Annotated in this window: 47 protein-coding genes, 1 tRNA gene and 1 pseudogene (2 of these 49 cut by a window edge); 21 read left to right on the forward strand and 28 right to left on the reverse strand. The window is 63.2% G+C overall.

All coding sequences use genetic code 11. The features are described from left to right. From exoK to NKJ73_RS03330, 4 genes are all read right to left on the reverse strand, one after another. Positions 1–12 carry the 5' portion of an endo-1,3-1,4-beta-glycanase ExoK gene (gene exoK, locus NKJ73_RS03315; protein ID WP_023676311.1) on the reverse strand. 855 nt of this gene lie to the left of the window's left edge, so the window shows 12 of its 867 coding nt (coding positions 1–12); it begins with the start codon at positions 10–12; the stop codon falls past the left edge of the window. 132 nt (positions 13–144) lie between these two features. Further along, positions 145–546, reverse strand: coding sequence for a hypothetical protein (locus tag NKJ73_RS03320; RefSeq protein WP_023676310.1), 402 nt, complete (start codon positions 544–546; stop codon positions 145–147). A gap of 270 nt (positions 547–816) precedes the next feature. Next, complete coding sequence (locus NKJ73_RS03325; protein ID WP_023676309.1) at positions 817–1,839, reverse strand: glycosyltransferase family 2 protein; 1,023 nt, start codon at positions 1,837–1,839, stop codon at positions 817–819. Positions 1,840–2,294: 455 nt separating this feature from the next. Next, the gene (locus NKJ73_RS03330; RefSeq protein WP_352454700.1) at positions 2,295–2,615 is read right to left on the reverse strand and encodes an exopolysaccharide production repressor protein; all 321 of its coding nucleotides are present in this window, start codon (positions 2,613–2,615) and stop codon (positions 2,295–2,297) included. A 558-nt stretch (positions 2,616–3,173) separates the two neighbouring features. Here NKJ73_RS03330 and NKJ73_RS03335 point away from each other — a divergent pair. After that, positions 3,174–3,851, forward strand: a complete 678-nt coding sequence (locus NKJ73_RS03335; RefSeq protein ID WP_023676307.1) for a sugar transferase — start codon at positions 3,174–3,176, stop codon at positions 3,849–3,851. A gap of 207 nt (positions 3,852–4,058) precedes the next feature. Then, the gene (locus NKJ73_RS03340) at positions 4,059–5,270 is read left to right on the forward strand and encodes a polysaccharide biosynthesis/export family protein (protein WP_084641075.1); all 1,212 of its coding nucleotides are present in this window, start codon (positions 4,059–4,061) and stop codon (positions 5,268–5,270) included. Between the two features lie 127 nt (positions 5,271–5,397). On the opposite strand, the gene NKJ73_RS03345 is transcribed toward NKJ73_RS03340, so the two are convergent. After that, on the reverse strand, positions 5,398–6,669 hold the full coding sequence (locus tag NKJ73_RS03345; protein WP_023676305.1) for an O-antigen ligase family protein: 1,272 nt from the start codon (positions 6,667–6,669) through the stop codon (positions 5,398–5,400). A 328-nt stretch (positions 6,670–6,997) separates the two neighbouring features. Here NKJ73_RS03345 and NKJ73_RS03350 point away from each other — a divergent pair, with 328 nt between their 5' ends. Next, positions 6,998–7,750, forward strand: coding sequence for an SDR family NAD(P)-dependent oxidoreductase (locus NKJ73_RS03350; protein ID WP_023676304.1), 753 nt, complete (start codon positions 6,998–7,000; stop codon positions 7,748–7,750). 41 nt (positions 7,751–7,791) lie between these two features. On the opposite strand, the gene NKJ73_RS03355 is transcribed toward NKJ73_RS03350, so the two are convergent. Together NKJ73_RS03355 and NKJ73_RS03360 are read right to left on the reverse strand one after the other, a co-directional pair. Further along, positions 7,792–8,373 carry a DUF1349 domain-containing protein gene (locus NKJ73_RS03355; RefSeq protein ID WP_352568352.1) on the reverse strand — a complete coding sequence of 194 codons (582 nt, stop codon included), beginning with the start codon at positions 8,371–8,373 and terminating at the stop codon, positions 7,792–7,794. A gap of 38 nt (positions 8,374–8,411) precedes the next feature. After that, the gene (locus tag NKJ73_RS03360; protein WP_352568562.1) at positions 8,412–9,848 is read right to left on the reverse strand and encodes an aldehyde dehydrogenase family protein; all 1,437 of its coding nucleotides are present in this window, start codon (positions 9,846–9,848) and stop codon (positions 8,412–8,414) included. 177 nt (positions 9,849–10,025) lie between these two features. Here NKJ73_RS03360 and NKJ73_RS03365 point away from each other — a divergent pair, with 177 nt between their 5' ends. Beyond that, on the forward strand, positions 10,026–11,057 hold the full coding sequence (locus NKJ73_RS03365; protein WP_352568353.1) for a hydroxyacid dehydrogenase: 1,032 nt from the start codon (positions 10,026–10,028) through the stop codon (positions 11,055–11,057). Positions 11,058–11,082: 25 nt separating this feature from the next. Here the strand turns inward: NKJ73_RS03365 and NKJ73_RS03370 are convergent, their stop codons facing one another. The 9 genes from NKJ73_RS03370 to NKJ73_RS03410 all read right to left on the reverse strand — a co-directional run bounded on the left by NKJ73_RS03370 (position 11,083) and on the right by NKJ73_RS03410 (position 22,418). Continuing rightward, the gene (locus NKJ73_RS03370) at positions 11,083–11,568 is read right to left on the reverse strand and encodes a hypothetical protein (RefSeq protein ID WP_352568354.1); all 486 of its coding nucleotides are present in this window, start codon (positions 11,566–11,568) and stop codon (positions 11,083–11,085) included. Positions 11,569–11,670: 102 nt separating this feature from the next. Next, complete coding sequence (locus tag NKJ73_RS03375; RefSeq protein WP_352568356.1) at positions 11,671–14,502, reverse strand: nitrate reductase; 2,832 nt, start codon at positions 14,500–14,502, stop codon at positions 11,671–11,673. A gap of 3 nt (positions 14,503–14,505) precedes the next feature. Beyond that, positions 14,506–14,835, reverse strand: a complete 330-nt coding sequence (gene nirD, locus NKJ73_RS03380; RefSeq protein WP_023676297.1) for a nitrite reductase small subunit NirD — start codon at positions 14,833–14,835, stop codon at positions 14,506–14,508. Between the two features lie 65 nt (positions 14,836–14,900). Next, a complete protein-coding gene (gene nirB, locus NKJ73_RS03385; protein ID WP_023676296.1) occupies positions 14,901–17,351 on the reverse strand; it encodes a nitrite reductase large subunit NirB in 2,451 nt (816 codons plus the stop codon). Positions 17,352–17,370: 19 nt separating this feature from the next. Beyond that, entirely contained in the window at positions 17,371–18,672 is a 1,302-nt protein-coding gene (locus NKJ73_RS03390; RefSeq protein ID WP_352568357.1) for an MFS transporter, read from the reverse strand. A 58-nt stretch (positions 18,673–18,730) separates the two neighbouring features. After that, a complete protein-coding gene (locus NKJ73_RS03395; protein ID WP_352568359.1) occupies positions 18,731–19,069 on the reverse strand; it encodes a hypothetical protein in 339 nt (112 codons plus the stop codon). A 252-nt stretch (positions 19,070–19,321) separates the two neighbouring features. Further along, complete coding sequence (locus tag NKJ73_RS03400; RefSeq protein ID WP_023676293.1) at positions 19,322–20,119, reverse strand: ABC transporter ATP-binding protein; 798 nt, start codon at positions 20,117–20,119, stop codon at positions 19,322–19,324. 11 nt (positions 20,120–20,130) lie between these two features. Further along, positions 20,131–21,027, reverse strand: coding sequence for a nitrate ABC transporter permease (ntrB, locus tag NKJ73_RS03405; protein ID WP_352568361.1), 897 nt, complete (start codon positions 21,025–21,027; stop codon positions 20,131–20,133). A gap of 74 nt (positions 21,028–21,101) precedes the next feature. Further along, positions 21,102–22,418: a CmpA/NrtA family ABC transporter substrate-binding protein gene (locus tag NKJ73_RS03410; RefSeq protein WP_352568362.1), complete on the reverse strand. Its 1,317-nt coding sequence runs from the start codon at positions 22,416–22,418 to the stop codon at positions 21,102–21,104. Between NKJ73_RS03410 and NKJ73_RS03415 the strand changes: the two genes are divergently transcribed. After that, positions 22,405–22,533: a hypothetical protein gene (locus NKJ73_RS03415; RefSeq protein WP_280952097.1), complete on the forward strand. Its 129-nt coding sequence runs from the start codon at positions 22,405–22,407 to the stop codon at positions 22,531–22,533. The genes NKJ73_RS03410 and NKJ73_RS03415 overlap by 14 nt on opposite strands. A gap of 243 nt (positions 22,534–22,776) precedes the next feature. Here NKJ73_RS03415 and NKJ73_RS03420 read toward each other — a convergent pair whose 3' ends face one another. Beyond that, complete coding sequence (locus NKJ73_RS03420; RefSeq protein ID WP_031211676.1) at positions 22,777–24,015, reverse strand: CmpA/NrtA family ABC transporter substrate-binding protein; 1,239 nt, start codon at positions 24,013–24,015, stop codon at positions 22,777–22,779. Between the two features lie 2 nt (positions 24,016–24,017). Continuing rightward, positions 24,018–24,617 (reverse strand): ANTAR domain-containing response regulator, encoded by a 600-nt coding sequence (locus tag NKJ73_RS03425; RefSeq protein ID WP_352568364.1) that lies wholly within the window; start codon positions 24,615–24,617, stop codon positions 24,018–24,020. Positions 24,618–24,744: 127 nt separating this feature from the next. Between NKJ73_RS03425 and NKJ73_RS03430 the strand changes: the two are divergent. From NKJ73_RS03430 to NKJ73_RS03440, 3 genes and pseudogenes are all read left to right on the forward strand, one after another. After that, positions 24,745–25,101, forward strand: a pseudogene (locus tag NKJ73_RS03430) (ABC transporter permease subunit); the annotation flags it as partial. A gap of 242 nt (positions 25,102–25,343) precedes the next feature. After that, entirely contained in the window at positions 25,344–26,438 is a 1,095-nt protein-coding gene (locus NKJ73_RS03435; RefSeq protein WP_352448431.1) for a branched-chain amino acid ABC transporter substrate-binding protein, read from the forward strand. A 42-nt stretch (positions 26,439–26,480) separates the two neighbouring features. Next, positions 26,481–28,985, forward strand: coding sequence for an adenylate/guanylate cyclase domain-containing protein (locus NKJ73_RS03440; protein WP_352454712.1), 2,505 nt, complete (start codon positions 26,481–26,483; stop codon positions 28,983–28,985). Positions 28,986–29,232: 247 nt separating this feature from the next. Here the strand turns inward: NKJ73_RS03440 and NKJ73_RS03445 are convergent, their stop codons facing one another. The 3 genes from NKJ73_RS03445 to NKJ73_RS03455 all read right to left on the reverse strand — a co-directional run bounded on the left by NKJ73_RS03445 (position 29,233) and on the right by NKJ73_RS03455 (position 38,710). After that, positions 29,233–30,729 (reverse strand): helicase HerA domain-containing protein, encoded by a 1,497-nt coding sequence (locus NKJ73_RS03445; protein ID WP_352568365.1) that lies wholly within the window; start codon positions 30,727–30,729, stop codon positions 29,233–29,235. A 150-nt stretch (positions 30,730–30,879) separates the two neighbouring features. Further along, positions 30,880–32,988 (reverse strand): PAS domain-containing hybrid sensor histidine kinase/response regulator, encoded by a 2,109-nt coding sequence (locus tag NKJ73_RS03450; protein ID WP_502896637.1) that lies wholly within the window; start codon positions 32,986–32,988, stop codon positions 30,880–30,882. A 10-nt stretch (positions 32,989–32,998) separates the two neighbouring features. Next, positions 32,999–38,710, reverse strand: a complete 5,712-nt coding sequence (locus tag NKJ73_RS03455) for a HAMP domain-containing protein (RefSeq protein WP_352568563.1) — start codon at positions 38,708–38,710, stop codon at positions 32,999–33,001. A 44-nt stretch (positions 38,711–38,754) separates the two neighbouring features. Here NKJ73_RS03455 and NKJ73_RS03460 point away from each other — a divergent pair, with 44 nt between their 5' ends. After that, complete coding sequence (locus NKJ73_RS03460; protein WP_352568367.1) at positions 38,755–39,300, forward strand: hypothetical protein; 546 nt, start codon at positions 38,755–38,757, stop codon at positions 39,298–39,300. Between the two features lie 229 nt (positions 39,301–39,529). On the opposite strand, the gene NKJ73_RS03465 is transcribed toward NKJ73_RS03460, so the two are convergent. Then, a tRNA-Ala gene (locus tag NKJ73_RS03465) sits at positions 39,530–39,605 on the reverse strand. A gap of 163 nt (positions 39,606–39,768) precedes the next feature. Further along, positions 39,769–40,158, reverse strand: a complete 390-nt coding sequence (locus NKJ73_RS03470) for a TIGR02300 family protein (RefSeq protein ID WP_023676282.1) — start codon at positions 40,156–40,158, stop codon at positions 39,769–39,771. A 194-nt stretch (positions 40,159–40,352) separates the two neighbouring features. On the opposite strand from NKJ73_RS03470, the gene aroA reads away from it, so the two are divergent. From aroA to rpsA, 4 genes are all read left to right on the forward strand, one after another. After that, complete coding sequence (aroA, locus tag NKJ73_RS03475) at positions 40,353–41,711, forward strand: 3-phosphoshikimate 1-carboxyvinyltransferase (protein WP_352568368.1); 1,359 nt, start codon at positions 40,353–40,355, stop codon at positions 41,709–41,711. Positions 41,712–41,798: 87 nt separating this feature from the next. Continuing rightward, positions 41,799–42,161, forward strand: coding sequence for a hypothetical protein (locus NKJ73_RS03480; RefSeq protein ID WP_352568369.1), 363 nt, complete (start codon positions 41,799–41,801; stop codon positions 42,159–42,161). Positions 42,162–42,221: 60 nt separating this feature from the next. Then, on the forward strand, positions 42,222–42,872 hold the full coding sequence (gene cmk / locus NKJ73_RS03485) for a (d)CMP kinase (protein ID WP_352568370.1): 651 nt from the start codon (positions 42,222–42,224) through the stop codon (positions 42,870–42,872). A 205-nt stretch (positions 42,873–43,077) separates the two neighbouring features. Beyond that, positions 43,078–44,775, forward strand: a complete 1,698-nt coding sequence (rpsA, locus tag NKJ73_RS03490) for a 30S ribosomal protein S1 (RefSeq protein WP_023676278.1) — start codon at positions 43,078–43,080, stop codon at positions 44,773–44,775. 104 nt (positions 44,776–44,879) lie between these two features. Here rpsA and NKJ73_RS03495 read toward each other — a convergent pair whose 3' ends face one another. From NKJ73_RS03495 to NKJ73_RS03505, 3 genes are read right to left on the reverse strand one after another with little or no spacing between them, the layout of a single operon-like run. After that, complete coding sequence (locus NKJ73_RS03495; RefSeq protein WP_352568371.1) at positions 44,880–45,587, reverse strand: SDR family NAD(P)-dependent oxidoreductase; 708 nt, start codon at positions 45,585–45,587, stop codon at positions 44,880–44,882. 57 nt (positions 45,588–45,644) lie between these two features. Further along, positions 45,645–47,225, reverse strand: coding sequence for a 5-guanidino-2-oxopentanoate decarboxylase (locus NKJ73_RS03500; protein ID WP_352568372.1), 1,581 nt, complete (start codon positions 47,223–47,225; stop codon positions 45,645–45,647). Further along, complete coding sequence (locus tag NKJ73_RS03505) at positions 47,222–48,070, reverse strand: dimethylarginine dimethylaminohydrolase family protein (RefSeq protein WP_352568564.1); 849 nt, start codon at positions 48,068–48,070, stop codon at positions 47,222–47,224. The genes NKJ73_RS03500 and NKJ73_RS03505 overlap by 4 nt, the downstream gene beginning before the upstream one ends. A gap of 217 nt (positions 48,071–48,287) precedes the next feature. Here NKJ73_RS03505 and NKJ73_RS03510 point away from each other — a divergent pair, with 217 nt between their 5' ends. The 5 genes from NKJ73_RS03510 to NKJ73_RS03530 all read left to right on the forward strand — a co-directional run bounded on the left by NKJ73_RS03510 (position 48,288) and on the right by NKJ73_RS03530 (position 52,762). Beyond that, positions 48,288–49,097, forward strand: a complete 810-nt coding sequence (locus tag NKJ73_RS03510; RefSeq protein ID WP_023676274.1) for an ABC transporter ATP-binding protein — start codon at positions 48,288–48,290, stop codon at positions 49,095–49,097. A gap of 51 nt (positions 49,098–49,148) precedes the next feature. After that, positions 49,149–49,943: a transporter substrate-binding domain-containing protein gene (locus NKJ73_RS03515; RefSeq protein WP_352568373.1), complete on the forward strand. Its 795-nt coding sequence runs from the start codon at positions 49,149–49,151 to the stop codon at positions 49,941–49,943. A gap of 212 nt (positions 49,944–50,155) precedes the next feature. Beyond that, positions 50,156–50,821, forward strand: a complete 666-nt coding sequence (locus NKJ73_RS03520) for an ABC transporter permease (RefSeq protein ID WP_031211669.1) — start codon at positions 50,156–50,158, stop codon at positions 50,819–50,821. Positions 50,822–50,835: 14 nt separating this feature from the next. After that, the gene (locus NKJ73_RS03525) at positions 50,836–51,642 is read left to right on the forward strand and encodes an ABC transporter permease (protein ID WP_023676271.1); all 807 of its coding nucleotides are present in this window, start codon (positions 50,836–50,838) and stop codon (positions 51,640–51,642) included. A 118-nt stretch (positions 51,643–51,760) separates the two neighbouring features. Then, on the forward strand, positions 51,761–52,762 hold the full coding sequence (locus NKJ73_RS03530) for an Ldh family oxidoreductase (RefSeq protein ID WP_352568374.1): 1,002 nt from the start codon (positions 51,761–51,763) through the stop codon (positions 52,760–52,762). A 57-nt stretch (positions 52,763–52,819) separates the two neighbouring features. Here the strand turns inward: NKJ73_RS03530 and NKJ73_RS03535 are convergent, their stop codons facing one another. Then, complete coding sequence (locus tag NKJ73_RS03535) at positions 52,820–53,092, reverse strand: hypothetical protein (RefSeq protein ID WP_352454720.1); 273 nt, start codon at positions 53,090–53,092, stop codon at positions 52,820–52,822. A 243-nt stretch (positions 53,093–53,335) separates the two neighbouring features. Between NKJ73_RS03535 and NKJ73_RS03540 the strand changes: the two genes are divergently transcribed. Next, on the forward strand, positions 53,336–54,310 hold the full coding sequence (locus tag NKJ73_RS03540; RefSeq protein ID WP_352501121.1) for a complex I NDUFA9 subunit family protein: 975 nt from the start codon (positions 53,336–53,338) through the stop codon (positions 54,308–54,310). 21 nt (positions 54,311–54,331) lie between these two features. On the opposite strand, the gene NKJ73_RS03545 is transcribed toward NKJ73_RS03540, so the two are convergent. Then, entirely contained in the window at positions 54,332–55,705 is a 1,374-nt protein-coding gene (locus NKJ73_RS03545) for a cytochrome P450 (protein ID WP_352568375.1), read from the reverse strand. A 184-nt stretch (positions 55,706–55,889) separates the two neighbouring features. On the opposite strand from NKJ73_RS03545, the gene NKJ73_RS03550 reads away from it, so the two are divergent. Beyond that, positions 55,890–56,459 carry an NADPH-dependent FMN reductase gene (locus tag NKJ73_RS03550; RefSeq protein WP_023676267.1) on the forward strand — a complete coding sequence of 190 codons (570 nt, stop codon included), beginning with the start codon at positions 55,890–55,892 and terminating at the stop codon, positions 56,457–56,459. A gap of 58 nt (positions 56,460–56,517) precedes the next feature. Beyond that, positions 56,518–57,671, forward strand: partial view of a caspase family protein gene (locus NKJ73_RS03555; protein WP_352568376.1) — the 5' end (the start) only. Its footprint extends 1,513 nt past the window's final position; the window shows 1,154 of its 2,667 coding nt (coding positions 1–1,154); the start codon lies at positions 56,518–56,520; the stop codon falls past the right edge of the window.

Raw genomic sequence — 57,671 nt, forward strand, 5'->3', positions numbered from 1 at the left:
ATCTGCGTTCATATCAAACTCACCTTGTGCTGTGCGCCCCCAAAGCGATCGTTCGAACCGTGACGAAACAACCTGATCTTGACCTCTGTCGCTCCCAAGCTCCGTGTTGTGCCTAAAACCATTGCGCCGACTCGGGGTGTTCGCTCAGCCTGTGCCGGAATCGGCGGGCTTCACAAAATCGGTCCTTATGTCGGGGCCGTTCTGCCGATTCTCATCGAAGATTTCATCCAGCGAATGACGGAGATCCTTCATCATCTGCTTCTGGCGCGAGAGCGCCGCGATGCGTCGCTCGCAATTCAGGATCGACCTGGTCAGTTCGCCGACTTCGGAGGACTTGCGGGAGGAGACCGCTCCGTTCTCCATGGCCTCGACCAGGAAGGCGGCATTGGTAGCCGTTGTCCTGTAGCGGTTCTCAAGCCCGTTCTTCTCTGCCTCGACCTCGGCCGAGATCTGGTCCAGCAGCTTTGCCAAGCGATCGAGGCGCGAGGTGTCGGTCTGCGTGTCGCGCGCCGGATCTCTCGATCGGAAGCGAAAGATCGAGGCCATGCAGTCAGCGCCCCATCATCGTCGAGCTGGTGACCGGCCTTGGCGCCCGTCCGCGTTCAAAAGACATTTCTTGCATCGTCCAGCTCCTCTGACAGGGGGATATCTTGGGCCAGTTCGGTTGGCCGTCCAAAATTGCTGCACCGCAACATAGATTGCCATTCCCTGCGCGGATAGGCAACCACCTAGATCGTAAACTCATGAATCTCGTTGAAACCGTCCGAGCCGACCGAAGGGTAAGGGAGTAGCTACCGCCGTCGCACGTTGACGGGCCTAGCTTTCGCTGGCCGTGCTGGTTCCGGCCATGAGGAAGCGCAGCGGCGGCACATGCTGACGCTTCGCGGCGAGGCCGGCGCGGCGAAACAGCGCATCCAGCTTATCGGAGGCGACGCCGCGGACGACGGCTGTGAGGTTGGACGAGCCGGCCAAGGCGTAGGCCGCGGCCGGCGCCAGCCCGCGCTCAGCCTTCACGTCTAAAAACTTCCGCAACCGGTATTTGTCGCGGATGTGCCGCTCGTGCCTTCTCAGCGCAGCCTTCGATGCCTCCGGCAAACTGTCGATCGCAAGCAGTGCCAGGTCGGCATCGGCCAGATGCTTCAGGTCCTGGGTCTTGTGCCGTCCGCTCAGCGAATCGGCGCGCACGATCGCGCCGTAGCCACAGGATTTGATGACCTTGAAGCGCGCGCCATGGGCAACCGCGCGCGCATAGAGTTCATAGTCTTCACCCAGGCGCAGCTTCTCGTCGTAGCGCAGCCCATGCCGATCGAGAAAGGCGCGGCTGATCACTGGCTTGAGGAAGCCCAGTTCCCCGCGTTGCACACGGCGCCTGGAGATGTTGGCGTCGATGAAACCCTCGAAATCGAGGAATTCCGGCTCGGGCGAGAACGGTGGAGCAACGATTTTCGAAACGTCGGTTGCCGCGTCATCCCTGACAAGCATGATATTGTCTGCGGCGAAATCCCAATCGGTGCTGGCGAACAGTCTGTGAAACCTGCCTTCGAAAAAGAAATCATCAGCGTCCAGAATGCTGATGAACGGCGACCTGGAACCGGCTATCGCGGCGTTGCGTGCAAAGGATGGGCCGCGATTGACGTCGAAGCGGATGACGGAAAGGCGGCCCGTGCCGTCGCCGGCCGCGTGGGCGACTTTCGCGGTATCGTCGGTGGACGCGTCGTCGACGACGACAACTTCCGCAACCTCAGGCTCGCGTAATGCCGATGCAATGGCAGCCGGGATTGTCCGCGCCGCATTGCGGGCGGCGATGATCACGCAGACCTGGAATGATGTCATGGACATGCCTCTCGATTGCAGAAGTCGTTGCGGATTTCCTCGCCCCGTCCGCTCAATGCCCCACCGCCCATTCTGAAATGCATCGGCCCAAACGCCTATGCTGCAAGTGCGAAGCAAGCATCGCCAAAATCATCGGCGCCGTCCAGTTTTTCATTTTGCTGGGTGTCATGGCCCGGTTGGGCAGGCGGCGAGCCTCAATCGGGATGGCTCCAGAAATGCGCCGCTTTGGCAGAGCCGTTCCTACACGCTCTATAGAGCGCTCGACTGGCAGAAACCAGTTGCTGATCCTCGCCGACCGGACGGCGGCGGGGCGGAGCGAGCGCGTCGAGGCCCGCAGTGTCAAGGAATTGAAAGAACAGGAATGCCGACTGCCGGTGTTGTTGAGGCGAGCAATTCGTCAGAGGACCGGCGAGCTTAACCACAGGTCATATGGACATCGCAGACCGCGGCCAGGCCCGAAATCAGTGAAGGCCTCTCCTGGCGCTGAGTTTCTCGCCTTCGGCCGCTTCGTTCGAACTCAGCTTTCGTTCAGCGTCGCGAATTTTGTCGGCCGGGGTCGGGGCATTTCTGGCGACCATGGCAAAGACCAGCAGAAAATAACCCAGTTGGATGACTATGGCACAGCCGATGACGCGAAACAGCGTCGTACCGAGCGAGGCGCCGCCCAAATAGGACCAGACGATCACGATCGCCAGCGCAAAACACATTCCGATAATGAACTTTGGCAGTGACATACCCGATAGCCCATCAACCGGCTCGGGAAAAAATGTCGACAAGCCCACCCCGAGCACCTCCCTTAAACTCTGCGAGCTTATTTAGGTTGCCCGCGTCTGGCCGGTTGCTTCCGGCCTAGCCCAATCTGTCCATAGTCCGACAGAAACAATTTACAACTCTATTGAGCCGCGCAATAGGCGGCAAGGGCAGCTGCGGAATAAATTTTAAACGAATCCTCGGGATCGACTCTGCCATGGTGCAACGCACACGTCGGCATCACCACTGATTGCCGGATATCGACTCGCTCCAGTATGATTCATAATATTGAATAGTATTTTATCATAACATCAGTCATTATCTTGAAATTCTAAATGACGGCAAAGCTCCACAGGAGGGTATAAAGAGCGATTCGCCTAAAATCAGCCCAAAAATTGGACTAGCTTTTCCAAAATTGCCCATAATCTGTCTCTTTTGCGACATAAATGGGAAATTTTGTGCAGGACGAGTTTATTATTTAGTCAGTTCATGACGCGACTATTACAGCCGTCTGAGAAATTGTGTGTTGCGCTGCAACATTTTTTTGGTATCGTGCGGTAAACCATCCGTTCAACGTATGGAGTTTACGCATGAGGGACGTAGCCAAGCCGGCCGATGCGGATTTTTCGCAGGCCGGCGTCGATTTTCCGCCACCGATTGGCGGCCTGCTCAAACGCAGCTTCGATATTGTCGGTTCGCTGATCGGCCTGGTCGCTCTCAGCCCGCTGTTCGTAATGATAGCGCTGCTTGTCAGGTTTTCCGATGGCGGGCCGATTTTCTATGGTCACAGCCGAATCGGCCGCGGAGGACGGATTTTTCCGTGCCTCAAGTTCCGCACCATGGTTCCAGACGGCGAGCGGGTGCTTGCTGCCTATCTCGCCGCGAATCCGGAGGCCAACGCCGAATGGATAGCGACCCGCAAGTTGAAGAACGACCCGCGGATCACGCGCGTCGGAGCGGTGCTGAGGAAGCTCAGCCTCGATGAGTTGCCGCAGATCATCAACATCCTGCAGGGGGATATGAGCCTGGTCGGGCCTCGTCCCGTGGTGCGCGATGAGCTGGAGATATATGGCAATTCGGCCGTCTATTACCTGAAATCGCGCCCCGGCCTCACCGGGCTTTGGCAGGTCAGCGGACGCAACGATGTTTCGTATGACAGCCGCGTCGCATTCGACAGGCACTATGTCGAGAACTGGTCGATGTTCGAAGACATTCGCATCATCATCAAGACCGTACCTGCGGTCTGGATGTCGCGAGGCTGCTACTGACGGCCGCTTGCTGGCCGTGCATCGAGGAGCGACTGTCCAGAATTCGGGCCCAGAACTCAGGCCCCTAACTCAGGCATCGGCAGCTCATCGGGCGGGGCAAACCAGATCGGAAACGCTCAGTTGAAAGCAGATATAATCGATATCTTTTGCACCGGCATTCTCTCCAGACGCATGCGGCGAGTACGGCTTTTGACGACTTGCCTTACAATGGCGACCGGCCTGACGCTGTCGCTAGCCCTGCCACAGTTTGCCTTCGCCGACGACTATCGCCTAGGAGCACAGGACAAGCTGACCATCCGCGTGGCGGAATGGCAGACCGTCGAAGGCACGTTCCGTGACTGGTCGGCCATCAATGGAGAATACACGGTCGGCCCCGCTGGAACCTTGTCGGTTCCCTTCGTCGGCGAGATGCCCGCATCCGGCAAGACGACTTCGGAGATCGCGGCATCGCTCGGTGAGGCGCTGCAGCGCAAGCTCGCTCTGGCCGACAAGCCGGAGGCTTCCGTCGAAATGGCGCAGTACCGGCCATTCTACATCTCTGGCGAGGTGCAATCGCCCGGCCAGTATCCTTGTGTGCCTGGGTTGTCCGTGCTGAAAGCGATGAGCATTGCCGGCGGAGCCCGGCGGAACCCGGAGAGCGGACAGCGCTACGACCGCGACCTGATCAATGCCAAGGGCAATTTCGACGTACTACAAGACCAATTGGTCAGGCTGACCGTCAAGCGCGCCCGCATCGAAGCGGAACTAGCGGACAAGCCGACATTCGCGGTGCCGAAAGAGGTGGCCGACGATCCGAAGCTGCCCAGCATCGTTGCCGATGAGACGGCGATCCTGGCGGCCGACCAGAAGAAACTCAAGCTGCGCTTGCAGGCGCTCGACGATTTGAAGGCACTGCTGCAAAGCGAGATCGATTCGCTGCAGAAAAAGATCGTCAACCAGCAGAAGCAGGTTGATCTGGCGAAGGAGCAGCTCAACGGCATCGGCTCGCTGGCGCAAAAGGGGCTGGTCGTCAACACGCGGGTTTTGAACTCGCAGCAAACCATCGCCGACCTCGAGGGCCAGATCCTGGATTACGAAACGGCGATTCTCACGGCCAAGCAGTCGATCAGCAAGGCCACCCAGGACGCCATCGATCTCGAGAACACCCAGAACTCCAGCCTCGCGACCGACCGGCAACAGACGGAAGCCGATCTCAACGAGGTGACGCTGAAGCTGAATATGGAAAAGGCCTTGATGTCCGAAGCCTTGTCGGGCAGCCCCATGCCGCAATTCTACGGCAACAACGAACCAGCGGCCTTGTCATTTTCCCTGGTGCGGGTGGTCGACGGCAAGACCAGCGAAATCACCGCCGATGAAGACACGCCGGTGCTGCCAGGGGACGTGATCAAGGTCAAACCGGCGCCCATGGCCATCCAGTAGCTTCTTTCCACCGGAGCAAAGCACCAACCCCGCAGGCAGCGGTCTGCGGGGGGTTTTTGCGTTTGGGATCTTATGGGTCAGAAAACAAGGCGGCCTTCGGGCAACGAACCGCCTGGATCCGCCCGCTCTAGCCTCGCACGGCGTCCGGTTCCTCGAGATGGTTCACGGCGCTCCACCGGGAAGGAGCGACGGCCGGCACCCTCACCAGCTTGAAGTAGCTGTAGTACAGCAGGAACGATCCCATGATGTAGGGATTGAGGGTCTCGACCTCGACGAAGGATCGGATGAACAGAAGCACCATGACGCCGGCAAGAATCACGGAGTCGGCTTGCCATGTCCTGAATATCAGCGCCGAGACGTGACCCCAGAGCGTGCGCAGGATGATCAGCGAAAGCAGTGTCGCGCCGACGAAGCCGAGTTCCACCAAGGTCTCGATGTAGGTGTTGTGGAAGTGGAAGCCGCTTCGCGCGGCGATATAGAATTCGTTCCACAGCCGCTCGGCCTCGGAGAAGCCCTGCACCCAATAAGCCGCGTAGCCGACGCCGAGGATGGGCGATTGCTGCGCGGCATTCCAGCCCTGTTGCCAGAGGTAGGTTCGTCCGGTGAGCGTCGAATCCTTGCCGAAAAGGCCAAGGACAAAGTCCATCAGCCCGAGATTCAGCGCAATCACGGTGCAGGCGACCAGCCCGCCCGCACCGATTATGAAAATCACCCGGCGATGGCGGAGCGAAAGCAGCTTGCCGATGGAAAGCAGGGCGACCAGAGCGAGAACCGCCGGGGTCGACGCCATCGAAGTGGCCGAATGCGACACGACCAGCAGATAGCCCGACAGAAGGACGATCGGTACAATCAACAAAAAGCTTATGCGTCCGCGCCTGAGAAAGGCGAGGTAGACAACGCAGAAATAAATGCCGAGCGATGCGACAAAGCCGATCTGGTTCTTGGAGCTGAAAGCGCCGACGAAATTATACGTCCCGTCGAGAACGTCGTAGGAATAACTTGCGACCTTGAGCGAGTAGAGCAGGACGACGAAAATCCCGATCAGGGCGCCTATGGTCAAGGTCCGGACGCTGACGGTGCGCGCGGCAATGTAGGCGCAGGCGATATGGGAGCAATATTGGACGGCCGTTCTTGCCGTGGTGCCGGGAGCCGCCGACCAGAACACCGAGAAGCAGACATAGGTTGCAAAGGCCAGCGGAAGCCAGGCGCTGGAAGCGTGCCTTAATATCTTGCGGTAGTCGACCAGGATGAGCGGTAGCCAGACCGCATAATAAGCCAGGATCATGGCCTGGCCGAAAATGGTCGAGTAGGAGAACGCCCAGATCGAGACGGCAACGGCAAAGCTGCCATAGACCGTGTTCTTGTCCGGATCGATCAACAGAGATTTTGGAATCTTCATCTCGATAGCGGTTTTCCGTCCTTGCAGCTCAATGCCGATTTCATGGGCCGCTCGTGGGCCGATTCGTCGGATCGATGGGAGCCTCGCCTGCAGGCGCTCGCATTGTGCAGTGCAATATAACCCATCCGGCGCCGCCTGTCACCCGGATGCCAACCGGGCGCGTCGTTCCAGCCGTTCTCTCCATACCGGGCGAGACGATTTGGCCAGAAGGCAGTGCCGTACAATTGACCGGTGCTGGCCCATCATAAGCTGTTCTGAGGTTGCAAGTCCGCGCTTGAACTTGTCCTCCGTTGACTTCACATTCGCCGCCGATTGGGAGGAAGACCACATGCCGATGAGTTTCGCGGGACGATTTGCCGGACGATCTGCTGTTATCACCGGCGGCGCCTCAGGCATCGGCCTGGCCGTCGCGCAAAGGATCACTGACGAAGGCGGGCGTGTTTCGGTCTGGGATCGCGATGCCGCCCAGATCGAGCAGGCCAAGGCCATTGTTCCAGGCCTGCACAGCGTCACCTTAGACGTCGCCGACCCCATAGCGGTCGAAGCCGCCGCCGGAGAGACGATCGAAGCGCTTGGCGCGGTCGATGTCCTTGTCACCAGTGCTGCCATCACCGGGCCGAACATGACGACCTGGGAGTATTCGGTGGAGGATTGGCGCCGGGTCACCGACATCAACATCAACGGAGTCTTCTTCTGCAACAAGGCGCTGGTCCCGCATATGCTCGAACGCAATTACGGCAGGATCATCAACATCGCCTCGATTGCCGGCAAGGAAGGTAACCCGAACGCCTCGGCCTACAGCACCTCGAAGGCGGCGGTGATCGGCATGACCAAATCGCTCGGCAAGGAACTGGCCAAGACCAAAGTAACGGTGAACTGCGTCACGCCGGCGGCCGTGCGCACCGCGATCTTCCAGCAGATGAGCCAGCAACACATCGACTTCATGCTGTCCAAAATACCGATGGCGCGGTTCGGCGAGGTCGAGGAGGTGGCGGCGCTGATTTGCTGGATCGCGTCCGAGGAATGCTCGTTCACGACGGCGGCCGTCTTCGACGTCTCCGGCGGCCGGGCGACCTACTGAGGCGGGGCCGGACGCAAACCGCCCGACCGGATCGCGGCGCCTCAGTCGTGAAGCTCCCGCGAGATCGGCGGGCCGATCGAAAAGTCGCTGAATGTCACTTCGAAGCCCTCGCGCTGCGGCGAACAGCACATCATGCCGACATCGACCGTTTTCGACGGGGGGAAATAGGCAAGCCGCACCGGTTTCCAGTGCTTGCCAGATGCGTCGCGATACTGGACGCGGATCGTCTCGGCATGGCGGGTCAGGCGGATCCTGACCCCGCCGGGGTCGGCGGGAATGCTGGCCAGCGACCAGTCGGAGGCATCGTTGGTGACGACGACGGAAAAATACATCAGCCCGTCGGTGTATTCGATGCCGGCCTTGATCCAGCGCGTCTCGCTCAGGCGGACCATAAGCCCGGCCTGATCGTAAAGCACCTCATAGTGCCCCTTGACCGTGACTTCGGCGCTGAAATCGCCCTCGACCTCACGATAGAGGAAATGGCCATTGTCGCGCCAGAAGCCGTAGAACGTCTCGCGCCAGAAGTCGGTCTCCTTGCCGGTCCGTACATGCACCGTATTGTTGCCGAAGGCGTGGTGCGGCGGCGGATTGAGCCAGGTCAGGTCCGTATTCTCAGATGTCATCGATTTGCTCGCCTGCCTGGCTGGTCTGCCGCCTTTTCTTAGCCGGCAAACGTGTAAGCGGTCTTCACCATGGTGTAGAACTCTGCGGCATAGCGGCCCTGCTCGCGCGGGCCGTAGCTCGATCCCTTGCGCCCGCCGAAAGGCACGTGGAAGTCGACGCCGGCCGTCGGCAGGTTGACCATGACCATGCCGGCTTCCGAATTGCGCTTGAAGTGCGTGGCATGCTTGAGGCTCGAGGTGCAGATGCCGGACGTCAGCCCGAACGGCGTGTCGTTGGCCACCGCCAGCGCCTCGTCATAATCCTTGACGCGGATGACGTTGGCGACCGGGCCGAAAATCTCCTCGCGCGAGATGCGCATGGCGTTGGTGGTTTCGGTGAACAGCGCAGGCTGCAAATAGAAGCCGCGGGTTTCGCGATCGAGCCGCTCGCCGCCGAAGGCGAGATCGGCACCTTCCTGACGTCCGATGGCGATATAGTCCTCGTCCTGTTTGAGCTGGCTCTGGTCGACAACCGGCCCGATCTGCGTCTTGGCATCGAGAGCGTCGCCGACGACCAACTTGGCCATGCGGTCCTTGAGCGCCTCGACGAAGCGGTCGTGGATGCCGTCCGTCACCACCAGGCGGGACGACGCCGTGCAGCGCTGGCCGGTCGAGAAGTAGGCACCGTTGATTGCGCATTCGACGGCGACGGCAAGGTCGGCATCGTCGAGCACGACAAGCGGGTTCTTGCCGCCCATTTCGAGCTGGAACTTGCGCATGTGCTCGACGCTGGCGGCGGCGACGCGCTTGCCGGTGCCGACCGAGCCGGTGAAGGTGATGGCGTTGAGGTCGGGGCTATCGAGCATCGCCTGGCCGACCACCGAACCTTTGCCCATGACCAGGTTGAGCACGCCCTTGGGCAGGCCGGCGCGGTGCAGGATGTCGACAATAGTCCAGGCGCTCTCCGGAACGAGTTCCGCCGGCTTGAAGACGATGGTGTTGCCGTAGGCCAGCGCCGGAGCGATTTTCCAAGCCGGGATGGCGATCGGGAAATTCCATGGCGTGATGATGCCGACGACACCGACCGCTTCGCGGGTGATCTCGACGCCGACGCCGGGCCGCACGCTCGGCACCAGCTCGCCCGACAGGCGCAGCGTCTCGCCGGCGAAGAAGTCGAATATCTGGGCGGCCCGCACAGTCTCGCCGATGCCCTCGACCAGCGTCTTGCCTTCCTCGCGCGCCAACGCCTGGCCGATTTCATCTTTCCGCGCGGTGATCTCGTCCGACGTCTTCCTCAGCACCGCATGGCGTGCCAGCAGGCCCGATCGGGACCATGCCGGAAATGCCGCTTTCGCCGCCGCGATGGCCTGCCGGGCGTGCTCCGCGCCCCCCGATGCATATTCGCCGACCACGTCGTCGAGATTGGACGGGTTGATGTTGCGGGAGCCGGCATCGCCTACCCACTCGCCATCGATGAGGTTCTTTCGAAACGGGATCATGTTGCTGTCTTCCTTGTCGTCCTTCGATCGCCGTCTATCTGGACCACCGACCGACGCACCGCAAGGCCGAAGAAGGCAAACTTCTCCTTCTCGACAGGCATGTGATAGGTGTCGGGGGCGGGAAAAGACGATTCTGGTGTGATGCGACGCGGATCGCACGGGAGGTAAAGTATCATGTCCGACAGCGCCTTGCCGCTGGTGATCAGCGCACCCGAACCGCGCACGCTCGACCTGATCTTCACGCCGGCTGCGCTGGCGAAATTTCGATCGAAATACCGCATCGTCGAAACATCGCCCGAAGATGTCGCAGCCTTGCCGGCTGATGTGCTTGCCGAAACCCGCTACATCGTCGGCCAGCCGCCGATCACGCCGGAGACGCTGGAGAAAATGAAGGCGCTGCGCTGCGTCTTCAATGTCGAGAGCAACCTTATCGACAACATGCCGTACGAGGCGCTGTTTTCGCGCGGCATCCATGTCGTCACCACCGGGCTGGTGTTTGCCGAGCCGGTGGCCGAGCTCGGCCTTGCCATGGCGCTCAACCTCGCCCGCGGCATCGTCGACGCCGATCTCGCTTTCCGTCACGGCAAGGAGCTGTGGGGCGGCGACGGCAACCGGACGGCGCGGCTTCTTTCCGGCGCGGATGTCGGCATTATCGGCTTCGGCGATCTTGGCCGTGCGCTCAACCGGCTGCTGTCAGGCTTTCGCACGCGGACAAAAGTCTTCGACCCGTGGCTGCCGCCGTCGATCCTTATCGAAAACGGCGTCGAGCCGGCCTCTCTCGACGACGTTCTGTCGAACAGCGATTTCATCTTCGTCGTCGCTTCGGTGACCAGCGAAAACCAGGGTTTCCTTGGTGCCGAGGCGTTTGCCAGGATGCGCAAGGGAGCCGCTTTCATCCTGCTCAGCCGAGCCGGCGTGGTCGATTTCCCGGCACTGATGGACGCCGTCCGCAGCGGCCATATCGTCGCCGCCAGCGATGTTTTTCCTGAGGAGCCTCTGGCCCAGGATCACCCGGTCCGTACATTGCCGGGGTTCCTGCGCTCCGCCCACCGGGCCGGCGCGCTTGACATCGCCTTCAAGCGGATGGGCGACATGGTGCTGGAAGACATGGACCTGATCGACCGCGGCCTGCCGCCGATGCGTTCGAAGCGGGCCGAGCGTGAGACCGTTTCGCGAATGCGTTCGAAGCCGGTCGACAAGAATTAAGCCGCCTGCCGACGGTCGCACATGCTCAGACGGTGAAGGACCAAAACAGGCAGGCCAGTGTCGCTGCGGCGAAGACGACGAAGAACAGGCTTCTCAACAAGATGTTGCGGCGCAGCTCGTTGATGAACAGATGGCACCCGACGACGGCTGCGACAAACAGGAAGCGCCAGTTCAGCAGTGCGGAGAGCACATCGCGCTGACCGAAAGCAAATCTCGCGGCGAGACATCCAACGATGAGCGCAAACAACACGATGACCGTCCAGAAGATCGCATCGGCGGCATGTGTCAGGACGATGCCAGCGAGCCTGATCGGCAGAACCATCATCAGCAGTGCGCTGAAAAAATAGATCGCCGCGAGCGGAATGAACGTCCCCGCATCGGCGACGTCGCTCAAGCGCTTGGCGCCGATCGCGCCATAGGGATAGCCATGCCTGGCCACCGCCAGGCTGAGCGCCATCAGCAAGGCCGTCAGCACGGCGGCAAGCGCGAATGAGGTCAGGGCTTTGCTCATGGGGCTCCCGTTCCGAGCGAATCGAAGTCAGAACGTTGGTAGCCCATGGTTTGTAAATTGCTAGTAAGCTCATGCAGCGGCGCGGCAGAGTTCCTCCGCGCATCACTCCGCAGCTTGCAGACGCCGCCCGTCGATAATGGTCTTGATCTCGGCGCGGCAAGAGCCGCAATTGGTGCCGGCGTGAAGGACGGCGCCGATTGCCGCGACGCTGGTACAGCCGCCGCGTACCGCTTCCGCGATCTGGTTGACACCGACCCCGAAACAGGCGCAGACGATGGCACCGCGGTCGACGCTGTTGCCGCCCGGCCGCCCGGCGACAATCGCCAACCGCGCCTGCCGATCGGCATGGTCAGCACCAAGTTGTTCGACCGCCCAGCCGCGCGACACCGCCACCGGGGTAGGCGCCAGATAGAGCGAGCCGACCAGCCGACTGCCCGCGAAACGGGCGAAGCGATGGTGCCCGCCGGCGATGTCGTGATAGGCGAGCGTCTCGCCTTCGAGGCCGAACAGCGAGGCGGCAAACCCGGTCCAGTCGCGGCTGTCCTGCAGCGCAATTTCGAGGCGCCAGCCGGCGGGGCAGCGGGCGAGGCTCCAATAATCGGCGTCGATCGAGGCGGGCCGTTCGGCAAGCACCGCGAAACCGAAGGCTGCGGCAGCGAAGCGTTCGAGGCGGGCGGCAACGTTCTTCGAGGCCGGCTGACCTGAAATCGCATCGGTCGTCGGCGGGACCAGTGCATCGACACGCGCGCGGGCGGAGATCTGATCGGTCCAGTGCATCGGAACGAATACAGAGCCTTGGCGTTGGCGCACCGTCACCAGCGCGCGGACCAGCACCTCGCCATGGCCAGTCGAGACGCGCACGATGTCGGCATCGCCGATACCATAGTGCTGCGCATCCGCCGGGTGGATTTCGACGAACGGTTCGGCCATGTGCTGCGACAGGCGCGGGCTCTTGCCGGTCCGCGTCATGGTGTGCCAATGGTCGCGGACGCGCCCGGTGTTGAGGACGAGCGGGTAGTCCGGGTTGGTGCGGGTTTGTGCGGCTGGGCGGATGGCAATGAAGCGCGCCTTGCCGTCGGGCGTGTAGAAATTGCCGTTGGCGAAGAAGCGGGTGCTGGCTGAGCTATGTCCAGCCTGAACACCCCCCTCTGGCCTGCCGGCCATCTCCCCCTCAAGGGGGGAGATTGGCGGCTTTGCCGGCACCGCCTTTTCAGCAATGGCAACGATTGGCGAAACCGGTGGCGACATCCAATCTCTCCCCTTGAGGGGGAGATGGCCGGCAGGCCAGAGGGGGGTGCCTTGGCTCGGCGCTGGCCATTGGAATGGCGCCAACTCCTCATACGTCCGTGCATCAATCCCGGCGTACGCGCCTATATCAAAATCGCGAACGCCATCATTCTCGAAGCCCGACAGCGCCGCGTGCTCGGCGAAGATGTCGGCCGGCGACACATGCGAAAAAGCCTCGCCGAAGCCCATCCGCTTGGCGACTTCAGCGATGATCCACCAATCTGGCCTTGCCTCGCCGGGCCTGGCCAAAAAAGCCCGCTGGCGCGAGATGCGGCGCTCCGAATTGGTGACGGTGCCATCCTTTTCGCCCCATGCGGTGGCCGGCAGCCGGACATGGGCGTGGCGGACCGTGTCGGTCTCGCCCAGCACGTCCGAGACCACAACAAACGGGCAGGCCCTGATCGCCGCCTCGACGGCATCGGCGTCCGGCATCGAATCGACCGGGTTGGTGGCCATGATCCACAGCGCCTTGATGCGTCCGTCGGCCACCGCTTGGAACATCTCGACCGCTTTCAGGCCGGGTTTTTCGGCGACGGTTGGGGCATTCCAGAAGCGCTGCACGCGTTCGCGGTGCTCGGGGTTTTCGATCTCCATGTGGGCGGCCAGCATGTTGGCCATGCCGCCGACCTCACGGCCGCCCATGGCGTTGGGCTGGCCGGTCACCGAGAACGGCCCGGCGCCGGGCTTGCCTATGCGGCCGGTGGCTAGATGGCAGTTGATGATGGCGTTGACCTTGTCGGTGCCCGAAGACGACTGGTTCACGCCCTGGCTGTAGACGGTCACCGTCTTCGCCGTCGCGGCAAACAGGCTGTAGAAGCGGGCCAGTTCGTCCTCACTGAGACCCGTGGCAGCCGCGATGCCGGCAAGATCGAGCGCCGAGGCGGCGAAAAGCGCTTGCCCGAAGCCGGTCGTGTGCGCCGTGATATAGGTGCGGTCCAGCGCGTTGTGCTGGCCGAGATAGGCGAGCAGCCCGGTGAACAAAGCGACGTCGCCATCGGGCGCGATCGCCAGATGCATGTCGGCGATGTCTGAGGTCATCGTGCGGCGAGGGTCGATCAGCACCACCTTCATCTCGGGCCGCTTTTCCCGGGCAGCGGCAATGCGCTGGTAGAGTACCGGATGGCACCAGGCGAGATTGGAGCCGACCAGCACGATCAGGTCGGCAAGTTCCAGATCCTCGTAATTTCCCGGAACGGTGTCCGAGCCAAAGGCGCGGCGGTGGCCGGCGACCGACGAGGCCATGCACAGGCGCGAATTGGTGTCGATATTGGCCGAGCCGATAAAGCCTTTCATCAGCTTGTTGGCGACGTAATAGTCCTCGGTCAGCAACTGGCCGGAAACATAAAAGGCGACCGAACCGGGGCCGTGTTCGGCAATGGTTTGCGAGAAGGTCGAAGCGACAAGGTCGAGCGCTTCGTCCCAGTCGGTGCGGCGACCGCGGATCTCCGGGTATAGCAACCTGCCGTCGAGGTCGATGGTCTCAGCCAGCGCCGAGCCTTTGGAGCAGAGCCGGCCGAAATTCGCCGGGTGGTCCGGGTCGCCACGAACGGTTAGTTCACCGTCCGCGGCGACCTTCGCCAGCACGCCGCAACCCACCCCGCAATAGGGGCAGGTGGTCCTCACCTCGCGCGCTTCATCAATCTGCATGGTTCACGCCGCGCGGCTGGCCAGCGCTTCCAGCGCAATGAACAGCCGCTCGCCGTCGATCCGCACCGCAATGGTGCGCACCGCGCCCTCGTCCGCGCCGAGCGCCTTGCCTGTCTCCAGCGAGATCACCCAATTGTGCAAGGGACAGGTCACCGCCGTGCCATGGACGATGCCCTGGCTGAGCGGCCCACCTTTGTGCGGGCAATGGTCGTCGATGGCGAAGACTTGATCGTCGGCCGTGCGGAAGACGGCGATCTTGCCTTCGGGCGTGGCGACGCAGCGCGCGCCGCGACGCGGAATGTCCGAGAGCGTGCCTATCGATACCCAGTTCATGTGGCTATTCCTCTTTTGCGCGTGTTCTTGTCCGAAAACGCATTCCACTTTTCGGGAACACGCGCCTACTCCGCCGCCTGGGCAAAGCCGACCGAAGCCATCGGCCGGAATTCATGCTTGTCCTTGCCGGAAGCACGTTCCGACCATGGGTCGACCTGGGCGAATTTCTGCGAAAAGACGAAGCGGTCGAAATAGGCTTTGCGCTTCTCGCCATCGTCCATGATCTGACGCTTGATCTCAGCTATGCCGACGCGCTTGGCCCATTTGTAGATACGCTCGAGATAGCGGCCCTGCTCGCGATACATCTGCGTCAACGCCACGATATGCTCCAGCGCCTCGTCCTCGGTCTTGACCAGGCCGAGCACTTCGGTGCCCTTGATGTCGAGACCGGCGGCGCCGGCGAAATGGATCTCGTAGCCGCTATCGACGCAGATCACGCCGACATCCTTGCAGGTCGCCTCGGCACAGTTTCGCGGGCAGCCCGACACCGCCATCTTGACCTTGGCCGGGGTCCACGAGCCCCACATGAATTTTTCGATACGGATGCCCAAGCCGGTCGAATCCTGCGTGCCGAAGCGGCACCAGTCCGAGCCGACGCAGGTCTTCACCGTGCGCAGTCCCTTGGCGTAGGCGTGGCCGGAGACGAAGCCAGCCTGGCCGAGATCGGCCCATACCGCCGGCAGGTCTTCCTTGCGGATGCCGAGCATGTCGATGCGCTGGCCGCCGGTGACCTTGACCATCGGGATCTCGAACTTGTCGACGACGTCGGCGATCGCGCGCAATTCGGCGGCGTTGGTGACGCCACCCCACATGCGCGGCACTACCGAATAGGTGCCGTCCTTTTGGATGTTGGCGTGGACGCGCTCGTTGATGAAGCGCGACTGGTAATCGTCGGCGTATTCGTCGGGCCAGTCGCAGACGAGATAATAGTTGAGCGCCGGCCGGCATTTGGCGCAGCCGCAGGAGGTCTTCCACTCCAGTTCCTGCATGACGGCGGGAATGGTCTTCAAGCCCTTGGCCTTGATCAGCCGGCGGACCTCGTCATGGCCAAGCGCGGTGCAGCTGCACATCGGCTGGACCGCCGCGGGGTTGTATTTGTCGCCGATGGTCAGCACCATCAGCTTTTCGACCAGCCCGGTGCAGGAGCCGCAGGACGCCGACGCCTTGGTGTGGGCGCGCACGTCGTCGAGCGAGGTCAAGCCCCTGGCCGTGATCGCGCCGGTGATCTTTCCCTTGCATACGCCGTTGCAACCGCAGATTTCCGCATCATCCGGCAAGGCTGCAACGGCCGCCATAGGGTCCAGTGGGGCGCCTCCCTGGTAGGACTGGCCGAAGATGAGCGTATCGCGCATCTCGGATATGTCGGTCTGCTTCTTCTTGAGGTCGTTGAACCAGGCGCCGTCCGCCGTCTCGCCATAGAGCACGGTGCCGATGATGCGGTCGTCCTTGAGTACCAGGCGCTTGTAGACGCCGGCCGCGGCATCGCGCAGCACGATCTCCTGGCGGTCATCGCCCTCGGCGAAGTCGCCGAGCGAGAACAGCTCGATGCCGGTGACCTTGAGCTTGGTCGGCGTGTCCATGTGGACGAAAGCCGCCGCCTCATTGCCGGCCAGATGGCTGGCGGCGACGCGCGCCATCTCGTAAAGCGGCGCGACCAGCCCGTAGACCTGGCCGTTGACCTCGGCGCATTCGCCGATTGCGTAGATATCGGGATCGTTGCTGCGCATGCCGGCGTCGACGACGATGCCGCGATTGACCGCAATGCCGGCTTCCTTCGCCAGCGCCGCATTCGGCCTGATGCCCACCGCCATGACGACGAGCGTTGCGGGAATGACTGTGCCGTCGGCAAGCTCCACCCGCTCCACCTTGCCGTTGCCGGTGATCGCCTGGGTGTTGGCCTTGGTGATGACCTTGATGCCGCGCTGCTCGACGGCGCGCTGCAGGAGATATCCGGCGGCCGGATCGAGCTGACGCTCCATCAGCGTCGGCATGACGTGCAGCACGGTGACGTCCATCCCTTGCGCGTTCAGACCCGCAGCCGCTTCCAGGCCGAGCAGGCCGCCGCCGATGACCACCGCCTTGGCCCGCGACTGGGCGGCAAGCATCATCGCCCGGACGTCATCGAGATCGCGATACGTGAGCACGCCGGGCAGATCATGGCCTGGCACCGGAATGATAAACGGCACCGAGCCGGTGGCGATGACGAGCTTGTCGTAGGGCTCGGTCACGCCATGATCGGAGGTGACGGTCTTTGCCTGCCGGTCGATGGCGACGATCTTGTGGCCCTTGTAGAGGGTGATGCCGTGCTTGATGTACCAGCCGTCGCCATGGATGATGATCTCCTCATAGGCCTTTTCGCCCGACAGAACCGGCGAGAGCATGATGCGGTCGTAGTTCACGCGCGGCTCGGCGTTGAAGATGGTGACCTGGTAGCGCCCAGGCGCCTTTTCCAGGAGGTGCTCCAGCATGCGCCCGGGGGCCATGCCGTTGCCAATGATAACGAGTTTCTCGGTCATGTCCTGATCCACTCCGGTCTCACTCAGCCGCGTAGGAAAGGCCTGAAGCTTCGTCAGACGCCGTGCGCTCCATCCGCCGGATGGAAGAATGCATCCAGGCAAAGCAGGTGGCGACGATGACGAAGAGCAGCATGAAGCAGCTCGACCAGACGCCGGTGAGGTCGTTGAGCACGCCGAAGGCGATTGGCAGGATAAAGCCGCCGAGCCCGCCAATCATGCCGACAACGCCGCCGACCGCGCCGACACTCTGCGGATAGTAAGCCGGGATGTGCTTGTAGACGGCGGCCTTGCCGAGGCTCATGAAGAAGCCGAGCACACAGGCAACGGCTATGAAGGCCAGCGGGCCGATCTCGAAATGGAAGGCGATCGGCCCGCTGATACCGCGCACGACGTAGTCTGCCGAGGGGAGAGACAGAACGAGAGTCGCGACGGCACTGACAGCGAAGGTGCAGTAGAGCACGGTCCGGGCGCCGATCCGGTCGGAAAGCACGCCGCCATAGGCGCGGAAAATACTTGCCGGAATTGAATAGGCCGCCCCGATCATGCCGGCGGTCGCAAGCCCGAAGCCGTAGACGCCGATCAGGTAGCGGGGCAGCCACAGCGAGAGCGCCACGAATGCACCGAAGGCGAAGAAATAATAGAAGGCGAAGCGCCAGACCTGCAGGTTCTTGAGCGGCGCGAATTCCTGCAAGAAGCTTCTCGCGGGCGCTGCCTTGCCGGCGCGGCGCTCGCGGATGACTGGATCGTCGCCGGTCGTGAACCAGAAGACGGCGGCCATGACGACGAGTGCTGCCGCCCAGATCAGCGCGACCGACTGCCAGCCCCAGGAGAGAAGCACGAACGGTGCCAGGAACTTGGTGACCGCGGCGCCGACATTGCCGACACCGAAAATGCCAAGCGCCGTACCCTGCTTGCCGGCCGGGAAGAAGCGCGAGACATAGGCGACACCGACGGCGAAGGAACCGCCGGCGAGCCCAACGCCTAGTGCGGCGACCAGCATCTGCCCGTAGGTGTGCGCAAAAGCGAGCAGAAAGGTCGCGACCGCCGCCGCAAGCATGGTCGCGGTGTATACCAGCCGTCCGCCAAAACGGTCGGTCCAGACACCGAGCACCATACGGACGAGCGAGCCGGTGAGGATCGGCGTGCCGACGAGCAGGCCGAACTCCGTCTCGTTCAGCCCCAGCTCCTGCTTTATGCGCACGCCGATGATTGAAAAGATCGTCCACACCGCGAAGCAGACGGTGAAGGCGATGGTGGACATGGCAAGCGCCTGCCGGGGAGCGCTGTCCTGGCTGGGCGCGGCTGGGAGATTTGCGGTCATTTTCTGGCTCCGGTTTGCGGCGTGGGAGGCACCGCCCTTGTCTGTTCGTTCGCGACTGTCAGCGGCGCAGCATCGGCGAACTGGTTGAAACCGACCTTTGCGCGGTCACTTCGAGACCCTTGCCGTCAGTCTTGGCGCCGGCGGGAAAGAGGAGGAGCGCGGCGGTGAACAGCGCCGCCGTCAGCGCGCTGACGGCCAGAAAATCGCGGCGCGTGAAGTCCGCGAGGGAAGCGCCAGTTCCAATCCGTTTCGTCATCGTCGTCTCCGGTTGGGCGCCGCTTGGGACCAGCGCCGTCGATTGCGTCAAAACAAAAAAGCCGCCGGCCAGGTCTTCGCGTCCGGGGTTCCGGGAGCGCGTGTGGACCTGAGCGGCAGCTTTGCCTGTGGCGCCCGCCATTGGACGCCGTTTCACTTGGCCCTTGCGGACCCTACATTTTGGAAAGCAGGAAGCGTGCCAATTCGACAGCGCTCTTAATTATCGAATGAAATCAATATGAACCGCAGCCGCGCGACTTTTGACCAAGCTCGGCAGCGGATCAAAGATTAGTCAAAATGCCTTGCACAGCAGCATAATATTTGTGCAATGCGGTAGATTGCCCATTGCCGATGCAGATTGCCAATGATGATGACGAGTTTTCCCGTTATGGCCTTACTCCGCGGCTTCGACGAAGCGGTGGCGTTCGTAGAGGAATTTCAGCACCGCCTCGCGGCAGCGCAGGAAGGTGCGGTCGGAGGAAAGCTCGATGCGCCGACGCGGCCGGGCCAGCGGCACGGGAAGAACCTCGCCGATGGTGGCCGCCGGCCCGTTGGTCATCATGACGATGCGGTCGGACAACAGCACCGCCTCGTCGACATCGTGAGTGATCATGATCGTCGTCGAGCCGAGCCTCGAATGGATATCCATCACCGCATCCTGAAGATGGGCGCGCGTCAGCGCGTCGAGCGCCCCGAACGGCTCGTCGAGCAGCAGGATCTTCGGCTCCATGGCCAGCGCCCGGGCGATGCCGACGCGCTGCTTCATGCCGCCCGAAATCTCGGCCGGACGTTTGTCCTTGGCATGCGCCATCTGAACGAGATCGAGATTGCGCATGATCCATTCATGCCGCTCGGCCCGGCTCTTGCTCCGGCCAAAGACCTTCGTGACTGCCAAATTGATGTTTTCGTAGACGGTGAGCCATGGCAGCAGGCTGTGGTTCTGGAACACCACGGCGCGTTCCGGGCCGGGACTATCGACCTCCTTGTCTTCGAGCAGAACCGCGCCGGCCGAGACCTTGGTCAGGCCGGCGATCAGGTTGAGCAAGGTCGACTTGCCGCAGCCGGAATGGCCGATGATCGAGACGAATTCGCCCTTGTCGATGGTCAGCCGGATGTCCTTCAGCACGTCGCTGACCTGGCTGCCGCGGGCGAAGGATTTGTCGATATGGTCGAGTTTCAGATAGGCCGTCATCGTCCCTCTCCTCACTTTGCCGTTGTGCCGCGGGTGACGAAGGCGCCGACCGCCGCGACCAGGCGGTCGAGGCAGAAACCGGTGACGCCGATATAGGCGAGTGCGACGATGATGTCGGGCAGCCGCGACGAATTCCAGGCATCCCAGATGAAGAAGCCGATACCGACGCCGCCGGTCAGCATTTCGGCGGCGACGATGGCCAGCCACGACAGGCCGATGCCGATGCGCAGGCCGGTGAAGATGTAAGGTGCCGCGGCCGGCACCATGATCTTCACAAAGAACTCGAACTGGTTGAGCCGGAGGATACGGGCGACGTTGCGATAGTCCTCTGGAATGTTGCGGACGCCGACGGCGGTGTTGATGATCACCGGCCAGATCGAGGTGATGAAGATGACGAAGATCGCCGACGGGCTGGAATCGCGGAACGCCGCCAGCGACAGCGGCAGCCACGCGAGCGGCGGCACCGTGCGCAGGATCTGGAAGACCGGATCGAGACCGCGCATCGCCCAGATCGACTGGCCGACGAGCGCGCCGAGCGCGACGCCGACGATTGCTGCCAGGCCGAAGCCCATGGCGACGCGCTGCAGCGACATCAGCACCCGCCAGGCGAGCCCAATGTCCTGCGGGCCATTGTCGAAGAACGGGTGGGCGATCAGGTCATAGGCCTCGTTCCACACCTGGCTCGGCGGTGGCAGGCTGGCTGTGGGCGACGAACAGGCGACCTGCCAGACGACGAGCATAATGGTGATGACGATGACCGGCGGCACCAGCGTGCTGGCCAGCTTGCCTGCGATCGCGGCCGGGTCGAAGCGGCGCCGCGCCCTGGCGGTGAAGGCGATGATTTCGGCGGGCTTGGCAGGCGCGGGGAGCGGCTTCACCTTGCGGTCCTCGATGGCTTGGATAGACATTTCTCGAAAAACTCCTTGGCGGCAGGTGCAATGCAGGCGGCGCTGCCACCGCCTGCCGCGCATCTATGTCAGGCTCAGGCCGACACCTTGATTTTCAGGCTGTCGAGATAGGCGGACGGGTTCTCCGGATCGAAGATCTTGCCGTCGAAGAACGTTTCGGTGCCGCGCGACGTAGACGCCGGAATATCGGCCGCGGCGACACCAAGATCCTTGGCCGCCTCGCGCCACAGATCCTCACGGTTGACTTGGCCGACCAGTGCTTTGATGTCGGTGGTCGGCGCGAACTTGCCCCAGCGGATATTTTCGGCGAGGAACCAGCTGTCGTGGCTCTTGAAGGGATAGGACACGCCGCCCTGCCAGAACTTCATGTAGAGATCGGTGCCGTTGGCGACGCGGCCATTGCCGTAATTGATGTCGCCCTTGAGGCGGCCGATGATGTCGGCAGTCGGCACGTTCATCCATTGCCGCTTGCCGATGATGGCGGCCATCTCGTCCTTGTTTTCCTTGGCTTCGCACCATTGCTGGGCTTCCATGACGGCCATCAGGATCGCCTTGGTGGCGTTCGGATACTTGTCGATGAAGGCGGCGCGCAGGCCGAGCGCCTTTTCCGGATGGCCCTTCCATAGCTCGCCAGTGGTGGCGGCGGTGAAGCCGACGCCCTGGTGAACCAGCTGCTCGTTCCACGGCTCGCCGACACAGAACACGTCCATGTTGCCGACCTTCATGTTGGCGACCATCTGCGGCGGCGGCACGACGATGGTCGAGACGTCCTTGTCGGGATCGATGCCGCCAGCGGCCAGCCAGTAGCGCAGCCAAAGATCGTGCGTGCCGCCCGGAAAGGTCATGGCGGCCTTCACCTCCTTGCCTGCGGCCTTCTTGACGGCGAAGGCGTCCTTCAGCTTTGAGGCGTCGAGGCCGACGCCGGTGCCGGCATATTCCTGGGCGACGGAAATGCCCTGGCAGTCGTAGTTGAGCCGGGCCACGATCGCCATCGGCAGCGGCTGCTTGTTTTGCGTCACCTTGCCGGTGTGCATCAGATAAGGCATCGGCGTCAGGATATGGGCGCCGTCAATGCCGTTGGCTTCGCCGCCGAGCACCAGATTATCGCGCGTCGCCCCCCAGGAGGCCTGCTTGAGCACCTCGACATCGGGCATGCCGAATTTCTCGAACAGGCCTTTCTCCTTGGCGATCATCAACGGTGCTGCATCAGTCAATGCGATGAAGCCGAGCTTGGCGCCGGTGACTTCCGGCGCGGCGGGCGCCGCATAGGCGCCGGAGGGCAGCAGCGCACGCGCCGCGGCCAGCGTTGCCGCGGTGGCCGCGCTGATCCTCAGGAAATCCCGGCGGCTGATCGCCGTTTGGGCGGAATGGCTCTTGATGCGTTTCGTCATCGTCATCTCCGGTTGGGCGCGGCTTGGGATCGGCGCCGTCGATTGCGTGTTCGACCAAAACAAAAAAGCCGCCGGCCAGGCCGCGCGCGTCCGTCCATCCGGGATCGCGTGTTGACCTGAGCGGCAGCGTTGCCTGTAGCGCCCGCCATTGGACGCCTATTCCGTGACCCGAGAAGAGTCTGCCTATTGCAACGCAGGAACCGTGCCAGTTTCGGAATGGATGACAAACATCAACGAGATCAACGACATGCCAAAATCGTCGGCGCGCCGGCCCGCTGGGCGAGCAAGCCAAAGATTGTTCATTAGCGCAGTTGCACGCACATTTTTTGTGCAGCGCACAAGAATGCCGCCGAAATGATCAGACTTCGGCGCGCGCCAATTTCTGGCCGGCAATGTAGGCCTCGATCTCGTCGGGATCGAAGATCTGGCCATCGAAGAAACCATCGGGACCGAGCACCAGGCTTGCCCCCGCCGAACCGACCGGAGTCGCGGCCTTCAGCGCGCCCTCGACCTTGGCATTGGCACCGGGAAGCGCCACGCCAAGCGGCTTCAACGCCGAGCGGTAGAGATCGGGGCGGTAGCAGTCGCGGGCAATAGCGAGGTTTTCCGGCGTGTGCGCGACATGCCCCCAGCGCACCATCTGCGTGTAGAACCACAGCGCATGGCTCTTCCACGGGAAGTTCGCCGCCTTGCTGAAGGACAGAAAGAAGTCGCCGACGCTCAGTTCGGCGCCGCCGCCGAGCGCAAGATGGCCGCTGAGGATCGGCATCTGCAGCGCCGGCTCAAGCCCGAGGAAGGCCGGCTGCGCCATCAGGGCCGCGAGTTCGCCGCGGTTTGCCGGATCCTGGCACCAGCGCGCCGCATGATGCAGCGCGCGCAGCAGGGCCGAAAGCGCCTCCGGCTCTCTTTCCGCCCATGCCTTGCGCACGCCGACGACTTTCTCGGGGCTGGTCTTCCAGATGGCCGCCTTGATCGTGGCAATATGGCCGGTGCCCGCGACGACCGAGGCGCTGTTCCAGGGTTCGCCGACGCAGTAGCCGTCGATCCTGCCAGCGGCGAGTGCGTCGGCCATGAAGGGGGGCGGCACGATGACGATCTCGATTTCACGCGACGGGTCGATGCCACAGGCGGCGAGCCAGTAGCGCAATTCGTAATTGTGCCCGGAGTGCGGATGGACGACGGCGAAGCGAAGCGGATCGCCGCCGCCATTCGCCCGTTCACGAATCAGCGCTCCCAACGCCTTGCCGGCCCGCGCCGGATCGAGATCGGGTTGGGCGCCGTGCGCGGCCATGCCGGCCCAGACCGCGTTCGAAACCGTCACGCAATTGCCGCCGAGGCCGAGCGAGAACGGCACGACGGTATCGGAGGCGAGCGGCGTCAGCCCCAGATTGCAGGCGATCGGCATCGGCCCCAGCATGTGAGCCAGATCGAAATGGCCGATGGCGATGCGGTCGCGGATGTTGGCCCAGGATGTTTCCCGGTTGAGCGTCAGGTCGATGCCTTCACGCAGGGCGAAGCCGATTTCCTTCGCCGCGACAAGGACAGCGCTGTCGAAGAGCGGCATGAAGCCAGCATTGATCCGGTGCTCGGCCGCCATTCTCAACTCTCCTCGGGATCCAGCAGGCCTGCCGCCGTTACCAGGCTCTGGGCGATCTCGGCGATCTTGCGGTTCTGGTTCATGGCGGTCTTGCGCAGCAGCGTATACGCCGCGTCCTCCGACAGGCCGCGCGACTTCATCAGGATGCCCTTTGCGCGATCGATCACCTTGCGGCTTTCCAATTCGCTGCGGGCTTCTTCCAGTTCGCGCGCCATGCGCGAAAACGCATTGAAGCGGCTGATTGCCATGTCGAGGATCGGCTTGACCCGCTCCTGACGCAGGCCGTCGACGACATAGGCCGACACTCCGGCTTCCACCGCTGCTTCGATCGAAGCCTGATCCGAGCGGTCGACGAACATGGCGATCGGCCGCTTCACCAAGCGCGACAGCTGGAACATGTTTTCGAGCATGTCGCGATTGGGATTTTCGAGATCGATGACGATCACGTCGGGTTCGATCTCGGCTATCCGCCGCGCTATGCCGGCGACGTCATGGATGACCGTGACCTGCTGATGCCCGGCCTCCCGCAATCCCGCTTCGATTATCGAAGCGCGGATGTGGTTCTCATCGATCACCAGGACAGTGAGGGATTTGCGGATCATGCCGCATTTTGCGCAGGCGAGACGATTGTGCAATGCGGCATCGCGAGATTCACGGAAACAAAGCCGGCGTCCAGGCGCCGCCTGAGGAATTGGACGCGACGGCCAGCGTCGCGGCGGTGGTGCTGGGGCGGTCGGCGACAACGAACGGGCAACGCGCCTGTCCGGCGTACGCTGCTGGCAGGTGATCACCGCGCTCTACGTTATCTCGAGCGTGCTCGTCGGCACTGCACTACATCGGCCTGATCAAGGCCGTCGCTCGCCGACCCGCTGGTGCTGCCTTGGGTGGCCGCCGCCGTCGTCGGCGGCACCTCGATCTTCGGCGGCCGCGGCGGCTGCACCGGCACAATCAACGGCGCTGATCCCTACCGCGCTGACGACGCTGCTGACGATTTTGCAGATGCCGGAAGGGGCGTGGTGGATATTGTTTGGGTTAATCGTGCTGTTTGTGACGGCGGCCTATTTGCGGATTGTGGAGGAGAGATAGGGGGAAGCTGAGGCGGGGGCTGCTTTGACCCAATCACGACGCTCACTCCGGTCAGTGGTAACGTCCGGATTTGGCGCGCGATTCCGACCTCAGCGAACGAAGTTATGACACGCCATTCCAGTGTATGCTTGCTTCGCCAAATTGGGTGTGCGCTGCAATAGCAGCCCGAGACAGTCGCGCTTGCCGAAGGGGCTGTCGGCTTTGACGGGATTGGCGTAAGCTACAGTTAAGGGGGTGCACACATGCACCGCATCATCGCCATAGCGATCTTAGTTCTCGCGGCCGTGTTCAGCTCCGCGCGGGCGGAGGTGCTGATCGGCGTCTCGGCTGCGATGACGGGACGGCTCGCCTGGATCGGCGAGCAGGGACAGCGCGGCGCGGAGATGGCAGTGGCCGACGTCAACACGGCGGGCGGCGTGCTCGGCCAGAAGGTGAGGCTCATCTCGGTCGACGACTTCTGCGATCCCGAGCAAGCTGTGGCGGCCGCCAAGAAGCTGGTGGCTGACGGGGTCGTGCTCGTCGTCGGGCATTATTGCTCCGGGGCCTCGATCCCCGCATCAAAAGTGTACGAGGAGGCAGGCGTCGTTGAGATATCCCCAGGCTCGACCAATCCGCAGCTGACCGAACAGGGCCGTGCCAATGTCTTTCGCACCATTGGCCGCGACGACGCGCAAGGTTTCATCGCCGGCAACTACCTTGCCGATCGCTGGGGCAACAAGAAGATTGCGATCCTCCACGACAATTCGACCTATGGGAAGGGTCTCGCCGACGAGACCAGGAAGCAGCTGAACAAGCGGGGCGTGACTGAGGCCGTTTACGACGCATACATTCCCGGGAAGGACGACTATTCGGCCGAGGTCGCTACGTTGCAGACCGCCGGCGTCTCCGCCTTATATGTGGGTGGGTATCATGCCGAGGTTGCGCTGATTGCTCGCGCTGCACACGACAGTGGCTACACGGTTCAGCTCATATCCGGAGATGCTTTGGCGACCGAGGAATTTGCCCTGATCGCCGGCCCCGCGGCGGAGGGGACCCTCTTCACGTTCCCGGCGGACCCGAGGCGAAGCCCCGAAGCGGCCGCGGTCGTTGAGCAGTTCCGTGCGGAGAATTTCGAACCCGCGGGCTACACGCTGTTGAGCTACTGCGCGGTCCAGGTTTGGGCCCAGGCAGTCTCGAAGGCAGGTTCGCTGGAGCAGAAGGCCATCATTGCGGCACTGCACGAACAGGAATTCGACACCGTCATCGGCCGGGTCGATTTCGACGACAAGGGCGACCTCACGAAGCAGAGTTGGGTTTGGTACGTCTGGCGCGGCGGAGAGTACGTGCCGGTTGAATAGGGTTCGCTGATCGCCGGCGTGCCGGCTGAGATGTCTAGTCTGATGCAGACCAGTGTGGCCGGACTGTTCCGACTCGCCGAGCTTGAACGCCTCGGCATACGCGGCCGGCTGTTGCTCGCCTTTTTCGGGATCAGCGCCCTTGCGGTGCTGGCAACCGCTGCGGCGCTTTATGCCTTCCTCCAGGTTGGCGACGTCGTGGACCGAATTACCACGGATCGAGTGCCGTCGGCGCTCGCCTCCCTCCAGCTGTCGCGCCAGGCCGAACGGGTCGCTGCTGCCGCGCCATCGGTGCTGGCAGCGACAAGCAGGGCTCAGCACAGCGAGGTCTCGGCTGCCGTCGCGCTCGAGATGTCCCGCCTCGAGGCCCTGCGCACGGACCTCCGGGATGCCACGTTGGGCACAGTGCCTTTGGCCGAGATCGAGGAAGCCGCGATTGTTCTGAGGCGCAACCTGAAGGAGCTCGACTCTCTTGTTGTCGCCCGGCTCGACGTGGTCGCCCGCAAGGAGGAGCTCCTGAACCGCCTCGCCGCGACGACGACCGGAAGCCAGCGCCTTGTGGCCACCGGCATCCTAGTAATGGATTCCAGGCTCCCGCAATGGCGGGCGGTCGCGGCCGACACGTCGCTGTCGCCCGATCGACGCGCAGCGGCGATGGCCGACCTGGTCCAGGCGATTGCGGCTTACATTCCCCAGCAGAAGGCGCAGCTGGAGATCTCGGCGGTCAACGACGCGCTGGTGAAGGTCGCGAACGCGCCGACGCCGGGCGACCTGGCGTTGATCCTTTTTCCGCTACGCCGTTCGCTCACTGCTCTTGAAAAGGTTTCCACGGAGATCGACGAAAAGCTGCGGACCCGCTTCCGGCAGCGTGTTGACGAGTTCAGGGGTTTGACCGACGGCGAGGACAGCATCCCCAAGGTGCGGGAGGACGAGTTTGCTGTCCTGGCACAGGGCGAAAGGCTTCTGGCCGAGAACAATCGACTGTCGCGCAATCTCACCGCTGGCGTCGATCGCCTGGTCGCCACGGCAGATCAGGAGATCGCTGCGTCCGGTCGCGAAGCCGCGCTCGTCCAGCGCTACGGCACCGCGGTTGTACTCGGCTCCGCCTTTCTCAGCCTCCTGAGTTCGGTTCTGGTTGTCTGGCTCTATGTCGACCGCAGCCTCCTCGCCCGACTGGGGGCCGTGAGCCAAGGCATGCTCGCGATTGCGGGGGGCAATCTTCGTGCGCCGCTGCCAGCCGCGGGCAGCGACGAAATCGGGCGCATGGCCGAAGCGCTGAGACTCTTCCGGGATACTGCTGTCGAGGTCGAGGAAAAGAACCTGCGCGACGTTGCGGAAGCTCGTCAGCGGCTCATCGATGCCATCGAAAGCATCTCCGAAGGATTCGCTCTGTACGACTGGGAGGACCGGCTCGTCCTCAGCAACAGCCGCTACCGCGAATTGCTCTACACCGGTCTGGAGACCGAACTGACGCCCGGCACGACATTCGAGCAAATCATTCGCCGATCCGCTGAGCGCGGCTACATCAGGGACGCCGAGGGGCGGGTCGAGGAGTGGGTCGCCGAGCGCCTCTCGCGGCACCGCAACCCTGGCGAACCTTGGGTGCAGAGGCGAGGCGACGGGCGATGGGTCATGGTCAGCGAGCGGCGGATCAGCGCCGGCGGCACGGTCGCCGTCTATTCGGACATCACTGAGCTGAAGCAAAGGGAGGAGAACCTCGCCGAGAAATCCGTGGTTCTGGAGGCGCTTTCCAGCAAGCTGGCGAAGTATCTGGCGCCCCAGGTGTATCGCTCGATATTCACCGGCCGCCAGGAGGTCAGGATCGCCAGCCAGCGGAAGAAACTGACAATATGCTTCTCCGATATCGCCGGCTTTACCGAGACCACTGACAAAATGGAATCCGAGGATCTCACCCAACTCCTCAATCACTATCTGACGGAAATGTCGAAAATTGCTTCGGATCACGGCGCGACGATCGACAAATATGTCGGCGACGCGATCCTGATGTTTTTCGGCGATCCCGAGACTCGCGGCGTCAAGGAGGACGCGCTGGCTTGCGCGCAGATGGCACTTGCAATGCAAAAGCGGATTAGCGAGCTTGCCGAAGTCTGGCGGGACATGGGGATCGAAACACCGCTGCGCTGTCGCATCGGCATCCATACCGACTACTGCACCGTCGGTAACTTCGGCAGCGAGGACCGGATGGACTACACGATAATCGGCGGCGCCGTGAATCTCGCCTCGCGCCTGGAGCAGGAGGCGCCGCCGGGGGCCATCCTCATTTCCTACGAGACGTTTGCGCAAGTGAAGGACGCAATCGACTGTGAGGAACTGGGGCAAGTCCAGGTCAAGGGGATCGCCTATCCCGTCGCCACCTACCGCGTCATCGATCTGAAGGCCAATCTGGCGGCCGCTCGTCGTGCTGTTCGAACCGAGCTGCCGCACTTCAGGTTGGAACTTGAACCGGAGCTGATGTCCCCTGACGAGCGTGGCGATGCCGCCAATGCACTTCGAGACGCGCTGGATCGGCTTCGTCACAAGCCTGGGTAGTAGGGCTTGGTCCACAACGACCCCTCCCAATGGACACAAGGAGTGGGATGTGGGACGCCGCTCATTGGCGCTATCGATGCGAAGGCCGCAGAACGGTCGCGGTCAGTCTTCGAACTCGGGCGGAACGTCCGCATCGGAGCCGAGACTTAACATTCACGGCATCACTGGCAAGGTCCGGATATGGCGCAAAACAGACTTAGCCCCTGCCTGATGAGCGGTGCTTTCTCAGTGTGAGTTCGTCCCCCCATCACACCAAACTCCCCTGCTCCGCCTCCTCCGCATTGGGATCCCCCGGTGCCGTTGCCCAGGCGAGCTCCACCAGCGTCACCGTCCGCCGGCCGGCTCCGTCGAGCTGGCATACGATCAGCCCCTGCTCCTCGATATAGGTCAGCAGGCGCCGGGCGCGGCGCAGCGAGTGCGAGCCGTAGGCGCGGGCGATTGCCGCGTCGCTCGGGCAGGGCCAGCCCTCCTTGGCGGCGCGAGCGATCATCATGAACACGCCTTGCATGTCCTCGGGCAGCAGCGAGGCGCGCGCCGAGACGTCCTGCCAGGCGTCGTCGCCCGCCATGTCGGAGCCGAGGCCGGCGCGGGCGCGGGTCAGCATGCGGCGGAACTCGGGCAGGTCCGGCACGACCGAGGCGAGGCCCTCGATGCGGCAGCGGACCACGAACTCCTGATAAAGCACGCCGATGACCCGGAAGCCGGCATCGGGTTGCGCCAGCACGGCGCGCAGCACCCGGTCGACGCGCTCGCGCCGCTCCGCCAAATCCTCGGCGCTGATTTGCGCCTCCGCTGCTTCCGGGCGGATTTCCAGCGCCGCCGACTTCGCCGCCATCAGCTGATCGAGTAGATCCGGCGACGAGCGGCGCTGCGGCCGGACGGTTTCCGGCGGCGGGGCCGCCAGGATGATCGCACGGGCATCCTCCAACGCCGATTCCGGCAGCGGCATCAGGCGCGGGGTCGCGTTGCGCGGGCTTGTATCTGTCGGGCCGATGCGCAAGCCGAGCGGACGGCGCGACAGCGCCGGGCCGAGCGCCATGAATTGCCCGCGCTCGAGGTCGCGAAAGGCCTCGGCCTGGCGCCGCTCCATGCCGAGAAGGTCGGCGGCGCGCGCCATGTCGATATCGAGAAAAGTCCGGCCCATGAGGAAATTGGAAGCCTCGGCGGCGACGTTCTTGGCAAGCTTGGCCAGCCGCTGGGTGGCGATGATCCCGGCCAGCCCGCGTTTGCGGCCACGGCACATCAGATTGGTCATGGCGCCGAGCGAGAGCTTGCGCGCCTCGTCCGAAACCTCGCCGGCGACGGCCGGCGCGAACAGCTGCGCCTCGTCCACCACCACCAGCATCGGGTACCAGTGGTCGCGGGCGACCTCGAAAAGCCCGCCGAGGAAGGCGGCGGCGCGCCGCATCTGGTTCTCGGCGTCGAGCCCCTCGAGATTGAGCACCGTGGAGACGCGGTGGATGCGCGCCCGCTCGCCGGCGCTCTGCAGGCCGCGCTCGGTATGCTCCTCGGCGTCGATCACCAGATGGCCAAAACGGTCGCCCAGCGTCACGAAGTCACCTTCGGGGTCGATGATGGTCTGCTGCACCCAGGGCGCGCTCTGCTCCAAGAGCCGGCGCAGCAGGTGGGACTTGCCGGAGCCCGAATTGCCCTGCACCAGAAGCCGCGTCGCCAGCAGTTCCTCAAGATCCAGCGCCGCCGGGGCGCCTGCGCTCGTCTGGCCCATCTCGATCGCAACGGTCATGTCTCGACTCTCCTTGCGGAGAGGGCTTATCAACCGCATCACAGCCCGTCGAGCGCGCCATGGCCGGCGCTCCGTGTTGCGCACAGGCTGGATGTCGCGGACGATCGAGGATACGGAACGTACCGTTTCGATTCGATAAGGCTTGTCTCTTCAGGTCGAAAACCGGTACCCGCCTTTCACCGGCTGGGCCTGCCTGGCTTTCTGCGAGCCGGCGCGCGCGGCCGCCGCAAGAATGCTCTCCATCAGGTCCTTTTCGCGCAGCGGTTTGCCGAGCAGCGGCACGTCGGGGGGCCGGTCGGCGATCGCGTCGGCATCGGCATATCCCGTTATCATCACCGCCGGCCAATCGGACCGCAGATTCCGGGCGAACCGAATGACCTCCAGGCCCGAGACGAGCGGCATGGCAAAATCGGTGACGATGACATCGAAATCGTACGGCGCCCGCTCGATCATCGCCAGCGCTTCGGCACCGCCCCCGGCACAGGTAACCGCAAAGCCGTGTTGGCGAAGCGATTGCGCCGTCAGTTCCCGTAGTACATTGCTGTCGTCGATCAGCAGGACCGATGGATAGTCCTCGCCGGCATTCCCGACGCTGTCGTCGGCATCGGACTTCTCGGCGATTTCCACCGGGCGCTCGATTGAACGCGGCAGCCAGAGCTGGACGGATGTTCCACTGCCGACGGTGCTTTCAATGCGAAGCGTGCCGCCCGATTGCTTGACGAAACCATGCACCGTGCTCAGACCGAGGCCAGTGCCTTTGCCGACCGGTTTTGTGGTGAAGAACGGTTCTACGACCTTGGCGAGAATGTCAGCCGGTATGCCCGACCCCGTGTCCTTGACCGTGACCACGACATAGTCGCCCGCCGAAATATCCTCGGCTGCACTGCCTAGCGTTCGATTTTGCGCCTCCACGATTATCGTGCCGCCGGACGGCATGGCATCGCGCGCGTTGAAGACCAGGTTCATCAGCGCGAGCTCCAGCTGGCTGGCATCGACATGCGCCGGCCACACAGTGTCGTCGACAAGCCAATCGAAACGGATCAGGCCGCCCAGGACCGGGGCCACCAACCCGTTCATTGTATCGCCGAGCGCGGCGAGGCGCACGGCCTGCGGCCGCAGCGTCTGGCGGCGCGAGAAGGCAAGCATGCGGTTGACGAGCTCGGCGCCTTGTTTTGCCGACCGGCGTGTCAGTTCCAGAACCTGCCTGGTCTGTCCGTCGAACTCGGCATGGCGCTCGAGCAATCCCAATCCGCTGAGAATTGCGGCAAGCAGATTGTTGAAATCATGCGCCAGGCCGCCGGTAAGCTTGCCGATCGCGTCGAGGCGCTGCGACTGCAGCAGCTGGTCCTCAAGCTCGCGCCGCTCGGTAACGTCCAGCAATGTGCCGAGGATCTCGGGGTTCCGGCCGTCGGAGCCATTCGACAGGACGCCCTGGTCGAGAAAAATCCGGTAATTGCCGTCGGCGCATTGCCAGCGGAATTCGCAGGTGTAGGAGCCGGTGGCCTTGGCTGCGAGCAGGACCTCCCTCACTCTCGGCAGATCGTCGGGATGAACGCGGCTCAGGCCGAAGCCTGGATCGGCGGTCAGCCGTTCCGCAGGAAAGCCGGTCAGGCGTTCGACCCCTTCGGTGACAAAGCTGGCGCCGAACGGCGGCTCCGCCGCCCTTGCGTGGAAGCAGACCGGAAGAGAGCTCAAAATGGCATGCTGCCGCTCCTGTGCGCTGCGCAGCGCCCGCTCGGCCTCGAGCTTTTCCTTCTGCGCCTGCAGTGCCTGGGCCAGCAGCCGTTGCTCGGCAGCCGCCTTTTGCTGGATTTCGAGCGTCTTCTCATGAAGTTCGACGAACACGGCAACCTTGGAACGCAGCATGGCCGGGTCGAAAGGCTTGAACACGTAATCCACCGCGCCGGCGTCGTAGCCGCGCAGCATGTGCGCGTCTTCCTTGTTGATGGCGGTGAGAAAAATTATCGGCGTTCGCCTGGATTGCTCGCGCTGGCGGATCAATCCCGCGGTCTCGTAGCCATCCAGCCGGGGCATCAGCACGTCCAGCAGGATGACTGCGAAATCCTCCTTCAGCAGTGCGCGCAACGCCTCTTCGCCCGACTGCACGCAGACGACTTCACCGATAGGGGCCAGAACCTCGCCGATCGCCAGCAGATTGCGCTCGTCGTCATCCACGGCCAGGATGCGCGCCTTTGCCGGCCCCGCTGCCGGCGCCATGACCTCCAGCTTCCTTGCTCCGTTTCTCGACAGCTTCTGCATCGAGCGGCCGTCAGTTCACTGCCATGAGCGTCTTTTCCGGACCATGGACACGGGATCGCGAACGGCCGATCCAGACACGCAGCAATGCCAACAGCAGATCGAGGTCGACAGGCTTGGCGATGTAGTCGGAGGCGCCGGCGTCGAGGCACTTCTGCCGGTCGCCCTTCATTGCCTTGGCTGTGACCGAGATCAATGGGATATGGGCGATCGCCGGCATGCTGCGGATCTGCCGCATCGTCTCGTAGCCATCCATTTCCGGCATCATGATATCGATCAGTGCCGCATCGATGTCCGGGCTCTGCTCCAGAAGCGCGATACCTTCCCGGCCGCGCTCCGCATGCAGCACCTGGATGTCATAGGTCTCGAGAACGCTAGTAAGCGAATAGATGTTGCGGATGTCGTCGTCGACGATGAGGACCTTTGCGCCGGCGAGGTCGAATTTGTCCGGCTGTTCGGCTGCCGCACCATCGTTTTCGTGGCCTCGCCCGGGGAGTGTTGCCGACATCAGGAGAGCCAGCTGCGCGAAATTCTCCGCCCGCGGAACATCCGCCAATGCCGGATGCAAGGCGAGCGACTGTTGCAGCGCTTCCGGATGAGGCGCAAAGAACAGCAGTCGCGACACCGACTGCCCGAACAGGACGGCAATCTCATCCAGCATCTGGGCGTTGTCCTTGGCCGAGCGGCCAAAGCCGAGCACAACGGCATCATAGTTGGCGATGCCGATTTCGTCCGCATTCGCCGCGACGCGGCCGATCGCCGTAACCGAGGTGACGCCGTCGCGGATCGCCTCGATCAGCGAAAGGCGGCGCTCGGGATCGGGATCGGCAATCAGGACGCGGCTCTGGACGCGGAGCTTTCTGGAATGAATATCCTGGAAGACCTTCATCAGTTCGTCCGACGATACGGGCTTGGTTGAAATGCTGGATGCACCCTTGCGGGCAAGCACCTCGATGTCTTCGGCGCCCGAGATGACATGAACGGGAATGTCCTTGGTTTTCGGGTCATGGCGAAGCAGATCGAACAACACCCAGCCGTCGATATCCGATAGTCCGAGATCGAGCGTAATCGCGTCGGGAACCAGCTTGCGTGCCAAAGCCAGCGTGCCGGAGCCCGCGGTCGACAGGACGCCTTTCAGCCCGGCCGAACGTGCAAGGCCGAGCAGCAAACCGCCGAAGGTCGGGTCGTCCTCGACGATCAGCACGACCCGATCTTCAGACGAGATCATGTCGCGGTCATCGAGCAATTCGGAGGACGGCGGGCTCGGCTGCGCTGTCGTCGCGGCCACCTCCATCGCCGGCAGCAACGCCGCTTGCGGGGCCAAGGCCATCCGGGGTCCGTCGAATGGAATGACCAGAGTGAACGTCGAACCCTTGCCCGGCGTGCTCTCGACCCGCAATTCGCCGCCGAGCAGCCGGGCAATCTCCCGGCTGATCGAGAGCCCAAGCCCGGTGCCGCCATATTTGCGGCTGGTGGTGCCGTCGGCCTGCTGGAAGGCCTCGAAAATCAGCTTCTGCTTGTCTTGCGGAATACCGATGCCGGTATCGCTGACCACGATCGCGAGCGCCTCCATCGGTTGCGCCGAGCCGTTGTGACGGCCCGTCGTTTCGGCCCGGAAATTCAAGCGGACCTCGCCTTGCGAGGTGAACTTGAACGCGTTCGACAAAAGGTTGAGCACGATTTGCTGCAACCGCTTCTCGTCGGTGCGGACGGTTTCCGGAAGCTCGCGGTCGACATTGATGGTGAAGCCAAGCCCCTTGTCGGTCGCCAGCTGCCGGAAGGTTCGCTCCATATGCTGGCGAAGATGCACCACGGGCATATCGTTGATATCGATCGAGACGGTGCCCGATTCGATCTTCGACAGATCGAGGATGTCGTTGATGAGGCTCAAAAGGTCGGTGCCGGCCGAATTGATGGTGCGCGCGAACTCGACCTGCTTGTCGTTGAGATTGCCCTGCTGGTTGGTTGCGAGCAGGTTTGAAAGGATGAGCAGCGAGTTCAGCGGCGTGCGCAGTTCGTGGCTCATATTGGCGAGGAATTCCGACTTGTATTTCGAGGTAAGCGCCAGCTGCTCGGCCTTCTCCTCCAGCGCCCGCCGCGCCATCTCGATTTCCAGGTTCTTGTTCTCCACCTGCTTCTTTTCGTTCTCGAGCAGCTGCGCCTTTTCCTGCAGCTCCTCATTGGTGGCGTGCAGCTCCTCCTGCTTCTTGGTCAGTTCGGTCTGACGCGCCTGCAATTCCGAGGTCAGCAGCTGCGACTGCTTGAGCAGGCCTTCGGTGCGCATGGTGGCGGCGATGGTGTTGAGAACGATGCCGACGGATTCCATCAGCTGGTTGAGGAACGACTGGTGCGTGTCGCGGAATTCGCTGAACGAGGCGAGTTCGATGACGGCCTTCACCTCGTCCTCGAACAGAGCCGGAAGAATGATCACGTTCGCCGGCGCGGCATTGCCAAGGCCGGAGGTAACGCGCAGGAAATTCGGCGGCACATTGTCCAGCATGATGGCGCGCTTGTCGGCGGCACTCTGCCCGACAAGCCCTTCACGCAGATCGAGGCGTTGCTTGATTTCCGCCTTGCTTTCGGCGCCATAGGAGGCGGCGAGCTCCAGATAGAATTCATCCTCGTCGCGGTTGGTCACATAGAACACGCCATATTGCGCATTCACCAGCGGGGCGAGTTCGGACATGATGAGGCGCGAGATCGTGGCCAGGTCGCGCTCGCCCTGCAGCATGCGCGAGAAGCGGGCGAGATTGGTCTTCAGCCAGTCCTGCTCGGCATTCTTCAGCGTCTGGTCCTTCAAATTGCGGATCATCTCGTTGATGTTGTCTTTCAGCGCCGCCACCTCGCCGGAGGCCTGGACGCTGATCGAGCGGGTCAGATCGCCCTTGGTCACCGCCGTCGACACCTCGGCGATGGCGCGCACCTGAGTGGTCAGGTTGGCCGCGAGCTGATTGACGTTGTCGGTCAGGTCGCGCCAAAGGCCGGCAGCGCCGGGCACCCGGGCCTGGCCGCCGAGCTTGCCTTCGATGCCCACTTCGCGGGCGACGTTGGTCACCTGGTCGGCGAAGGTCGCCAGCGTCTCGATCATGCCGTTGATGGTGTCGGCGAGCGAGGCGATCTCGCCCTTGGCATCGACCGTCAGCTTGCGCTTGAGATTGCCTTGCGCGACCGCGGTCACGACATCGGCGATGCCGCGCACCTGGTTGGTCAGGTTCGTCGCCATCAGGTTGACGTTGTCGGTCAGGTCCTTCCAGGTACCGGCGACGCCCTCGACCCGCGCCTGGCCGCCGAGCTTGCCCTCGGTGCCGACCTCGCGGGCGACACGCGTCACTTCGCCGGCAAAGGAGTTCAGCTGGTCGACCATGGTGTTGATCGTCGATTTCAGCTCCAGGATCTCGCCCTTGACGTCGACGGTGATCTTCTTCGACAGGTCGCCGCGCGCCACAGCGGTGGTCACCTCGGCGATGTTACGGACCTGGCCGGTCAGGTTCTCGGCCATCGAATTCACATTGTCGGTCAGATCCTTCCAGGTGCCGGCAACGCCGCGCACCTGCGCCTGGCCGCCGAGCTTGCCCTCGGTGCCGACCTCGCGCGCCACGCGCGTCACCTCGGAGGCGAAGGAATTCAGCTGGTCGACCATCGTATTGATGGTGTCCTTGAGCTCGAGGATTTCGCCGCGCACATCGACGGTGATCTTCTTCGACAGGTCGCCAAGCGCCACCGCCGTGGTCACCTCGGCGATGTTGCGCACCTGGCCGGTCAGGTTGGCAGCCATCGCATTGACATTGTCGGTCAAGTCCTTCCAGGTGCCGGCAACGCCGCGCACCTGCGCCTGGCCGCCGAGCTTGCCGTCCGAACCGACCTCGCGCGCCACGCGCGTCACCTCGGAGGCGAAGGAATTCAGCTGGTCGACCATCGTATTGATGACGTCCTTGATCTGCAGGATCTCGCCCAATGCATCGACGGTGATCTTCTGGGTCAGGTCGCCGGTCGCAATTGCCGTCGCCACCTTGGAGACGTCGCGCAATTGCACGGTCAGATTGCCGGCCATGGCGTTGACGTTGTCGGTCAGGTCCTTCCAGGTGCCGCCGACACCCTCGACATGCGCCTGGCCGCCGAGCTTGCCTTCCGACCCCACTTCGCGCGCCACACGCGTCACTTCGGAGGCGAAGGAATTGAGCTGGTCGACCATCGTGTTGACGGTATCCTTGAGCTCCAGGATTTCGCCCTTGACGTCGACGGTGATCTTTTTCGACAGGTCGCCGCGGGCGACGGCGGTCGTCACCTCGGCGATGTTGCGGACCTGGCCGGTCAGGTTGGCGGCCATCAGATTGACGTTGTCGGTCAGGTCCTTCCAGGTGCCGCCGACCCCTTTCACCTCGGCCTGGCCGCCGAGCTTGCCCTCGGTGCCGACCTCGCGGGCGACGCGCGTCACTTCGGAGGCGAAGGAATTGAGCTGGTCGACCATCGTGTTGATGGTGTCCTTGAGCTCGAGGATTTCGCCCTGCACGGCGACAGTGATCTTCTTCGACAGGTCGCCCGAAGCGACCGCAGTCGTCACCTCGGCGATGTTGCGCACTTGGCCGGTCAGGTTCTCGGCCATCGAATTGACGTTGTCGGTCAGGTCCTTCCAGGTGCCGGCGACGCCGCGCACCTGCGCCTGGCCGCCGAGCTTGCCCTCGGTGCCGACCTCGCGGGCGACGCGCGTCACCTCGCCGGCAAATGAATTCAGCTGGTCGACCATGGTGTTGATAGTCGATTTCAGCTCGAGGATCTCGCCCTTGACGTCGACGGTGATCTTCTTCGACAGGTCGCCCAGCGCCACAGCCGTCGTCACCTCGGCTATATTGCGCACCTGGCCGGTCAGGTTCTCGGCCATCAGGTTGACGTTGTCGGTCAGGTCCTTCCATGTGCCGCCGACACCTTCGACGCGCGCCTGGCCGCCGAGCTTGCCTTCTGTACCGACTTCGCGCGCGACGCGCGTCACTTCCGAGGCGAAGGAATTGAGCTGGTCGACCATCGTGTTGATGGTGTTCTTGAGTTCGAGGATTTCGCCTTTCACGTCGACGGTAATCTTCTTCGACAGGTCGCCGGAAGCGACGGCGGTCGTCACCTCGGCGATGTTGCGCACCTGCCCGGTCAGGTTCGTCGCCATCGCGTTGACGTTGTCGGTCAGGTCCTTCCAGGTCCCGGCCACACCTTTCACGCGGGCCTGGCCGCCGAGCTTGCCTTCGGTGCCGACCTCGCGCGCCACGCGCGTCACTTCCGAGGCGAAGGAGGCCAGTTGCCCGACCATGGTGTTGACGATCTTGCCGATGCGCAGAAACTCGCCGCGCAGCTGCCGGCCGTCGATTTCGACCATCATCGTCTGCGACAGGTCGCCTTTGGCGACCGCGCCGATGACGCGCGCCACTTCGGCCGTCGGCTGAACCATGTCCTCGATCAGATCGTTGACAGAACGGACGCTCGATTCCCAGCTGCCGGTGGCGTTGCGGACACGGCCGCGTTCGCCGATCCGGCCATCCTTGCCGACGACCTTGCTGAGGCGTTCGAACTCGCGCGTGACCTGATCGTTGAGTTCGACGATTTCGTTGAAGGTGTCGGCGATCTCGGAATCAAGGCCGGCGTAGACATTGTCGATACGAACGGAGAAATCACCGCTCCGAAAAGCCTTCAGCGCGTTCAGTACTTGACGGTGGTCCAACTGCCTTGTGGATGCAAGCACGCTCACAGCGCCCCTCCCAGCTCACGGATTTCTTGAATGTCCTGGTGAAACTGTCCCCTGCGGCCGACACAACTCCCCGCAAGCGCAAGAACGCGGCATGCTCGATTTGGTTCCAGACGAAATTGCCGCTATGCGGCAGGAATTTCGCAGCCGCATTCACGAAACGACGAGCAACAAAGATTCATAATGATTGTATCGATCAATATTTCTGCCCAACGGAACATCTCGAAAAAACTCTCGTTGGTATAGATCGCGATCCAGCGATGCAACTCGATGGAGACACTAAGATGATGAAAATTCTCTCTGCATCCCTACTTGCTATCGGCCTGGCCACATCTGCCATGGCACAATCCATGGGCTCCGGGACCGGTAATGACCCCAATACCGGCGTCAACACAGGCACTTCCGGCGGCAACACCGGGACCGGCAGCGCAACTACCCCGAACACGATCGATCCGAACGCAACGAACGCTACCACGCCGCAGACAAACGGTATGGAGGACCGCTGTAAGGATACGGCGAGCAGCGATACCGACAACAATACCCCCAGCGGCGCCATGACGTCGGATATGCAGAACTGCAACAAGTAACGGAGTTTTGCTCAGCCGTCATTTCAGCCCGCTGCCTGGTCCAGACCGGTGCTCGCGGTTCAAACCACAGCCAGAAACATGCACTGACCGGGCACGGGCCCATTACTTCTGAATGGATCGGCGAGCCCAAGCCGGGCGGCCGATTAACTAGTCTCAGCTAGGTTCTGCGATAAGCGGCGGCCAGCCCGGACGGGCGGGCGGCCGTTCTGCTGATTTTCGCGGAGAGAACTGGTGGAGCCAATCGGAATCGAACCGACGACCTCTTGAATGCCATTCAAGCGCTCTCCCAACTGAGCTATGGCCCCACTCCGGCAGTTCACCGGCGCCGTTTCCGGCGAAGAGATCCGGCGCGGGTTCTAGACCGCGCCGTTAGTGAAGGCGGCTTCTAACCCCGCCTTCAGTCAATATCAAGCCTTCAAGAACCGCTTTTTCTAGGCAGCGCCGCGAAAGCCGGCGAATGCGGTTCGCTCAGACTTCGTCGTCGTCTTCGCCGACGCCGATCATGTCGGCAACGTCGTCGTCTTCTTCCTCCTCGTCGGCGAGGAACGTGTCATCCTCGTCATCGCCAAGGTCAACGTCGTCTTCGTCATCGCCGAGATCGGGAAGCTCGTCGGCCTTCGCGTCCTCGTCCGCCTCTTCGAGCGAGACAACCTCGACGCCCTCTTCCTCCTCGGCGTCCACTTCCTTCTCGGCAACTTCCTCTTCCTCCTCGAGGGCGGCGATCTTGCCTTCCTCGAAATAGGAGCGCGGATAGCTCTTGCCCGTATAAGGCGAGACGATTGGGTCCTTGTTCAAGTCATAGAATTTTCGACCCGTCTCCGGGTCGATGCGTTTGGTGCCAAGTTCGGGTTTTGCCACAGCAAGCCTCGTCGATGAAAGTTTGGTCCCCTTAACCAGAGTTTACGGCGCTGTCAAAGCGAAAAGCCGGCGTCCCAAAAAGCTTGAATTCGAAGGCCTTCATACCAAGGGGATGACCATTTCGGTACGCCATGATAGGAGACCCCGCAAACCAGCAGAAAATGGCCGGCCGCCGGCGTTTCCAGGAAAGAACCATGTCGCACACTGCCGCCCCGAAGCAGGCCACCGCCCGCAAATCATCTGGCCTTTCAGGCGCGGCACGGGTGCCGGGCGACAAGTCGATCTCGCACCGCTCGTTCATGTTCGGTGGCCTGGCCTCCGGCGAAACCCGCATCACCGGGCTGCTGGAAGGCGAGGACGTGATGCGTACGGGCGCTGCCATGAAGGCCATGGGCGCCCATATCGAGAAGCATGGCGCTGAGTGGGTGATCCGCGGTACCGGCAACGGCGCGCTGCTGCAGCCGGTAGGCCCGCTCGATTTCGGCAATGCCGGCACGGGCTCACGCCTCACCATGGGCCTGGTCGGCACCTATGACATGGAAACCACCTTCATCGGCGACGCCTCGCTGTCGGGCCGGCCGATGGGCCGGGTGCTCGAACCGCTCCGCCAGATGGGCGTGCAGGTGCTGAAGGCGACGCCCGGCGACCGCATGCCGATCGCGCTGCACGGGCCCAAGCACGCCGCGCCGATCACCTACCGCGTGCCGATGGCATCGGCGCAGGTCAAGTCGGCGGTGCTGCTGGCTGGGCTGAACACGCCGGGCATCACCACCGTCATCGAGCCGGTTATGACGCGCGACCACACCGAAAAGATGCTCAAGGGGTTCGGCGCCAATCTGTCGGTCGAGACCGACGAGCGCGGCGTGCGCCATATTTTCATCGAAGGCCAGGGCAAGCTCACGGGACAGACGATCGCGGTGCCGGGCGACCCCTCCTCGGCCGGCTTTCCGCTGGTGGCGGCGCTGATCGTGCCGGGCTCGGACATTACCATCGAAAACGTGCTGATGAACCCGACCCGCACTGGACTTCTGTTGACGCTGCAGGAAATGGGCGCGCGCATCGACATAATCGATCCGCGCAACGAAGGCGGCGAGGATGTTGCCGATCTGCGTGTGCGTTACTCCGAGCTGAAAGGCGTCACCGTACCGCCGGAACGGGCGCCGACGATGATCGACGAGTATCCGGTGCTTGCCGTGGCGGCCAGCTTCGCCGAGGGCGAAACGCTGATGCTCGGGCTGGAAGAGCTGCGCGTGAAGGAATCCGACCGGCTGTCGGCAGTGGCCGAAGGGCTGAAGCTCAACGGCGTGGACTGCAGCGAAGGCGAGGCCTCGCTTGTCGTGCGCGGAAAACCCGGCGGCAAGGGCCTCGGCCAGCATCCCAACGGACAGGGCACCATCGTCCAGACCCATCTCGATCACCGCATCGCCATGAGCTTTCTGGTGATGGGGCTGGCAACGGAAAAACCGGTGACCATCGACGATCAGGCGATGATCGCAACGAGCTTTCCGGAATTCATGGGACTGATGAAGGGGCTGGGCGCGGAGATTTCCTAAAACTCCAGATTGTCGCCAAATTTGGTTATCAACTCAATTGTTCTTTAAGGCTGGCGCTTCAAGCTCAAGCGAGCATTGGGGAGAGCCATGAATATTCTTGCCTCGATTTTACTGGCGATAGTAGCAGGTGTCGTTTTGACCATCGCAAAGGCGATGTCCGTCGCCAAGATGATCAATGGACGGAACTATTCACTCGTGTGCTTCGGTTTGATCGGGGCATCTTGGGTCGGGCTTACCATCCCAAGCATAGGGTCCTCATGTGGACCGATAGGTTGCGCATACGGCCTGCATTTCGGCTGGGTGCTTGACTTAATCAAAGCCGACATACCCTCAAATGCGATATTTATCGTAGTTGGTGGCTATGCGATCCTTAGCGTATATTTTTTCAGCCATGTGCTGGGATGGGTATTCTATCTGCTTAGGGCATTTGCGCGGCCCATTTCGCGTTGATGGGTTCAAACCGCATAGTGCCATATTGCAATGAGGCCGGTTCTCGGCTTGTTGTCGTCCATGATCCCGACCTTCACCATAGCCATCGACGGCCCTGCCGGCGCCGGAAAGGGCACCCTTGCCCGGCGGCTGGCCGATCACTACCGGCTGAACCTGCTCGACACCGGCCTTACCTATCGCGCGGTGGCGCATTCGCTGCTCCGGCTCGGCCTGCCGCTCGACAATGTTTCGGCCGCCGAAACCGCGGCCCGGCAGGTCGATCTGGCAAAGCTCGACCGCGCAGTGCTTTCGGCACACGCCGTTGGCGAGGCGGCTTCGAAAGTGGCAGTGATCCCGTCGGTGCGGCGCATCCTGGTCGAGAAACAGCGTGACTTCGCAAGAACACCGCCTGGCGCGGTGCTCGACGGCCGCGACATCGGCACCGTCGTCTGTCCCGATGCCGACGTAAAACTCTATGTCACGGCCAGTGCCGAGGTGCGGGCAAAGCGGCGGCTGGATGAAATCGAGAGCATCGGCGGCACTGCCAATTTCGATGAAATCCTTGCCGATATCGTGCGCCGCGACGAGCGCGACATGGGCCGCATGGACTCGCCCTTGAAGCCGGCGGCCGATGCGCACTTGCTCGACACGTCGGAAATGGCTATAGAGGCCGCGTTTCTGGCAGCTCAGGCGATCATCGACGATGTCCTGGCCAAGAGAAACGAAGCCTGAGCCGGGTTTTCCTGCCGCCGCCGATTGCCGGCGACAAAAAGACTTCCCATATCGGGTATGAACCAGCCTGCCAGCATTCTTCATGCGCCGGAATTGCCGCTCAAGGGCGGCCAAGGGCTTTTTGCCCGGAACGCCGGCAGGCCAACGCAACGCTAACCCACGGCGCCCGCCCCGCGACAGATTGCGGGGCATTCCAGGAGAAACTATGTCAGTTGCAAATCCCACTCGCGATGATTTCGCGAGCCTGCTCGAAGAATCATTTTCCGCCGGCCATTCCGGCGAAGGCCAGGTCGTCAAGGGCATCATCACCGCCATTGAGAAGGACATGGCCATCATCGACGTCGGCCTCAAGGTCGAAGGCCGCGTGCCGCTGAAGGAATTCGGCGTCAAGGGCAAGGACACGACGCTCAAGGTCGGCGACACGGTCGAGGTCTATGTCGAGCGTATCGAAAATGCGCTTGGCGAAGCCATGCTGTCGCGTGAGAAGGCCCGCCGCGAAGAGAGCTGGGTCCGTCTCGAAGAGAAGTTCACCAAGGGCGAACGCGTCGAAGGCGTCATCTTCAACCAGGTCAAGGGCGGCTTCACCGTCGACCTCGACGGCGCTGTGGCCTTCCTGCCGCGCAGCCAGGTTGACATCCGCCCGATCCGCGACGTCTCGCCGCTGATGCACAACCCGCAGCCCTTCGAGATCCTCAAGATGGATCGCCGCCGCGGCAACATCGTGGTGTCGCGCCGCACCGTGCTCGAGGAAAGCCGCGCCGAACAGCGTTCGGAAATCGTGCAGAACCTCGAAGAAGGCCAAGTAGTCGAAGGCGTCGTCAAGAACATCACCGACTATGGTGCGTTCGTCGACCTCGGCGGCATCGATGGCCTGCTGCACGTCACCGACATGGCCTGGCGCCGCGTCAATCATCCGACCGAAATCCTCAACATCGGCCAGACGGTCAAGGTGCAGATCATCCGCATCAACCAGGAAACCCACCGCATCTCGCTCGGCATGAAGCAGCTCGAGAGCGATCCGTGGTCCGAGATCGGCACCAAGTTCCCGATCGGCAAGAAGATCAAGGGTACCGTCACCAACATCACCGACTACGGCGCATTCGTCGAGCTGGAGCCGGGCATCGAAGGCCTCATCCACGTTTCGGAAATGTCGTGGACCAAGAAGAACGTGCATCCCGGCAAGATCCTGTCGACGACGCAGGAAGTCGACGTGGTGGTGCTCGAAGTCGATCCGGCCAAGCGCCGTATCTCGCTCGGCCTCAAGCAGACGCTGGAGAACCCGTGGGAGGCCTTCGCGCGCAGCCATCCGGTCGGCAGCCAGGTCGAAGGCGAGGTCAAGAACAAGACCGAGTTCGGCCTGTTCATCGGCCTCGAAGGCGACGTCGACGGCATGGTCCACCTTTCCGACCTCGACTGGACCCGTCCGGGCGAGCAGGTGATCGAGGAGTACAATCGCGGTGACATGGTCAAGGCGCAGGTGCTCGACGTCGACATCGACAAGGAGCGCATCTCGCTCGGCATCAAGCAGCTGGCCAAGGACACGGTCGGCGAAGCAGCGACGTCAGGCGAACTGCGCAAGAACGCAGTCGTCACCTGCGAGGTTATCGGCGTGAAGGATGGCGGTCTGGAAGTGCGGCTGGTCGACAGCGGCATCGAGACCTTCATCAAGCGCTCCGACCTCAGCCGTGACCGCGACGAGCAGCGCCCCGAGCGCTTCACCGTCGGCCAGAAAGTCGACGCCCGCGTCATCGCCTTCGACAAGAAGACCCGCAAGCTGCAGGTCTCGATCAAGGCGCTGGAAATCGCCGAAGAGAAGGAAGCGGTCGCTCAGTACGGCTCAACCGATTCCGGCGCTTCGCTGGGCGATATTTTGGGTGCCGCGCTGAAGAAGCAGGGCAGCTAAGCCAACACCGCGCCTCGCGCGGGTTATAAACGAAACAAAAAGCCTCGCCGGAACGATCCGGCGGGGCTTTTGCTTGTGACCTTTGCTTGCGACGGATCGCAGGCTCAGGCCCGGCCGTAGAGTGGCACCAGCGTGCCGCTGATCGCCATGTTGGCCGGCGAGGCAAGGTAGGCAATGGCCTCGGCCGCCGCTTCAAGGCTGACCCATCTACTGAAATCTGCGTTCGGCATGTCAGCCCGGTTGGCCGGCGTGTCGAGCGTCGAAGGCGCCACGGCGTTGACCAGGATGCCGTTGCCCTTCAGCTCTTCGGCTATCGCCACGGTCATCGCGGCGACTGCCGCCTTGGCGGCGGCGTAGGCCACCTTGCCGGAGCCGCGCCGCGGATCGAGCCCGGCTCGCGCGGTGACATTGACGATGCGGCCCGGCACGGAAGATCCCAGCATCGAGCGTATCGCCGCGCGGCAGCACAGAAAGGTGGTGCGGGCATTGGTGTCCATCATCTCGGCGAAGGAGGCGGGTTCGATCTTCTCGACCGGCGCCGCGGTGAAGCCGCCGGCAAGATGCACCGATGCCCATAAATCTGGAACGCTGGCATAGAAGGCGTCGACCTTGGCAGGGTCGGCAAGGTCGACATTGTGCGCCAGCCTGACGCGGTCATGCGCCGGAAAGGGAAAATGCGCAGGCACGGCAGCGTGGGCATTGGGCACATGGCAGATCGCGCCCTGCTCCAGCAGTTTTCCTACGACCGCGCCGCCAAGGGCACCGGTGCCGCCGGTCACCACGATATGTCTGCCGTCCAGTGTTTCCGTCATATTCGACCGCTCCGTCATTGCGCGCCGCCGATGCGGAAGGTCGCGCCTTTCGCGCGATCACTCAACCGAAATCTCGATGACGTAAGGTCGTCCAGTCGCCCGCGCGCGCCCAAGCGCGTCCGCCAAGCCGCCGGTGCCGGAAATCCGCTCGGCGGCAATGCCGTAGGCTTCGGCCAATTTGCAGAAATCCGGCGGTGCCGGGGAGACGCCGACCGGCTCGACGCCGACGTCGAGCATCGAGGTTTCGATCTCGCGGTAGCCACGATTGTTCCAGACTGTGAAGATCACCGGCGCCGCAGCGTCGAGCGCGGCGCCCAGTTCCGGCAGGGTGAACTGGAAGCCGCCGTCGCCGGTGAGGCAAACGACCGGCGCCTCAGGCCTGGCAAGGACGGCACCGATCGCCGCCGGCGGGCCATAGCCGAGCGCGCCGAAGCCGGTGGCCGCGTTGAACCAGCCGCCCGGCCGGTCGTGATCGTAATAGAGGTTGGCGGCGTAGACCGGCTGGGTCGAATCGCCGACGATGATCGCGCCAGGCAGCGCATCGCGGATCGTCTCGACGGCGCGCAGTTGCGCCTGCATGGCCGGGCCAATCTCGGCAAAGGCCGCCTGCCGCGTCGCGGCGGCGCGGGCTGAACCATCATCCAATGGCGTCTCGTGCGTGCCGATTTCGGCAAGCAGCGCCTTGAGCGCCGCTCCGCAATCGGCCTGGATCGAAATCCGCGCAGGCCGGCGGGCAAGCTGGTCGGCGCCGATGTCGATGCGGATCAGGTTGGCGGGCAGGACAAAACCGCCGTCGCCATAGCCATCATAGTCGGTCGGACCGAATTCGGTGCCGGCCGCAATGACCAGGTCGGCATCGGCGATCAGCGCACGCACCGCCTTCAGGCTGGGGCTGGCCGGCACGCCAAGCGGATGGCGATAGAGCAGGCCGCGCGCATTGGCGGTCTGAACGACCGGCGCTCCCAACCTCTCGGCAAGGCGCTGCAACGGCGCTTCGGCCGCTTTGGCGCCGCCACCGGCCAGGATAAGCGGCCGGCGGGCAGACGCGCATAGCCTTGCCGCCTCGGCAATCGCCGCCACATCCGGCCCGGGCGGCGCTGAATTCCGCAGCAGCGGCACGATGCCGTTGGCCGGCATGGTCATGACATCGGTCGGGATCTCAATATGCACCGGACCCGGACGCGAGGATGAGAACAGCGCAAAGGCGCGGGCTAGCACGCCGGGCAGTTCGCCGGCCTCGGTGACACGGTGCGAAAACAGCGCCACCTTCTCCATCATGCCGCGCTGGTCCGGCAGTTCATGCAGATGGCCAAGGCCTTTGCCCAGCGTCGGTGTGGCGTTGACGCCCGAGATTACCAGCATCGGCACCGAATCGGCGCGCGCCTGACCCATTGCGGTGATGGTGTTGGTCAGCCCCGGCCCGGTGATGACGAAGACGATACCCGGCCTGCCGCTGGCGCGCGCATAGCCGTCGGCCATGAAGCCGGCGCCCTGCTCGTGGCGCGGCGTGACGTGACGGATCTTCGATCGCGCCAGCCCGCGGTAGAGCTCGACCGTGTGTACGCCGGGAATGCCGAAGACGGTGTCGACGCCGTGCGCTTCGAGCAAGGTGATGAGCGCTTCGCCGATGGTCGTCATTGTCTTAGCACCGGGCGCGTGAGGCAGGTAGGGCCGCCCTCGCAGGCAATGCACAGCGCATCGGCCTCGAATGTCGAGACCGTACAGCCGGCGGCTTGCATGGCAGCCGCCGTCTTCGGAAAACCGGCAACGGCGATAACCTGGCGCGGCGCGGTCGGCAGCACGTTCAGGCTGAGCCCATTCGAGGCGAAGAATTCGTCGGCGTCGCCCTCGACCAGCCGAATGCCGCGTTCGCGCAGCATCTGGTGGAAGGCGACCGGCAGGAGGGGCGCATACACCAGCGCCAGATCGTCTGCGAGCGGGCTGATCACCGACATCAGATGCAGGCAGGCCTCCTCGCCCTGCCAGAGCGGCAGGTCGAAGCCATAGACCTGGATGCCCTTGGGTGAAAGCAGGTTGGAGAGCTGCTGGATGCCGTGCTGATTGGTGCGCACGCCGCGGCCGACGGCCAGCGTGTTTGCATCCACCCACACGCAGTCGCCGCCCTCGACCTGGCCGGGAGCCTCGATACGGCCGAGGGTGGGGATGCCCATGCGCCCGTAGGCTGCCTCGTGCAGGCCGGGCTCTCGCCGGCGCAGCGCCTTGCCCATGGCAAGGATGACCGCGCCATGGTCGGTCATCAGCGACGGATCGTGGGTAAAGACCGAATCGGCAAGCCCGTCATCGGCGTCGCTCAGCCATTCGATTTCGGCACCTGAGACAGAAATCAGCCTGGCCAGTGCATCATGCTGGGTTGCCGCTTTTTGTGGATCGAAGCCGGGGCCATAGTGCCACTCCAGCGCTTCGGCCCGACGCATGGCGCTGGCGGCGGAGCGCATCAGCACGCGCTGCAGCGGCCCGGCCATCGACTGCGACCCGTATGCTTTGCCCACTAAGTTCTCCTGAAACGCGCCCCTCCTGCCAATAGCCACTCGGCAGGCCGTGATCAATGGTCCAAAAACTGCGGTTGACGGAGGCAAGCGGAACGGTCCATCTTGAGAATCGGAACGCTGTCCAGTGACGGGTAATGGGTAAAAAATTCCAGCAAGGACTGCCTCGGCTGCTCCGCGGGGCGCCGCGACGATGACAGCGCCGGCCACCGCCCTGAAGCATACGGCGCAGAACGGCGCTGCCGAAGCCATCCACGTCGAGAACCTGCACAAGAATTTCGGCAAGCTGCATGTATTGAAGGGCGTTTCGCTGTCGGCGCGCGATGGCGAGGTGATCGCCATCATCGGCGGCAGCGGCTCGGGCAAATCGACGCTGCTGCGCTGCATCAACTGCCTGGAGAACCCGACCAGCGGCATCATCCGGGTCAATGGCGAAGAGATAAAGCTGAAGGCCGACAGCTACGGCCACACCGTGCCCGCCGACCGCAAGCAGATCGAACGCATCCGCTCCAAGCTCGGCATGGTCTTCCAGAACTTCAATCTGTGGAGCCACATGACGTTGATCGAGAACGTCATCGAGGTTCCCGTGCATGTGCTCGGCGTCAAGCGCGATGTGGCGATCGGCGAGGCGGAAAAATTGCTCGCCCGCGTCGGCCTGGCCGAAAAACGCGACGTCTATCCCGCCTATCTGTCGGGCGGCCAACAGCAGCGCGCCGCGATTGCCAGGGCGTTGGCCATCAACCCGCGCGTCATGCTGTTCGACGAGCCGACCTCGGCGCTCGATCCGGAGCTGGTCGGCGAGGTGCTGAAGGTGATCGGCGACCTGGCGCGCGAAGGCCGCACTATGGTGCTGGTCACCCATGAGATGAAGTTTGCCCGCGAGGTCGCGACGCATGTCGTCTACCTCCACAACGGGCTGGTCGAGGAAGAAGGGCCGCCGGAACAGATCTTCGGCGCGCCGAAATCCGAAAGGCTGAAGCAGTTCATCCGCAACATCAGTTAAACTGTGGGCGGACGAAAACCGGGAACAACAACAAAACTGGGAGTCATGACGATGAAGATTATTCTCAAGACCTTTGCCGCAGCGCTGCTGCTCGGCGTTGCCGCGATGGGCGTGGCCAAGGCCGATCCGGTCAAGATCGGCGTCGCCGCCGAACCCTATCCGCCCTTCGCCTCGCCGGACGCTTCCGGCAAATGGGTCGGCTGGGAGATCGAATTCATCGATGCCGTCTGCGCCGAGGAGAAGCTCGACTGCGTCATCACCCCCGTCGCCTGGGACGGCATCATTCCGGCGCTGACGACCAAGAAGATCGATCTTATCGCCGCCTCGATGTCGATCACCGCCGAGCGCGAGAAGACGATCGCCTTCTCGGACAAATATTACAACACCCCGACTGCGATCATCGGGCCGAAGGACCAGAAGTTCGGCTCAACACCGGAGGACCTCAAGGGCAAGATCATCGGCGTCCAAGTCTCGACCGTACACGCCGACTACGCCAAGAAGCACTTCGCCGACGCGGCGGAAATCAAGGAATACCAGACCCAGGACGAGGCCAACCAGGATCTTGCCGCCGGCCGGGTCGACGCGGTGCAGGCCGATTCCATTGCCCTCGACGCCTTCCTAAAATCGGACCAGGGCAAGCAATGCTGCGATCTGAAGGGCATGGTCGCGCCGGATCTGGCCATTCTCGGGCCCGGCGTCGGCGCCGGCGTCCGCAAGGAAGACTCCGAGTTGAAGGAAAAGATCAACGCCGGCATCAAGGCCATCCGCGCCAACGGCAAATATGACGAGATTTCGAAGAAGTACTTCGACTTCGACATTTACGGTGCCGACACGCAGTCGAACTGACTGCCTCATCCATGAGCGATTAACCACGCGGCCCCGATAGAGCCGCGTGGTTCGTCGAAATCCATCGACGCGAGCTTCCGCGGGCGGAGATCGCCGGCGGTTTTAGCGCCAGCAATTCGAGGGCGACGCTGATCGACGCATTTGTTCCGGCTTGGGCCGCCTCTGCCATCGCGCTTCTCTCGCCCGTGCCGCCGGGCTGGGGTGGAACGCTCATCGTCGGGCTGCTCCATACGATCGAGATCGCGGTCGGCGCCACCGGTCTCGGCCTTTTGATCGGCATCGGCGGCGCCTCCGGCAAGCTGTATGGTGGTCCGGTGGTGCGCGATCTCCTGGCAGTCTATACGACCGTCGTGCGCGCCGTGCCGGAGCTGGTGCTGATCCTTCTGCTCTATTACGCCGGCACCGACCTGATCAATCAGATGCTGACGGCAATGGGCTATCAGCGCATGGACATTAGCGGGCTGGCGGCCGGCATTGCCGTGCTCGGCTTCGTCCAGGGCGCCTATTCGACCGAGGTGATCCGCGGCGCGATCCTTGCCATTCCGCAGGGCCAGATCGAAGCCGCGCGCGCCTATGGCATGTCTCCCGGCCTGCTGCTGCGGCGCATCACGCTGCCGGCGATGCTGCCGTTCGCCATACCCGGCCTTGCCAATCTCTGGCTGATCGCCACCAAGGACACCGCCCTGCTGGCGGTCGTCGGCTTTTTCGAGCTGACATTGGCGACACGGCAGGCGGCCGGCGTCACCAAAGCCTATCTGACATTCTTTGTCGCCGCCGGCGCGATCTACCTTCTGTTGACGCTGGTTTCCAACCTGATCATCGGCCGCATCGAGAGCTGGGCCCGCCGCGGCATGCCGTCGCTCAAGGAGGCCCGTTGATGGCTGGCCCGGTGATGACTGGCGAAGCGGCCGTCGAGATAGCCGCACGCGCTTCGCTGTGGCTGAAGCCGCATCGTATCGTGCTGATCCTGATCGCGCTGGGGCTGGTTTTGGCGGCGGCCGTCTTCATGCGCTGGGACTGGCTGCCTAAATATTACGGGATAGGACTGCTCGGCATCTGGCGCGCGCTGTGGATTCTTGCCGTCACTTGCACGCTGGGTTTCCTGCTCGCCGTGCCGCTCGGGCTGGCGCAGGCTGCGGGCTCGTTCTGGTTCGCGGCACCCGCCAAGGTCTTCTGCACCGTCATCAGAGGGACGCCGCTGCTGCTGCAGCTCTGGTTGCTCTATTACGGGCTGGGCTCGCTGTTTCCACAATATCCATGGATTCGCGAGTCTTGGATGTGGCCCTATCTGAGGCAGGCATGGCCCTATGGCGTCCTCGGGCTGACGCTGTCCTTCGCCGGTTATGAGGGCGAGGTGATGCGAGGCGCTTTCGCCGGCGTGCCGAAAGGCCAATTGGAAGCCGCCCGCGCCTTCGGCATGAGCCGCTGGAGGATTTTCCAGCGAATCTGGCTGCCGCAGGCCTTCTACCGCGCGCTGCCGACACTGACGGGCGAAACCGTGCTGCAGCTGAAATCGACGCCGCTGGTGGCGACCATCAGCGTGATCGACATATTCGCCGTCTCTTCAAAGGTGCGTCAGGATACCTACCTCACCTATGAACCCTTGCTGCTCCTGGCGTTGATCTATATGGCGATCACCGGCATCCTCGTCTTCACCCTGGGCAAGATCGAGGCGCGGATTCCGAACAAGGTTGGTTAGGTGAATAGTGAATGGTGAATAGTCAGTAGTGAGTAGCCCGTAGTGTTACCGGCTAAGTCCCACTCACCATTCACTATTCACCATTCACCCATTCCCTCAGATATCCATGGCAATCACAATGCAACTCAGTCTCGACCAGGCGACAGGGCTGTGCCGGATGGCCGCACTTGGCGCTGGCGCCAACGAAGAGGCGGCGCAGTCGCTGGCTGCCTCGATCGTCGCGGCCGAGGCGGAAGGACTGTCGACCGTTGGGCTGTCGCACTTCATCGATTATCTCGAAGCGCTGGAAGCCGGCCGCATCGACGGCAACGCCGATCCGGTGATCACCAGGCCGGCGCTCGCGGTCTATCTCTCCGATGCGCGCGGCGGACTGGCGCATACCGGTTTCGACCGCACGATCGATGAACTCGCCAACGCGGCGCGGCTGTTCGGCGTCGCGATTTTTTCGCAGAAGAATGCCTATACGTGCGGCGCGCTCGGCTATTTCACCGGAAGGCTGGCCGCGCAGGGATTGGTGTCGTTCGCCGCCACCAACGGCCCGGCCGTGCTTGCCGGCTCGGGCTCGGTCAAGCCGGTCTACTGCACCAACCCGATGTCCTTTGCGGCACCCGCCGCGGACGGGGCGGCGCTGGTCATCGACCAATCGTCGAGCGCCACCGCCTTCGTCAACATCCGCAAGGCGGCCGAGGACGGCAAGAAGATACCCGAAGGCTGGGCACTGGATGCGAGCGGCAATCCGACCACGGACCCGGCAGCTGCAATGAAGGGCGCCATGCTTGCCTTCGGCGGCCAGCGCGGCGCCAACATCGCGCTGATGGTCGAGGTGCTGGCTGCGGGCCTGTCGGGCGCCAACTGGTCGCTCGATGCGCCATGGTTCAGCGGCGGGCCGGACAGTCCGGGGACCGGCCTGTTCGTGCTTGCCGTCGAGCCCAAGCTGCTCGATCCGGACTTCGAAAAGCGGATGAAGGATCAACTCGACCGGCTGCGGCGGCGCTATGGCGTGCATGTGCCGGGGCGTGCCCGGGCCGAGGCCGCGGAGAAGGCGGCGGCGCGCGGCATAAGCGCGCCGAAAGCCGTGGTGCAGCGCATTTCCGAATTCGCCGCCCGCTATTCGTCCTGAAGAAATTCGTTTGTCCGATGAGCGGCTGAGAACGCCTGCCGATCCGGCAGCGCGAGCCTACTTCCCGCAATAATGATCGTTGATGACGTTCGCCGCATTCGCGTCCGGCCCTACCCTGTTGTAGGAGCAGGGTTCGGCGGCCGTCGTGAACAGGTGGTTGTCATAGTAGCGCGGGCCACCGAACAGAATGTCGATGATGTTGCCGTTGGCCGGAACGTAGCGTTCGGGTTGAGCTTGGTGGTGATGCCGGTTTGCCGCGAATGCCGAGGCACCAATGCTGCAGCCTGTTGCGAAAGCCAGAGCGAAGATCGCAACGCGTTTTGTCGTCATCGGCAATATCCTCCATTCGGAATCAAACCATACATCCTAAAATCGCCGGCCGGAACAAAGGTTCCTGTCCCGAATGGAGTTACCCTAAAGCCCGGCGTCGGCGGGTTTTCTGCCGTTTCCAACGGATACTGGAAATCATGCTTCAACAATGCCGGGCGACCGATGGTCGCCCTTTGCCTTTGGCGCGAAACCGACTATGAAACGGCTTCAACCAAGCCATCTGGATAGCCGCCGGAGCCAGCCATGACCGAAATCCTGCAGACCCCAAAGCTCGTGGTCGTGTTCGGCGGCTCCGGCTTTGTCGGTCGTCATGTCGTGCGGGCGCTGGCCAAGCGCGGCTACCGCATCCGGGTCGCCTGCCGCCGGCCCGATCTCGCCGGCCACCTGCAGCCGCTCGGCAATGTCGGGCAGATCCAGCCGGTGCAAGCCAATGTCCGGGTGCGCTGGTCGGTCGACCGCGCCGTGCAAGGCGCGGACCATGTCGTCAATCTGGTGGCGATCGCGCATGAGGCCGGCCGGCAGAAATTCACTGCCGTCCACGAGTTCGGCGCGCGGGCTGTCGCTGAAGCGGCGCGCGCCGTCGGCGCCGGCCTCACCCACATCTCGGCTCTGGGAGCGGATCTCCACGCGCAATCGGACTACGCGCGTACCAAGGCGCTCGGCGAAAAGGCCGTTCTGGAGACGGTCCAAGACGCCGTGATCTTGCGGCCATCGATCAATTTCGGGCCAGAGGACGGTTTCTTCAACCGCTTTGCCAACATGGCCCGCTTTTCCCCGGTGCTGCCGCTGATCGGCGGCGGGCAGACGAAATTCCAGCCGGTCTATGTCGGCGACGTCGCCGAAGCGGTGGCGCATTCGGTCGACGGCAAGGTCCAGGGCGGCCGGATATATGAACTCGGCGGGCCGCAAGTGCTTACCTTCAAGGAATGCATGCAACAACTGCTTATCATCATCGAACGCAAGCGGTTTTTGCTGCCCGTGCCATGGTGGCTGGCGAACCTTCAGGCATCAATTCTCGGGCTGTTGCCCAATCCGTTGTTGACCAAGGACCAGGTCCTGCTGTTGCGCCAGCACAATGTCGTGTCGGAAGCCGCCGTCAAGGACAACCGGACGCTCGCCGGCCTCGGGATCCAGCCACGGTCGATCGGAACCATCCTGCCCAGCTATCTCTGGCGCTACCGCGCCGCCGGCCAGTTCCAACGCAAGTCCGCCGCATAATACGAACGGACGTCCGGTTGCCTACGAGGCGCGCCGGGTGACCTGCATCGGCAGGCCGCCTTGCGGCTGCGTCGTCAGCTTCTGCACCGGCCAGGGGCGGGTTTCCGCGGTGGCGTCGAAACGGTAGCGCGACAGCATGATCGCCAACGCGATGATTGCCTCCTGCATGGCGAAGCTGGCGCCGATGCAGACGCGGGGGCCGGCGCCGAACGGCAAATACTGGAAACGATCGATCTTTTCGCGGTTTCCCGGATGGAAGCGTTCCGGCATGAAAGCGTCCGGCCGGTCCCACAATTTCCGATGGCGGTGGACGACCCACGGCATCACCAGCACCGCAGCACGTCGCGGTATGTAGAGGCCGTTCCAGGTTTCGGGCTCGATCGGTTCGCGGTTGATCGACGGCGCCGGCGGATAGAGCCTGAGCGCCTCGTCGAAGGCGGCGCGGGTGAGCGGCATGGCGTCGAGCCATTTCGTCGGGTCGGGCTCACGCGCCAACACCGCATCGATCTCGTGCTCGATCTTTTCGCGCTCCCACGGCGCTTCGGCAAGGCAGTAGAGCGTCCAGCCGAGCGCCCTGGCCGTAGTCTCGTGGCCGGCACCGATGAAGGTGATGATGTTGTCCTCGACCTCGGCCCGGGTCAGCCCGCCCGGTCCCTCCGCCTTCAACAGCAGCGTGAGAAAATCCTGCGGCACGGTGTCCGGAGCGCGCCTCAGCCGCGCCTCGCGCATCTGCACCGTGTCGGTAACGATCTTGCGGAAGTAGGCCATGGTCCTGCGGCCGCGGATGCGGGTCAGGCGCGGCAGCCAGTCGGGCGCACGCAAAAGGTCGAGCGGATCGACCCGGCCCATGGTCTCGAACAGGCGATCGATCTCCTTGGCGAAGCTACCGGGCTCGCCCGATATCTCGCCCGAAAACAGCGTCTCGGCCAGGATATCGAAGGTGAGCAGCGTCATGTCGTGGGCGATATCCGACGTGCCACCTTGCTCGTAACGGGTGACGAATTCGAGCGTGCGTTTCAGCATCGGCTCGGCGAAGCCGAAGATGTGGCGCGGCGTGAACACCGGCGCCATCGCCTTGCGCGAACGCCGCCACACTTCGCCTTCGGCGGTAAGCAGGCCGTCGCGCAGGATTGGCCGCAATATCTTCTGACGCACCGTCGCCATCTTGTAGTTCTTGGCGTTATCGACGAGCACATGGCGGATGAGGCCGGGATCGTTGGCGATGACCAGCGGCCCGCCGACGCCGGTCACCGAAATCCAGGGCTCGTTATAGGTCGGCTCGCCCCACAGTTCGAGCGGATTGCGGTAGACGATGCGGATCATCTCCAGCGTCGAGGGCGGCGCTGTGCGCGGCTTCGGCGCCGGCGGGACGAAGGGAACGGGCTGACTGTCCATGGCTTGCTCCGCTGACACCTCAATGTAGTGGCGGGCAAGGCAGGCGTCCATGTGACCGGACGACAAGGCGAAGCATCCGCTCTCTGGAATGTGACCGGGGCACCGGAAAGTGCCTGCTTGCTGTGTCCGGCTGCGTGTCTTAGGTGGCAGCACCACAGATGCCACTAACCGGCGGGAGCCTGCCTTGAAGCACCAGTTGAACGTCATCATCGGCAGCACGCGGCCGGGCCGCGCCGGGCCGGTTTTCGCAAATTGGCTGGAGAGCTTTGCGCGCGAGCACGGCAAATTCGAGCCGGTGCTCACCGACATCGCGGCCTTCAACCTGCCGGTGCTGGACGAGCCGCATCATCCGAGACTGGGCAAATACGAAAACAGCCACACGAAAGCCTGGTCGAAGGCAATCGACGCCGCCGACGCATTCGTCTTCGTGGCGCCGGAATACAATTATTTCGCCGCCCCCGCGATCGTCAACGCGGTCGACTACCTGCTCAGGGAATGGCGATACAAGCCGGCCGCCATCCTCAGCTACGGCGGTGTCTCCGGCGGCCTGCGGGCGGCGCAGGCGGTCAAACCGTTGCTGACCTCCGTCGGCGTCATGCCGATCCCGGAAGGCGTGGCGCTGCCGATGTACCAGAAGCTGCTCGACGAGACCGGCGCCTTCTTGCCCAGCGAGCAGGTGCTCGGCGGGGCCAGGACCATGCTGGACGAGTTGTTCCGCTGGAGCGAAGCGCTGAAGCCGATGCGGGTCGGCTGACAACGCGAACGGCCGAGCTTGCCGATGCCGTAACTTGCTCATGCCATAAAGAGATGGAATGCTCCGGCAAATGACCGGGCCGGGGCGGTTCGATTTGCGTTTTCTGTTTGCCTTGCTGCTGATCCTCTCGACGGCCTCCGCTGCCGTGGCGGAGCGGCGCGTTGCGCTGGTCATCGCCGAGAACGACTATCGGCTGATCCGGCCGCTCGCCAATCCCGTCAATGACGGTGAGGTCATGGAGACGGTGCTGAGGAAGCTTGGTTTCGAGGTCTTCCTCGAAACCAACCGCGACCTGCGGCGCATGCGCCGGGCGCTCGACGATTTCCGCGAGGATGCCAAAGGCGCCGACGTGGCGCTGGTGTTCTTCTCCGGCCACGGCGTCGAGATCGCCGGCGAGAATCGGCTCCTGCCGGTCGATGCAGACGCGTCGTCGCTCGCTACGCTGGAAAGGACCAGCCTGCCGCTGGAGGAGATCCGCGCGACCGTCGCCGCCACCAGCAAGGTCGGACTGATCGTGCTCGACGCCTGCCGTAGCGATCCGTTCGCGGCTACGGGCGGCGAAGGCCGCGGCGCGACGGCGCTGGCAAAAGACGTCAGCGACAAGGTCCGGCCGGGCCTTGGCCGCATCGGGCGGGCAGAAAACATCCTGTTTGCCTTTTCGGCGGCGCCCGGCGAGACCGCCGCGGATGGGACGGGCCAGAATTCGCCGTTTACCGCGGCGCTGACGAAATACCTCGGCACCGAAGGTCTCGAGATCCGCTCCGTGCTGACGCTCGTGCAGCAGGAGGTCTACGACCTCTCGCGCGGTAAGCAATTGCCCTATGTCGAGAGCGGCCTGCCGCAGCTGTTCTTTGCCGCCTCGGCCAAGGAGAAATTGCCGGAGCGCGAACGCTTGTTGCTGGCCATGGCCGAGGTGACGCCCGCGATGCGCGGCGAGGTGGAAAAGATCGCCAGCGACGCCGATATGCCGCTGGCGCCGCTCTATGGCGCGTTGATCAGTTCCGATGCCGGCCATCTCTCCGCAGACAGTCTGAACACCAGGCTGCGTGAGGCAGCCGACGCCTTCGTCAAGGTGCGGAGCGAAATGCAGACGCTTGGATCCGACGATCTGCGGGTGGCAGCGTTGCGCCGGCAGGCCGAAGAGCAGCTTTCGCTGGGAGCGTTCGATGCCGCGCGTAAAAAGCTCGCCGAGGCAGCCGAGATCGACAATGT

This window comes from Mesorhizobium sp. M0074 (assembly GCF_040322975.1).
Lineage (GTDB): Bacteria > Pseudomonadota > Alphaproteobacteria > Rhizobiales > Rhizobiaceae > Mesorhizobium.

Excerpts from the sequence above, each read along its gene's own strand:
- NKJ73_RS03435 (WP_352448431.1), top strand. The coding sequence starts at position 25,344 with ATGCACCGCATCATCGCCATAGCGATCTTAGTTCTCGCGGCCGTGTTC.
- NKJ73_RS03395 (WP_352568359.1), bottom strand. The coding sequence starts at position 19,069 with ATGGCGGGCGCCACAGGCAAAGCTGCCGCTCAGGTCCACACGCGCTCC.
- NKJ73_RS03545 (WP_352568375.1), bottom strand. The coding sequence starts at position 55,705 with ATGGACAGTCAGCCCGTTCCCTTCGTCCCGCCGGCGCCGAAGCCGCGC.
- NKJ73_RS03350 (WP_023676304.1), top strand. The coding sequence starts at position 6,998 with ATGCCGATGAGTTTCGCGGGACGATTTGCCGGACGATCTGCTGTTATC.
- NKJ73_RS03355 (WP_352568352.1), bottom strand. The coding sequence starts at position 8,373 with ATGACATCTGAGAATACGGACCTGACCTGGCTCAATCCGCCGCCGCAC.
- NKJ73_RS03480 (WP_352568369.1), top strand. The coding sequence starts at position 41,799 with ATGAATATTCTTGCCTCGATTTTACTGGCGATAGTAGCAGGTGTCGTT.
- NKJ73_RS03345 (WP_023676305.1), bottom strand. The coding sequence starts at position 6,669 with ATGAAGATTCCAAAATCTCTGTTGATCGATCCGGACAAGAACACGGTC.
- NKJ73_RS03495 (WP_352568371.1), bottom strand. The coding sequence starts at position 45,587 with ATGACGGAAACACTGGACGGCAGACATATCGTGGTGACCGGCGGCACC.
- nirD (WP_023676297.1), bottom strand. The coding sequence starts at position 14,835 with ATGAACTGGGTATCGATAGGCACGCTCTCGGACATTCCGCGTCGCGGC.
- cmk (WP_352568370.1), top strand. The coding sequence starts at position 42,222 with ATGATCCCGACCTTCACCATAGCCATCGACGGCCCTGCCGGCGCCGGA.
- NKJ73_RS03400 (WP_023676293.1), bottom strand. The coding sequence starts at position 20,119 with ATGACGGCCTATCTGAAACTCGACCATATCGACAAATCCTTCGCCCGC.
- NKJ73_RS03370 (WP_352568354.1), bottom strand. The coding sequence starts at position 11,568 with ATGAGCAAAGCCCTGACCTCATTCGCGCTTGCCGCCGTGCTGACGGCC.
- NKJ73_RS03500 (WP_352568372.1), bottom strand. The coding sequence starts at position 47,225 with ATGACGACCATCGGCGAAGCGCTCATCACCTTGCTCGAAGCGCACGGC.
- nirB (WP_023676296.1), bottom strand. The coding sequence starts at position 17,351 with ATGACCGAGAAACTCGTTATCATTGGCAACGGCATGGCCCCCGGGCGC.
- NKJ73_RS03425 (WP_352568364.1), bottom strand. The coding sequence starts at position 24,617 with ATGATCCGCAAATCCCTCACTGTCCTGGTGATCGATGAGAACCACATC.
- rpsA (WP_023676278.1), top strand. The coding sequence starts at position 43,078 with ATGTCAGTTGCAAATCCCACTCGCGATGATTTCGCGAGCCTGCTCGAA.
- NKJ73_RS03320 (WP_023676310.1), bottom strand. The coding sequence starts at position 546 with ATGGCCTCGATCTTTCGCTTCCGATCGAGAGATCCGGCGCGCGACACG.
- NKJ73_RS03390 (WP_352568357.1), bottom strand. The coding sequence starts at position 18,672 with ATGACCGCAAATCTCCCAGCCGCGCCCAGCCAGGACAGCGCTCCCCGG.
- NKJ73_RS03415 (WP_280952097.1), top strand. The coding sequence starts at position 22,405 with ATGCGTTTCGTCATCGTCATCTCCGGTTGGGCGCGGCTTGGGATCGGC.
- NKJ73_RS03335 (WP_023676307.1), top strand. The coding sequence starts at position 3,174 with ATGAGGGACGTAGCCAAGCCGGCCGATGCGGATTTTTCGCAGGCCGGC.
- NKJ73_RS03515 (WP_352568373.1), top strand. The coding sequence starts at position 49,149 with ATGAAGATTATTCTCAAGACCTTTGCCGCAGCGCTGCTGCTCGGCGTT.
- NKJ73_RS03340 (WP_084641075.1), top strand. The coding sequence starts at position 4,059 with ATGGCGACCGGCCTGACGCTGTCGCTAGCCCTGCCACAGTTTGCCTTC.
- NKJ73_RS03525 (WP_023676271.1), top strand. The coding sequence starts at position 50,836 with ATGACTGGCGAAGCGGCCGTCGAGATAGCCGCACGCGCTTCGCTGTGG.
- ntrB (WP_352568361.1), bottom strand. The coding sequence starts at position 21,027 with ATGTCTATCCAAGCCATCGAGGACCGCAAGGTGAAGCCGCTCCCCGCG.
- NKJ73_RS03325 (WP_023676309.1), bottom strand. The coding sequence starts at position 1,839 with ATGTCCATGACATCATTCCAGGTCTGCGTGATCATCGCCGCCCGCAAT.
- NKJ73_RS03505 (WP_352568564.1), bottom strand. The coding sequence starts at position 48,070 with ATGGCCGGGCCGCTGCAGCGCGTGCTGATGCGCTCCGCCGCCAGCGCC.
- NKJ73_RS03365 (WP_352568353.1), top strand. The coding sequence starts at position 10,026 with ATGTCCGACAGCGCCTTGCCGCTGGTGATCAGCGCACCCGAACCGCGC.
- NKJ73_RS03510 (WP_023676274.1), top strand. The coding sequence starts at position 48,288 with ATGACAGCGCCGGCCACCGCCCTGAAGCATACGGCGCAGAACGGCGCT.
- aroA (WP_352568368.1), top strand. The coding sequence starts at position 40,353 with ATGTCGCACACTGCCGCCCCGAAGCAGGCCACCGCCCGCAAATCATCT.
- NKJ73_RS03450 (WP_502896637.1), bottom strand. The coding sequence starts at position 32,988 with ATGCAGAAGCTGTCGAGAAACGGAGCAAGGAAGCTGGAGGTCATGGCG.
- NKJ73_RS03375 (WP_352568356.1), bottom strand. The coding sequence starts at position 14,502 with ATGCAGATTGATGAAGCGCGCGAGGTGAGGACCACCTGCCCCTATTGC.
- NKJ73_RS03540 (WP_352501121.1), top strand. The coding sequence starts at position 53,336 with ATGACCGAAATCCTGCAGACCCCAAAGCTCGTGGTCGTGTTCGGCGGC.
- NKJ73_RS03445 (WP_352568365.1), bottom strand. The coding sequence starts at position 30,729 with ATGACCGTTGCGATCGAGATGGGCCAGACGAGCGCAGGCGCCCCGGCG.
- NKJ73_RS03530 (WP_352568374.1), top strand. The coding sequence starts at position 51,761 with ATGCAACTCAGTCTCGACCAGGCGACAGGGCTGTGCCGGATGGCCGCA.
- NKJ73_RS03440 (WP_352454712.1), top strand. The coding sequence starts at position 26,481 with ATGCAGACCAGTGTGGCCGGACTGTTCCGACTCGCCGAGCTTGAACGC.
- NKJ73_RS03420 (WP_031211676.1), bottom strand. The coding sequence starts at position 24,015 with ATGGCGGCCGAGCACCGGATCAATGCTGGCTTCATGCCGCTCTTCGAC.
- NKJ73_RS03410 (WP_352568362.1), bottom strand. The coding sequence starts at position 22,418 with ATGACGAAACGCATCAAGAGCCATTCCGCCCAAACGGCGATCAGCCGC.
- NKJ73_RS03535 (WP_352454720.1), bottom strand. The coding sequence starts at position 53,092 with ATGACGACAAAACGCGTTGCGATCTTCGCTCTGGCTTTCGCAACAGGC.